The following is a 57,671-nucleotide window of genomic DNA, read 5'->3' as shown; positions in this document are numbered from 1 at the left end:
GATGTGTTGACCTGTTCAATTTCTGCAAAATAAACGCATAAAACAGGCGCATGCAAATATTACCTCATTGTTAATTCGGATGCCTTTGCCAATGATTTTTCAAGTGCGAAGATCTTCAATCAACTCTTTGTCTACTTTTGCACGCGCTAAAAATGAAAGCGGAACGTCTAAGAAATTTAAAACAAGCATGAAGAAGAGAGATTATTACTTTTTGGCCCTTTTGTTTTGCCTGATTGTTTACGCCACACTTTACCGGACGTGGCATAACACAACAGAAAAGATGGACATTGATGCACTTCAAAAACCGCATGCCAACACCGAAATTCAGTCTTTAAAAATCGACTCACTTCAGAAGAACCTGGACCAGGTTTTTAAGGCAGGAGTCTGATTTCGCACAAAGCCTCCATTCGCTTTTTATGTCGAAAACAAGCGTTCGTGGTTTCAAGCCTCGTCTGATTGCTCCTTCAGTTTTTTCTGCTTGTATTCCGTAGCGGTCATCCCGTACATTTGGCGAAAGCACTTTCTGAAATGCGACATATCCTTGAAACCTACGGCATAGGCAATTTCACTCACGGTCATTTTTTCCTGCATAATTAACTGGCTTGCCCGTTTTAACCGGATGCTGCGGATAAACTCTTTGACCGTCATATCTGTCAAGGCATTCAATTTCCGATAAAGCTGCATTCGGCTAACCCCCACCTCCTGCGCAAAGCGCTCAATATCCAAATCAGCATCAGCAATGTTGTTTTCCACAACTTCGACGGCCCTGTGTAAAAACTTCTCCTCGGGCGATGAAATGATAATATTGCGTGGTTGAAGCGTAATTTCTCCGGAATATTTCTGTTTCAACGAATCGCGAATCGACAGCATATTATCGATCTTGGTCTGCAAAATTGATAAATCAAATGGCTTGGTGATGTAGTCGTCTGCTCCGCTCGAAAGGCCTTTTATTTCGTGTTCTTTGGAATGAAGCGCCGTAAGCAGCAGAACAGGGATATGGGAGGTACGTTCGTCCTTTTTCACTTTTTTACAAAACTCATAGCCATCCACATCAGGCATCAACACATCGCTGACAATTACATCGGGCACAGCCTCTAACGCCAGATTCCAGCCCTCGCGCCCATCGCTGGCTTCAAGCACCTGGTATTTCGGTGCAAAATGACTTCGGATTAGGGTTCGCACATCCTGATTATCTTCTACAACAAGCATGATGCGTGAGTTTAAAGAGTCGACAGCTGGCTGATCGGCAACGTCCAAGGCCTCGCTGGGCGTTTCGTGCTCAACACCATTTACCGGCAAGGCGTCGGCGCGCTCTTTCTCGAAAGGAATGCGGACTGTGAACTTACTTCCTTTGCCGGGCTTGCTGACTACAAATATCTCGCCCCGGTGCAGTTTCACCAATTCCTTGACAAAGGAAAGGCCGATGCCGGCACCGGTCTGCACTTCTTTTTCGTTGGCCTGAAAAAAGCGGTTGAAAATTTTTGACGCATTGGTTTGAGAAATACCCTGGCCGGTGTCGCGCACTGTAATTTCTATGTATTCCTGATCCGGATTTTCACTCGACAAATCTTCTTCGGTGGTGTCGAAAACCAAGGAGAGATTCACTGAAATTCGCCCACCTTTGTCCGTGAATTTGAACGCGTTGGTCAGCAAATTGCTCAGAATCTTTTCAATTTTATCGGTATCAAACTTGGTTATCAAATGTTTCTTCAGGCTTTTAAATTTCAGCTGAATCCCTTTTTCTTCGGCATATGGCTGAAAAGACTCAACAATATTGGCGACAAAACCGACCAAATCGCCTTGGCGCAGTTCCAGTTTCAGGTTACCGGATTCGAGTTTTCTGAAATCCAACAGCTGGCTGATCAGCCGATCCAGATGCTTGGTGTTTCGGTACATGATGTCCAAATGGGCACGCACATCTTCCGGCGGCAACTTTTGAGCAATCAGCTTTTCAAGGGGAGCTAGAATTAAGGTGAGCGGTGTGCGAATTTCGTGCGAAATATTTGTAAAAAACTTCAGTTTCAACATATCCAACTCGTGCAGTTTCCGTGCTTTCATCCGCTCCAGGATCAACTCGTTTTTTATTTTCTCGCGATACAGAAAAAACTGAACCAGGTAATAAATCAAAACTCCAATAACCAACAGGATCAAGCTCCTGAACCAAACCGTTTTCCAGAATGGCGGCAAAACGGTAATGAGCAGCTGCAACTCATTTCCGGCAGCCTCGTTCCCTGGCACAAAACGTTTAATTCGCAGCACATAATCATCCGGATTTAGGTTGGTGTAAGTTGCTGTCCGGCTTTTGCTGGGTTCATTCCATTCTTTATCAAAACCTTCGAGGTAATAACTGTACAGATTATTTTCGCTGTTTACAAAATTCAGTGCAGCAAACTCCAGGGTAAACACATTCTGGTCGTAGGGTAAAACCAAGTGGCTGGTTTCTGAAATGCTTTTCCTCAAGATTGGCTTTCTTCCCGACCCAATGTCCACTTTTTTATTGAAGACCCGAAAATCAGTCAGCACAAGCGGAACATCATTGTCCTCGCTTTTCACTTCAGAAGGATTGAAGATGTTAAAGCCGGAAACACCTCCAAACAAGAGGCTTCCATCGTCTTTTTTATAGGCGGCGCCGTACGAAAACTGATTATTCCGCAAACCATCTTTACTGGTGTAATTCTGAAACGTTTCGTGAACCGGATCGAACTTCGACAAGCCATTGGACGTACTGATCCACAACTTCTTGTTGTTGTCTTCGAGCATGCAAAGCGCCTGGTTGTTCGACAAGCCGTCGTCGACATTGTAGTAGCGAATGGCCCCACTAATGCTTGAGTATTGCGCAATTCCCCGATCCAGCGTGGTAATCCAGAAACGGCCACTGGAGTCCTCCAAAAACGACCGGGAATGTTCGGCAAAGCGTGTCACTTGCTTACTTTCGGCGTGGTAAATAATCACCTCATCAGTTGTTCCCAGCCAAATGTTGTTGTACGCATCCTGTTCAATCCAATTCACCTGCTCTTGGCCCGCCAACTGCGGATAATGCACAAATCGCCCTGTTTTCGGGTCAAACCGGTCAACTCCTGCCGATGTTGCCACCCAAATATTGCCGCCGTCATCGAGCAAAAAATCCCAAACCCGATTATCAGCCAAAGTTCCGGCAGTGGAGGGATCGGCCTTAAAATGCTGCATTTGACCGCTTTCCAGATCCAACACATCAATTCCACCCAGGAACGTTCCGATCCACAAATTTCCGTCACGATCATTCTGAAACGCTTTGATGCAGTTTCGGGAAATCGAATTGGGATCGTTGGGATTGGCCATCAGGTAGCTGTAGGATTCGGTTTCCGGATCATAAATATTTACACCGCCATCTTCGGTTCCAATCCAGATTTTGTTCTCATCGTCAATCCAAAAAGCATAAACAATACTGCTATTCAAGTACTTATCACTTCTATCGGAAGGATGGGAACTGAAATTATGAAACGCCTGTTTGCTTTTGGCCAGCAAATTCAACCCACCGCGGGTTCCAATCCAGGTCTCGCCGCGCCTGTCGTGCAAAATATCCAGCACCGAATTATTAATCAACGACGTTTGCTCCCGCCCGTCATGCCTGTAAAAAGCGGTCAGCCCGTCCTTCTTGTGGTAAACATACAAACCACCGCGTGTTCCGATCCAATAATTTCCAAAGGCACCCACCGCAATCGACCGGACGGTTTCTGTCCGCTCATATTCCGGCTCCAGCTTAACGGGCTTTACTTCGTGCGAGCCCGGCTCCACGACAAATGCTCCGTTCGAGTACGTTCCAATCCAAATGGCACCTTCGGGATCCAAAAAAATTTCCCATATCTCGTCCCGTTGTTCTTTCAATGGCAAGGAAAAAGGCTCAACAGAAAGGTCGCGGGGATCGACAATAAAAACTCCGGTATTGGTTCCCGCCCACAGTTTTCCGGTTTGGTCAAACTGAAGTACCCGCACAAACTCAAGCTCCAGACTCAACCCGACATGATTGTCAGTCTGCGAAACGGCGGTCACATGCCCCAGCGTATCCACCAACAAAATACCATGATTTGTCCCCAGCCAAAGGGTTCCGTCCGCATCTTCCTGGATGTCGTTTACTGAAACTTCCCGGTCCTTAAACAGGGGATGATCTTCGTAGGGGTGATAAAACACTTCCAACTCGCGATCAAACACATTCAAGCCACCGTTCTCCATTCCAACCAGCAAATTGCCGCGACGATCCTCACAAATCACCCGCACCAAGGTTCCGCTCAGACTCAGGCTATCATCTTCCGAATGTACAAAATTGACAAACTGATATCCGTCAAAACGACTCAAGCCCTGACTCGTTCCAAACCACATCCATCCTTTCTGATCTTGATAAATGTTCTGGATTTGATTGTTGGGCAGTCCGTCTTCCTGCGAAAAGGAATCGAAGCTCATTTCATTTTGAGCCGCAAACCCAACGAGCCCACACCCTGCCAAAAGAAGCCATAGCACAAGCGTTGCCACGATCAATCCCGTGCTTTGTTCCCTATTTTTTAAAATCGAAGTATTCATTGTTCCCTCCCCATCGCACATGCAATGAGAGCAAAATAATGCTTATTTTAAAACATTTGCAAATAAAAACAGGCCAGGCTGCTCGCCAACAACTATTGCCCATTGCTTTGCAGCCACAATCGCTACAATTTTCTTCTTACTTGGAAGTTAAAAACATAACAACGGCGCTTAACCAGCAGTACCAGCCCAAAACTAACCGTGACCCAAATCACTTAAATATCGAATACATAATAAAAAATAAAGGGTATTTATTCCGATCAGACCAAACAATTAGGAGCCGGAATAGTTATTCATATTAATTCGCTAATTTTAAACTGTTTGAAAAAAGAAACAGCCCATGAAGTATCCAAAAAAAAAACGTGCCGGATTCCATCCCGGTGAAAGCGCTGAAAGAAAGTCATTTCAGGGAAATACTCTTCCGGATGGTTTCGATTTAAATAACAACCCCGAAGCTTTTGTCCGTTTCGACAAAGACCGGCAACACACCTTCTATTCTGAAAATCTACTCCCGCTACTTCAACACGAACCCACCAAGATTATTGGGAAAAAAATTACTGAATCGGGTTATTTAAGGGAGCTTTCGGAAGAAGTTGACCACCTGATTGAACTGGTGATTCAGAGCAAAAAACCGTTCTTCAACGAGTTTTCATTTTTGCACAACAACAGGCCTTTTTGGATCAGCATTGGATTCACTCCGGAGCGAAACCATGAAAATGAAGTGATTGCCGTAAGTGGCGTCATTCGCGATATCAACGAACAAAAAAAGCTTGAAAAAAACTACGCCAATAAAAAACAGCGCTATAAATTAACCGCCGAAGCATCGGAATATGGTGTTTGGGATTGGGTTGTGGCCGATGAAGCCATGCATCTTTCGCGCAAGTGGAAAGCCTTGCTGGGCTATTATCCAGATGAACTTGAAGATAAATTTTCTACCTGGACTGACCTCATCCACCCCGATGACTACAACCGGGTGAAACGAACCTTTGAGAATTTCCTGAAAAGCAGTGCGTTGATTTTCGAGTCGGAATTTCGGTTAAAGCACAAAGACGGGCTTTACCGCTGGTTTAAATCCAGGGTAGCTGCCCTGCGCGATTCCGAAGGAAATGCCGTCCGCGTTCTGGGAACCAACCGCGACATCACCGTTGAGAAGAAACATGAAGGCGACCTGCGCATGTTGCATCAGGCCATCATGCAAAGTCCGGTGCCCATTGTCATTACTGACCTGGAAGGATACATCGAATTTTTCAATCCGGCCTATTGCAAAATAACCGGCTACCGCAAAGAAGAGTTGGTGGGAAAAAAGACCAACATTCAGAAATCGGGTTACCACCCAACCACCTACTACAAGGAACTTTGGGACACCATTACCACAGGCAACGAATGGGTGGGCGAATTTAAAAACCGAAATAAAAATGGTAAGGTTTACTGGGAACTGGCTTCCATTTCGAGTTTGAAAGACGAGCACGGAATCATTACCAATTACCTGAAAATTTCCGAAGAAATTACCTCATTAAAACGTTTGGAAGACGATTTGCGCAAATCGCAAAAACGCACACGAATTGAAAACCAGTCGCGAACCAACTTCATGGCCAACATGAGCCACGAAATCCGAACGCCCATCAACGGCATTATTGGTTTTTCTGAATTGTTGAAAGCAGGTGATTTAACGCAGGATCAGCAATTGCGCTATGCCGATATTATTGAGGAAAGCAGCCGGTATTTGCTGCTGCTGATTGATGACATTATCGACATTTCGAAAATTGAAGCCAATGAGCTCAAGGTCAAAAAAGATGCTTGCTCACTGACAAACACCTTTAATGATCTTTCGGTCCAATTTCAGCAAATGATGGAACGAAAGCAAAAGGAGAAAATTGAGATTCGTTTTCGCAAGCCCAAACTCAAACACCACGATTTTATTTTCACCGACACCAAACGCCTGAAGCAAATTCTGGTCAACCTGTTTGACAATGCCTTGAAATTTACCGAAAGTGGCTATATCGAAATTGGCTACCAGCTACTCAATAAAAATAAATTGCAATTTTATGTTGAAGATACCGGCCAGGGAATTCCAAAAGATCAGGTAAAAACGATTTTTAACCGCACCCTTCAGCATGCACATAGTTTGAAAGATCGTGAGGGCGGTGCCGGACTGGGGTTAGCCATCTCCGATGGGCTGGTTAAATTGTTAGGCGGCTCCATGAACGTTAAATCTGTTGAAAACAAAGGCTCCATCTTCTATTTTACCATTCCGTACGACAAAATTAGCGCGCCGGCCAAAACTCAGCCTAAAAAAACGACAAACGACTACAATTTTGAAAACTGCACCGTACTCATTGCCGAAGATGTTGACTACAACTACGAGTATTTATTTGAAATTTTGAGGGATACGAAAGCGAACGTACTTTGGGCGAAAGATGGCATTGATGCCTTAAATTTATATTCGAAAAACAAAGTCGATCTCATTTTGATGGACATTCAAATGCCTGAAATTGATGGCTATCAGGCTACGCGAACCATTCGGCAAAGCGATTCGGGAATTCCGATTATTGCACAAACAGCTTATGCCATGAGCGATGAGCATCAGAAATGTTTGGATGCCGGCTGCAACGAAGTACTTTGCAAACCCATAAAAATGAAAGAGCTACTGGACACGCTTGCGAACTACCTAAAATAAAGCCTGGCTTTTTGCCAGATTTGATCCGCCTGTTATTAAATTTGAGGCCCATCAAACAAAGAAAACATGATCACGGAAAAATTTCCTTCGCGCTTGTTGGAAAATGCAGTCAACGAATTTGCCAAACTTCCGGGTATTGGGCGAAAAACGGCACTCAGATTAGTCCTTCACTTGCTGAAACAGGAAAAATCGGAAGTTGAGCTGTTTGGGCACAGCTTGATCCAGCTTCGAAACGAAATTAAGCACTGCCAGATTTGCCACAACATTTCAGATGTCGACACCTGCAACATTTGCAGCAATCCAAACCGCCATCCCGAAGAAGTGTGTGTGGTTGAAAACATCAAGGATGTGATGGCCATTGAAAACACCCAGCAGTTTTCGGGCCTTTACCACGTGCTTGGCGGAATCATTTCGCCCATGGACGGCATTGGCCCGTCGGATCTGGAAATCAACTCCCTGATTGAACGCGTGAAAAGCGGAACGGTGAAAGAGGTGGTCCTGGCGCTGAGCACCACCATGGAAGGCGACACAACCAATTTCTTCATTTACAAAAAGTTGAAAGAACTAGATGTCAAAATATCGACCTTAGCCCGTGGAGTTTCCATTGGCGACGAACTGGAATATGCTGATGAAATTACGCTTGGCCGGTCAATTAAAAACCGGCTCGACTTTGAAAGCACCTTGTCGCAATAAGACAAAGCAGACTTAATTTGTTAACCACCTGATCAAAACAAAAACCGGAGAATATCAACAATGACCAACGCCTGACGAACACATGATCAATCACCAATCGCCAATAAAACTCACCGTCATCATTGTCAATTATAATGTCCGGCACTTTCTGGAGCAATGCCTGCATTCGGTTCAGAAGGCTTGCACAACGATTGATGCCGAGGTTTTTGTGGTTGATAACAATTCGGTTGACGGCTCCTGCCTCATGGTTCGTGAAAAATTTCCTGACGTCAGGCTCATTGAAAACCAGGAGAACCTGGGCTTTTCGAAAGCCAACAACCAAGCTATTCGACTAGCCAAAGGCGAATATGTCCTGTTGCTTAATCCGGATACCATTGTTGAAGAAAACAGCTTTGCCAAATGCCTCCAATTTATGGACGAACATCCGGACGCTGGCGGACTGGGCGTAAAAATGATTGACGGCAAGGGCCGATTTTTACCCGAATCGAAACGCGGCTTACCAACGCCCATGGTCGCTTTCTACAAGATCTTTGGCTTGTCGAGGCTGTTTAGCCGCTCCAAACGCCTTGCTCGCTACCACTTGGGGCATCTGGATCATAATCAGACCCACGAAGTAGAGGTGTTGGCCGGTGCGTTCATGATGTTGCGCCGTTCGGTTTTAAATGAAATTGGCTTGCTCGACGAAGCGTTCTTCATGTATGGCGAAGACATTGACCTCTCGTATCGAATTACCCGGGCCGGTTTTAAAAACTATTATTTTGCCGACACCACCATTGTTCACTATAAAGGCGAAAGCACCAAAAAAGGCAGCTTTAACTACGTGAAGATTTTTTATCAGGCGATGATCATTTTTGCACGGAAGCACTTTGCAAAAGGCCGTGCCGACATGTTCGCCATGCTGATTAACCTGGCCATCTATTTTCGGGCTTTCCTGTCGGTTCTTAGCCGAATCGCCAAAGCAGCATTTTTTCCAATCATCGACATCCTGCTTATTTTTCTTGGTTTTTTGTGGCTCCTGCCCTACTGGGAACAGTTGAAATACACACCGGATTACTATCCTTCAAACTTTCTGCAACTGGTTGTGCCGGTTTATATTTTGATTTGGACTTTAGGAATCTGGCTCACCGGAGGATACGACAAACCGATCAAAATGCTACAGGTTTTTAAAGGCCTACTCTGGGGAAGTGTTGGCATTTTGATTTTTCATTCGCTGGCACCCGAAAGCCTCCGTTTCTCGCGGGCACTCATCCTGCTGGGGTCGGGCTGGGCCGTCGTCAGCCTGCTGGCTTATCGCTATTTGCTCAGTCAAAGCAGCTCGCAGCAAGCACGTTTTGACCGAAACCGGGAAAAACGAGTCGTCATGATTGCTCAACTTGACGAAGCCACACGCATCAGCCGTTTAATCAGCCAATCTCATCTCAAAATCAAATTGATTGGAATCGTGCAGCCCAATCATGCACACGCGACTTCCGATTTTCTGGGAAACCTGAGTCAGCTGGAAGAAATTATCCAAATTCACAAGGTTGAGGAACTTATTTTTAGTGCAAGCGACTTGCCTTCTCAGCATATTATCCAGACGATGCTCAATTTAAGCAAATTGAATATCGACTATAAAATTGCTCCACCAGAGAGTTTATCGATTATTGGTAGCAACTCGATTGATACCACAGGCGACCTGTATTTGCTTGAAGTAAACGCCATCACCAAAGAAAACAACCTGCGCCGAAAGCGCCTGTTCGACTTGACTGTAAGCTTGTTGTTTCTGGCGGCTTACCCTCTTATTTGCTGGACAGTCCGGAACAAAGCAGGCTTTTTCACCAATATCATCAAGGTGCTGGTCGCTTCGCAAAGCTGGGTGGGCTTGAGCCGGAACAACACAAAAGCCGTTACACTTCCGCGACTCAAAGCAGGCGTTTTAACCCCCACCGACAAATTTAAGGATGAACTTTCCGAAGCGGAAATCGGTAAGATTAATATGGTCTATGCAAAAAATTACCGTGTCGAACAGGATGCGCGCATTGTTTTGCGAGGCTGGAAAAACTTAGGACGATGACATTAAAAAAGCTGGCACACGGACAAATCAGCTTTCGGCCTTTGGAGCCGGAAGACCTGGAAACAATTTACCGGTGGGAAAACGATCCCGAAATCTGGCAGGTAAGCAACACGCTCACACCTTTTTCACGCTATATTTTAAAACAGTACATCGAAGAATCGCACCGCGACATTTTCGAAACCAAACAACTTCGGATGATGATTGAGGATTCCACGGGCTGTGCGGTTGGCGCAGTCGACCTGTTCGACTTTGATCCGTTTCATCAGCGGGCTGGCATCGGCATTCTCATCTACAATAAAAAAAACCAGGGTAAAGGGCTGGCCACCGACGCCTTGCGCCTGATGGCTTTGTACGCCACGGAAGTATTGGGCCTGCACCAGCTTTATGCCAACATCACGGTCGATAATCAGGCCAGCATTCACCTGTTTAAAAAAGTGGGGTTTGAATGGGTCGGAACAAAAAAAGACTGGATCAGAACATCGGCCGGCTGGCTCGACGAAGAGCTTTACCAGCTTCTGCTAAAATAACTGGTTAAATATTGGGATTTCCTTCAAGAAAACGTAGGATTGTTTTTCCAGGTCAACCAGGCAACAGTAATGGCTCAATCCGTTCGACACGATCAGGTACGGAACCTGAAAAGTCATGTTGTAACGAGTGATCTGGTCAAAAGTTTGTTGGGTAATTTTTACGGATGGCGCCTTAAATTCAACCAAAAATAAAGGTTTTCCCTTCCGGTCGTATATTAGCAAATCGGCCCTGAATTGATTTTGATTGATTTTCAAACCCGTTTCAATCGCCATCAGCGAAGCTGGAAATTGCTTTTCTCCAATTAAATACTGAACAAAATTCTGTCGCACCCACTCTTCGGGAGTAAGCACGACCAACTTCTTTCGTATTTCATCGAATATCAAATTTTTGCCATCCTGCTGATCGATACGAAACGGATATGTTGGTAAATTTAATTGGCTAACCATATTTAGCTGACACAAAGTTGTATTTTTGTAAAACCGCGCTCCGGAACGAAGTTCGCGCAAACTGATTTTCGTTCAAAAGTGCGAAAAAAATTCTTTTACCAATGAAAACGAAAAAAGAAATTGTTGACAATTGGCTCCCCCGCTACACCGGGCGCAAACTGGAAGACTTTGCAGATTACATTCTGCTAACCAACTTTCAGCTGTATGTCGAAATGTTTGCAGAACAATTTAAGGTGCCCATATTGGGGATCAACCAAAATATGCCCAACGCTTCGAATGGCGACATTACCATCATCAATTTTGGCATGGGCAGCCCCAATGCTGCAACAATCATGGACCTGCTTAGCGCTATCAAACCCGAAGGTGTTTTGTTTTTGGGAAAATGCGGAGGCCTGAAACGAAAAAACAAATTGGGCGATTTAATTCTGCCGATTGCTGCCATCCGCAGCGATGGAACTTCAGATGATTATTTGCCCCCCGAAATTCCCGCGCTCCCCGCTTTCAGCTTGCAGCGTGCCGTTTCAACGGCCATTCGCGAAAGCCAGATGGATTACTGGACCGGGGTCGTTTACACCACCAACAAACGTGTGTGGGAGTACGATGCCCGCTTTAAAAAGTATCTGTACAAAACCCGGGCAATGGCCATCGACATGGAGACAGCGACCATTTTCACGGTTGGTTTTGCCAATCAAATACCAACCGGAGCCTTGCTGTTGGTTTCGGATCAACCCATGATTTCGACCGGGATAAAAACGGAAGCCAGCGATAAAAAGGTGACTACAAATTTTGTTGAAAAACACGTAAAAATTGGCATCGAAGCCCTGATGGAAATCAAAAACAACGGACGATCAGTTAAACATTTACGATTTTAAACGCTCAAGCAAACGATGGATTACCAAGATATTTTAGTCAATCTGAAGAAAAAGATCTACCACCCTGTTTATTTTTTAATGGGAGAAGAGAGCTATTTCATCGATCAAATCACAGATTATATTAGTAAAAACGTGTTGACTGATGCCGAAAAAAGCTTCAATCAGCATGTTTTGTATGGAAAAGACACAGACGTCAATACGATTATCACCCACGCCCGGCGGTTTCCCATGATGGCCAATCACCAGGTTGTTGTGGTGAAAGAAGCCCAAAACATCAAAAAAATTGAAGAGCTCGAACCCTACATTAAAGCACCGCTGACTTCGACCATTTTGGTCGTCAATTACAAATACAAAACCATAGACAAACGCAAGAGCTTTGCCAAACAACTGGCTAAAAGTTGTGTGCTTTTTGAGTCGAAGAAGATTTACGAAAACAAGCTTCCGGCCTGGATTAACAGCTACCTTGCGGCCCATAATTACAGCATCGCACCGCAGGCCGCCGCCATGTTGGCCGAATACCTGGGAACCGATCTCGGCAAAGTATCCAACGAGCTCAACAAGCTCATTATTACCTTGCCGGAAGGGACGAAAATCGCTCCCGACCACATTGAGAAGAACATTGGAATCAGCAAAGATTACAACATTTTCGAGCTTCAAAACGCTTTGTCGGAGCGAAACGTATTGAAAAGCAATCAGATCATCAACTATTTTGCGGCCAACCCATCGTCAAACCCAATTACGCGCACCATTGCCAGTTTGTACTACTATTTCATGAAAATCCTGACCTTGCACTTCCTCACGGACAAGTCGCCCAACGCAGTTGCCTCGACTTTGCAGGTCGCTCCGTTTTTTGTGCGCTCGTACATGGATGCGGCTAAAGTTTACAACCCTAAAAAGCTGGTCGCCATTATGGAAATTTTGCGCGAGTACGATATGAAATCAAAAGGTTTTGGCAATGTATCGACCTCAGCGGGCGACCTTCAAAAAGAAATGATTTATAAAATTTTACACTAGAAATTATACGCATGACGATAATTATTATTGCCATTACGGCACTTGTTTCCATCATTGCATTTAACCGACCCGATTTGATGGACAAACTCCAGTTTAACGCCAGCAAAGTGGTTCACAAAAATGAGTATTACCGGCTGTTTTCGCATGGTTTTGTCCATGCCAACTGGGAACACCTGATTGTGAATATGATTGTTCTGTTCTCGTTTGGCCGCGCCATTGAAATGTATTTTGAGTATGGTTTCGGCCGCATGGCCAATGCCTATTTTCTCATTTTGTATTTTGGGGGAATGCTGGTTTCCAACGCTTACGCCTTATACAAGCACCGGAACAACTATTACTACAATGCAGTTGGTGCCTCGGGTGCTGTTTCGGCGGTTTTGTTTGCAGCCATCTTTTTTGAGCCTTGGAATAAGATTTACTTTTTTGGCGTTCTGCCTATTCCGGGAATTGTTTTCGCCGGACTTTACCTGGCCTATTCCTACTATATGGGTCGAAAGCAAAACGACAATGTGGCTCACGATGCCCATTTTTTGGGAGCGGTTTTCGGATTTGTCTTTCCCATACTACTCAACAGCAGTTTGTTTCAACGATTCATGGACAAGCTGTTTATGGTGATTTAGAAAAGATTTGATTGCCTGAATATTCGCCTCGCTAACAGGCTTTTATCGTAAGAAAAGATCGAAATGTCAGACAACTACATTTTAGTTGATGGTCAGTTCTCCCAGACGTCGGAGCAACAATTGGCAGTCAAAATGCTCCAAGATTTGATTTTCGAAGAGCCAATTCGAGCTGTTCGGAACCTGATGCCCTTTTGGGACCAACATGTGGACATGATGGTTTTGAAACTGAAGCTTTTCAATCAGCCAATTCCCCGGTTTCTGGCATCAAGAGGCAAGGAGCTTAAAAGACAAATTGAACGCACCTTGGTCAAAAACAAATTATTCCGAAGTGCCCTGATCCATCTCTATTTTATTGACAATAAGAACGGAATTTCCTACCTCATTAAAACCGACGCGATTGATGCGGTGGAGTACCAGCTTAACCAAACCGGCCTGAAAGTTGGCCTGTTCAATAAAATTCCAAAAGGGATTTCGCCCTTGTCTTCATTGGATTTGGGGTCATCTCCATTGTGGAAAATTGTAAATACAGAATTAAAAACGTCAACATTTGATGACTTGCTAATCATCAATCAAGACGCATCAATCGTGGAAGCGCCTCTAAAAAACATCTATGCCCTGACAGGAAGCACATGGCTCACACCGGCCCCTCAAACGGGTGCATATGTGGATATTAGCCAGCAAAAAGTGCAGCGGATTTGCCAGCAATTGAAGCTTGATTTGCAATTTACCCAAGAGCTGAATGAGGAGGTGCTGCTCGCGGCTGATGAGCTCTTTTTAGTCAATTCGACTGACGGGATTCAATGGATTAATGCATTCAGAAACAAGCGGTATTTCAACAAGGAAATCAGGAAAATTCATCAGGAATGGAACAGTCTGCTCCTAATTTAAGGATGGGTTTTCGGGGAAATTCTCCCAAAGCGTGTATTTGCCCCCAATATCGCGAACGGCTTGCACCCACATGCTTTCGGTTTTACGATCGACCATAACCAAATCTTCGTTAATCTCAGAAACCAACCAGGAATTTTCCTTTATTTCTTCTTCCAACTGGCCATTATCCCAACCAGAATATCCCAGAAAAAAACGAATTTGGTCAGGCAAAATCAATCCTTCACGAATCAGTTTTTTCACTTCGTCAAAGTCGCCTCCCCAATACATATTATCTTTCACATGAATACTTCCCGGAATCAACTGCCCCAATGAATGGATAAAATAAATGGTATCGGTACTCACGGGCCCTCCAACATACACATCAGCCTCAAAATCAGGAAAGTCGCCCAAAATTTCATTGACAGGATAGTCAATCTTTTTGTTCAAAATAAAACCGATGGCGCCTTTGTCGCTATGCGCAACCAAAAACACAATCGACCGGTTAAAATAGCTTCCCGGCAGAAAGGGCTCCGCAATCAGGATGCGTCCTTTTTCGGGGGCCACGTGGTTGGTTTCAATTTTAAACAGATTGGTATCCAAGTTCATAATCGTTGAAATTCTTATCAATTTATAAAAAAACAACCATTAATCAAACACGTTTTTTGTATTCGCGAAAATTAAACCGATTTTCCTTGGGTTTATTTTACCCAAGCACACAAGAAAAAATACACAATAAACTGAAAATGGCTGGAAGCTATTCTTCTTCCACAATCAGGAAAACGTCTTCGTTCTCCTTTTTCATTAAAAACTCTTCGCGGGCAAATTTCTCCAGGTTGGTCAGGTTGGTTTGAAGCTCTTGGATTTTTCGTTTATCTGAAATAATCTTACTTCTCAAATAAGCCTCTTGCTCCGTTAGCTGTGATAGTTTTTGCCTATTCTGAAGATGCTGCAGCAAGCTGTTTTCTTCATCAAAAAATCCGACCCACAAAACGAACAGCGCCAATACAATTCCGTATTTCGTTCGCAGCCGGCTCCAGATGAATGACAAGGTTTCTTTCATGAAGTGATTTATTTCTGCTGGTAAAAATAAGGTATTATCACCCAAAAAAAAAGGAGATGAACAAAATCATCTCCTTAAAAATTAAACCTGTGGTATTTCTTATTCCTGATCCGGAAGAAAGTTTGGATACATGTAATCGTGTGGCGGCACAAAATTTTCTTTGATTGTGCGAATAGATGTCCACCGTAAAAAATTAAAAACCGAACCGGCTTTGTCGTCCGTACCTGAACCTCGGGCTCCGCCAAATGGCTGTTGGCCAACAACGGCGCCTGTTGGCTTATCATTGATATAAAAATTACCGGCGGCATTTTCCAGTCGCTTCGTAATCTTTTCAATGTTGTAGCGGTCTTGCGACATCACAGCTCCGGTCAGGGCGTAAATTGACGTATTATCGAGAATGGTCAATGTTTCGTCCATCTTCTCGTCTTCGTACACATAAACAGTCAGCACCGGACCGAACAATTCTTCGACCATGGTTTCATAGTCGGGTTTTTTGGCCAAAATTACGGTGGGCTCAATAAAATAACCGACCGATTTATCACAGTTTCCGCCAAAAATCACCTCGGCATCGTCATCGGCCTTGGCGCGATCAATGAAACCGGCTAATTTATCAAATGACGACTCATCAATAACGGCATTAATAAAGTTCGTGAAATCTTCGGGAGGACCCATTTTAACGGTAGCCAAGGCTTTTCCAACCCGCTCTTTCACATCGTCCCAAATACTTTCGGGTACATAGCAACGTGAAGCTGCCGAACATTTCTGCCCCTGGTATTCAAAAGCGCCTCGAACCATGGCAATGGCCAGCGCCTGCCGATCAACGGTGTTGTCAGCAAAAATAAAATCTTTACCTCCGGTTTCGCCCACAATGCGCGGGTACGACTTATACTTGTAAATATTTTCGCCGATTGTTTTCCAAATACCCTGAAAGACGCCCGTTGATCCCGTGAAATGAATGCCTGCAAACTCGGGATGTCCAAAAACCACTTTGGCAGCCACTGGTCCCGAAACAAAAACCAGGTTAATCACACCGTCAGGCAGCCCGGCTTCCTGCAGAATTTCCATAATAACCGCGGCCGAGTAAACCGCTGTTTTTGAGGGCTTCCACACCGCCACATTGCCCATCATGGCTGGAGCCACCGGCAAATTACCGGCAATTGACGTAAAATTGAAAGGCGTGAGCGCAAAAACAAAACCTTCGAGCGGACGAAATTCGTTGTAGTTCCAGATTCCAGGAGCCGACTCAGGCTGCATTTTATAAATATCGGTCATACATTTTACCCCAAACCGATAGAAATCGGCCAACTCACAGGCGGCGTCAATCTCGGCCTGAAAAGCATTCTTCGACTGCCCCAGCATGGTAGCTGCATTCAATTTGTCGCGGTAAGGTCCGGCCAGCAAATCGGCGGCCTTCAAAAATATGGAAGCCCGGTGTTGCCAACTCATGGCGGCCCACTTTTCGCGAGCGTCCAATGCCGAATCAATTGCCATTTGCACATGAGACTCATCTCCCTGGTAGTAATATCCCAAGGTATGTTTAATTTCATGCGGCGGAGCAATCCGAATCCGTCGGTCGGTGGTCACTTCCCGACCCCCGATGATCATCGGGATTTCAACTTCCGAGCTGCGAAGTTCTACTATTTTGGCTTTGAGCGACGCTCGCTCGGGCGACCCTGGCGCATAACTTTTTACCGGTTCATTTTTAGCAACCGGGACATTAAAAAAACCTTTTGGCATAACAATTTACTTTTAAATATTTTTGTATTCCCTTTAGAAACAAAACTATAGAATCAGAAACAGCTTTTTACTAATAAATATCAGTTTTAAAAAAAGAGCGAACTATATCTCGGGTCAGCCCTGTTCCCACTTAAAAATTACTATATTTAGTGCGATTTTTAAAGGCACTATTTTTTCATGCTTAAAGCAATTTATCACTTCATTACAAAGCCCTATCTCCTTGAATCAGGTGAAGATAAACGAAAGATAACCGGCCTTCACGTTATTTTAATTCTGGGATTGCTATATGCATTTATTGAGTTAATGCTGTCGTTTTCCGGCTATCGGCTTAACGAATGCATTCCGGGCGATGTAACTCTGATGACGATAAGCCTTATCGGGTTATACTGCCTGAGAAGTGGGCGACCCAACTGCGCTGTCCTCACAATTTTTGTACTTCCTTTAGCCATCTATTTCTTTTTTATTTCAGATCAATATGCCATTCTTCCGGTTACAAACAGCATCCCCTATTCGATGTGGAGTATGGTTCCCGGCTTCTTGTTTCTGCTTCTTTTCAGTAAAAAAAGCGAAAAACACTTACTCATCTATTTAACAATTAGCCTGCTCACGGTAGCATTTCATGTGCAGCAGGCCGGCCGGATGAATGATGCGTTAATGCTTTTCTGGCCAACTCCGGAATTGATTCTGAATCCGTTTGCGACAATCTCGCTGGTTTTTACAGCCACTTTTCTTGTCGCTGTCAATTTTGAATTGAACTTAAAGGAATTGCGAACGCGGGTGCTGGAAACAGATCAGCAAATCAACAAGACCGTCAGATCGTTCCAGCAAGGCGTACTGCTTGTGGAAGTAGAACAAGATGAAATGAATAACCCAACCGGGCTAAAAGTTCTGAAAACCAATCCCGCCTTTCAAAAAATGTTTCGGGTAAACCAGCGCGAAACGCACCAGGCTGATGGCGACGTGATCTTTCCTAAGGTTTTCCGAAACTCATTCGACTGGAATAATTATTATCTGCATTCAAAAAACAGGCAACGCACCGAGGTTTACGTTGAACACCTGGAAAAATGGTTTGAAGTTTTTTCGCTGCAACCGGCTCCAAATCAAATCGCCAGCATTTTTTACGACATCACAAAGCAGCGCCAAATCATTGATTCGCTGCAGGAAAGCCGCAAACGATACAAAGTCTTGCTCGAAGCGATTCCCGACATCTTTTTCATCATCGACAAAGATGGAGTTTATATGGATTTTGTCATTAAGGAGTCGGAACTCATCCAGATTAACGCGGACGATATTGTTGGAAACTCCATTTTTGAAGTGGGCTTTTCTGAAAAAATGTCCCGCAAAATTTTCCAGTGCATTCAGGATGCCATTAACCGCGACACGATTGAAACCATTGAGTATGCGCTGGAAGTGGAGAAAGGCACCGCCATGTTTGAAATGCGAATTGCCCGGCTTGACGATCATTCGGTGATCTCGATTGCCCGTGACATTACCAAGCGAAAAATTGCAGAAATCCGACTGGAAGAAGCCAAACTGAAAGCTGAAGAAGCCGACCAGCTGAAATCAGCTTTCCTGGCCAATATTTCGCATGAGATCCGGACACCGATGAATGCCATTATTGGTTTTTCGAAGATGGTTGGATCGCCCGATTTTGATGTGGAAGAGAAAAATCGTTTCATCGACATTATTATTAGCAATGGCAAGCTGCTGATGGAAATGATCAACGACATGATCAGCTTGTCGAAAATTGAAAGCAACCAGGTGAAGGCAAAAGAGAGCTTCTGTAAGGTGAACGACCTGATGGTTGAGCTCTACCGCCAATACAGTTTCGATTTGACTTCGAAGCCGATACGGCTGAAACTGAACAACCAAAATGCCAATCCGAAGTTTGGCGTCACTACGGACAAATATCTTTTGGAAGAGATTCTGAAAAAACTGCTGGACAATGCTGTTAAATTTACCAACCAGGGAGAAATTGAGTTTGGTTATCGCATGAAAGGGAATGACCGACTGCTGTTCTTTGTTAAGGACACTGGCATCGGAATTGATATCGAGCAAATTAAACGAATCTTCGAGCGCTTCCACCAAATCGATAATAAAACGACGCGCAAGTACGAAGGCACGGGACTGGGACTGGCCATTGCGCAACACTACAGCATGCTGCTGGGTGGTAAAATTGAGGTCAATTCAGCGATCGATCAAGGCTCTGAATTCTATTTCAGCATTCCGTTTAAAAACGGCGATGGCACCCTGCAAGTCGTTCGCTAGAAATCGGCATTCAAGACCTGATAACCAACCAACTGATCGTATCTTCCGGAAACTCCGCGGTAGTACACAAACACCTGGTATTCATTTTCAGTTTCATAATGACTTCCTTCTATCACGGTTTCGTCGGCTTTTTGCGCACCTTCGGGAACATACACATACTGATAGTTGTAGTAGCCCTGCTTCAATAACAAGGTAAGCTCGTAGGTTGCCTGCTCGTAATTCCAAGTCATTTCGTTGCTTTTATTGGCATTCCAGTCGGTTAAAGCACCAAAAACATTGACCGTGCCGCCAATCAATTGGGCTTCAAGCGGCAAGGTAAAATGCACAAAAAAATAGTCACTCTCCGTATCGAAATCCTCTACCCGATCCTGACTTTCAACAACATAATTGCCGTTCATTTCGCGATAACCAAAGTACTTTTTGTTCGACCTCACCTCATCGGGCTGTAACGTAACGTGGTAGTATGGCCGATGAAAGCTGGTTTCCAGCACATTTTCGCCATTGTAGCGGCGGGTACGAATATCAAAGTAACGGTATTCATTTCCGCCCGGAAAAACATTCTCCTTGTCGTAATCATACACCAGCTCGTTTTCGCGAATGAAAAGGGGCTTCAGATTTCGAATAGCCGTGTCCCATCTCCGGTTTTTCATCACCACCACCTTCACTTCGTCAGTCGGATTGACAATGCGCAAGTTGGGATGGGCAATCGTGAAATCAACTTCCTGATTATCGCCTTTGAAAGGATCGAAAGTGGCGCGTTTTACGACACCCGAAACATTCACTTTCTGATCCAGCACATGAAACCTGCGTGTAAGTACCAGGTTTTCCTTATCCCCATCCTCATAAACCACCAACACATAATTGCCCGAATGTGTGATCTGAACTTGCTCGTTCGGTATTCGAACCAGGTAATTGATATATGTCATCGTTGTATTGAACCCGGGCGCATAATCGTCCACCGGATTGTCGTAAAAACCTTCCAAATATTCATTCTGAAGCAGGTAAGATTCGTTCCAGTCGGCATCGCAATGAATGAGTGTGTAATAATAATTTTTAGGTTCGTCCGACAAATCATCAAATTTAAGCAGCAGTGCCCCGGTTGTTCCCAATTCATAAACAGGGTGGCTCAATTCGAAGCCTTCACGGTGGAATTGTACCGTTTTTATTTCCTCTTTGTAAACCGCATTCTGGTAATAATATTCGTTCGCTTCCTGCGCAAGCGGACTTAACGTAAAAATAACACCTCCAATTATGATGATCAGACGAAAAAAAATCTTCATTTGTTTTACCTTTTTTAGGTGCGTTTAAACATTTCAGTCGTCATTAAACTTCCCCCGCGACTCTATTCAAACTTGTTAACGATTAAACGTATATAAATATTTCTATTCGTGTAAGTTTATGAAACAAAGATTGGGAAAAGTTTTTAAAATATGTACTTTTGCCAGCCTAAATAATAACCACAACAAGGGATTACAATGTCAAAGCATTTTAAATTGAAGCGCGGATTTGATATCCGGTTGAAAGGAGCTGCTGAAGCGGTTCTGGAGGATGCTCCCGCACCAAAATCAGTTGCCCTCAAGCCAACTGATTTTTCAGGCTTGACGCCGAAGTTAAGCGTAAAAGCTGAAGCCCAGGTCAAAGCTGGTGATGCCCTCTTCTTCGACAAATACAACCCTGAAATTTTATTTACTTCTCCGGTAAGCGGAACGGTACAAGCCGTGAACCGTGGAGAGCGACGCAAAATTTTAGAGATTGTTGTTGAACCCGACGGAAAAAACGAGCACCGTGAATTTACCAAAGCTGATCCTTCCAAGCTTTCGCGCGAGGAAGTTCGTGATCAACTGCTTAAGAGTGGTTTGTGGCCGTTCCTCAAACAACGTCCGTATGGTATTATAGCGAAACCATCGGTTGTTCCTAACAACATTGTTATTTCAGCCTTCGATTCGGCCCCGCTGGCTGCTGATTTCGACTTTCTTTTTTCGAAAGAAAAGTCAGCCCTTCAATCGGGAATTGACGCGGTAAAGAAGCTCACCGATGGAAAAGTTTACCTGGGACTTTCACCCAAGCAATCCGCCGGGGTTTTTGCTTCGCTTAAAAATGTGGAGACGAACACATTCGAAGGTCCGCACCCAGCCGGAAATGTTGGCATCCAAATCAGCAAAATCTGCCCGATTGGAAAATCAACCACGATTTGGACCCTGAGCCCGCAAGCTTTGGTATTCATTGGTCGTTTATTCGAAACCGGCAAGCTGGATCTCAGCAAAACCATTGCATTAACCGGATCGGAAGTAAAAGCACCTAAATACTACAAAACCATTCACGGTGCGCTGCTGACTGACTTGCTGAAAGGCAAGACCAAAAACGAGGTAAACCAACGGATCATCAGCGGAAACGTGCTGACAGGAACAAAAGTTGATACCGATGGCTACCTGGGATATTTCGACCAGCAAATTACCATCATTCCTGAAGGCGATGAGTACGAATTTATGGGATGGGCCGCACCGGGAATTGACAAATTTTCAGCGAGCAAGGCATTCTTCTCCAAACTACTTCCCAAAAAAGAGTATGTGTTGAACGCCAATCTGCACGGCGGAGAACGAGCTTTTGTTCTATCCGGTCAGTACGAGAAATTCCTTCCCATGGATATTCTTCCCGTTCACCTGCTCAAGTCCATTTTGGTCAACGACATTGACAAAATGGAACAACTGGGCATCTACGAGTTGGTTGAAGAAGATCTGGCGCTTTGCGAATATGCCTGTACTTCGAAAATCAAAGTACAGGAAATTCTGCGCGAAGGCATCAACTCAATGATTAAAGAACTGGGATAACCGATCGAATTGCTTGACACAAAATAGATAATTCAATGAAAGCGTTAAGAAACTTTTTTGAAAAGACGAAGCCACATGTTCAGAAAGGCGCCAAATATCACTGGCTGCACTCTACGCATGATGCGTTCTTTACCTTGGCCTTCGTTCAGAAACATACCTCCAAATCAGGAACTCATGTTCATGATTATATTGATTTGAAACGAACCATGGGAATCGTGGTTCTGGCTCTTGTCCCAGCATTATTGATGGGAATGTACAACATTGGCTACCAGCATTTCGGTGCACTCGGCCAATTGGAAACAGCCGCTTTTTTCGACCTGTTCCTGTTCGGACTGTGGAAAGTGCTGCCGGTCATCATTGTTTCGTACGGTGTTGGTCTGGGTATTGAATTTATTTTCGCCCAGTTCCGTGGCCACGAAGTCAACGAAGGATTCCTGGTCTCGGGGATGTTGATCCCACTGATTATGCCCATTAACACACCACTTTGGATGATTGGCATTGCAACAGCATTTGCTGTCATCTTTGGCAAAGAGGTTTTTGGAGGTACCGGAATGAACATCTGGAACCCGGCGCTGGTTGCACGGGCTTTCGTATTCTTTGCATACCCAGCTCAAATGTCGGGCGACTCGGTTTGGATTTCGGCGAGTGGCGTGGAGAAAATGGCCGACGGGTTTACAGGCGCCACCCCAATGGCTGAAGCCGTTTTAGGAAACACCGACCTCAATGTTTGGAATGCCTTTATCGGTTTGATTCCCGGTTCAATCGGCGAAACATCAACCCTGGCCATCCTGATTGGTGCAGCGATCTTAATCATTACCGGCATCGGAAACTGGAAAATCATGCTGTCTACCGTGCTTGGCGGGCTGTTTATGGGCATCTTGCTAAATATATTCGCAGTCAATGCCTACATGGCCATGCCTTTCTGGGAACACCTGATAATTGGCGGATTTGCTTTTGGAGCCGTTTTCATGGCCACTGATCCGGTCACAGCAGCTCAAACCGACCGTGGAAAATGGATTTATGGATTCCTCATTGGAGTACTGGCCATTCTGATTCGCGTGGTGAACCCAGCCTACCCGGAGGGAATGATGTTGGCCATCCTGCTGATGAATACCTTTGCTCCGCTGATTGACCATTACGTGGTTCAGGGAAATATCAAACGTCGTTTAAAACGAGTTCAACAGAGCGCTTAATCCCTTAAAGAAAAAAGAAATGGATAGGAACAGTAATGTTTACACATTTATATACGCATCGGGAATGGTGATTTTGGTTGCTGCGATTCTTTCACTGGCTGCCATCAATTTAAAACCATTTCAGGATAAAAACATTGAAGTTGAAAAGAAGCAGAACATCCTGGCTTCGGTCAACATTGCCGCTGATGCGACGAATGCAGAAGAAATTTACGCCGAACGAATTGTCAACACCTATGTGGTCAATTCGAAAGGTGAAGAAGTTGAAGGCAACGCATTCACCATCGACCTGAAAAAAGAACGGGCCAAGCCGGTTGAACAACAACTGCTTCCCGTGTTTGAATGCCAGATTGACGGAAGCGTGAAATACATCTTCCCACTTCGGGGAGCAGGACTTTGGGGACCTATTTGGGGCTATGTTTCGTTGGAAGATGACATGTCAACCATATACGGCGCCTCATTCGACCACCAGGGAGAAACCCCGGGGTTGGGTGCTGAAATTTCAACGGAGAATTTTCAAGACCAATTTCAGGGCAAAGAGATTTACGATAACGGCAAATTGGTGTCAATCATTGTGGCCAAGTCAAACGAAACAGCGCCGGCTAAGCACCGCGTTGATGGAATCTCAGGAGGAACAATCACTTCAAAAGGATTGGAAAAAATGCTTTTGGATGACCTGAATGCCTACAATGCTTTTTTGAACCAGAAAAAATAGAAGAAAATGAGTGATAGAGAACCTTTATTTTCAAAGAAGAACCTGAAGCTGCTGAGCGACCCGCTAAACAGCAGTAACCCGATTACGGTTCAGGTACTAGGAATTTGTTCGGCACTGGCTGTCACGGCACAACTGAAACCCTCAGTGGTGATGTCGCTTTCGGTGATGGCCGTACTGGCATTTGCCAACGTGATTATCTCTTTGCTTCGGAATACCATTCCCAACCGGATCCGGATTATCGTTCAGCTTGTCATCATTGCAGCTTTGGTGATCTTGGTTGACCAAGTTCTAAAAGCCTTTGTTTACGACGTAAGCAAGCAATTGTCTGTTTTTGTTGGTTTGATTATTACCAACTGTATCATCATGGGACGTCTGGAAGCTTTTGCCTTGGGCAACAAACCTTGGCCCGCCTTTCTTGACGGACTTGGAAATGCCGCAGGATACGGCTGGATTCTGGTGGTGGTAGGATTTGCCCGCGAACTGTTTGGATCAGGTAGTGTCTGGGGGTACAAAATCATCCCGGCAAGCTGGTACATTGAAAATGGCGGTTTTTACGCCAACAACGGAATGATGATTCTTCCTCCGATGGCGCTGATCACCGTAGGTATTATTATCTGGGTGCAGCGTAGCCGAAACCGTAAACTGATTGAAGAATAATCCGCTTAAAAGAAGAAAATTATGGAAAACCTGATTAATATATTCATTAAATCCATCTTTATTGAGAACATGGTATTTGCCTATTTCCTGGGCATGTGTTCTTATCTGGCGGTATCCAAATCAGTAAAAACGGCTACAGGCCTTGGATTGGCAGTTGTTTTTGTTTTGGGAATAACCGTACCGGTAGACTATTTACTGGAAAACTACGTGTTGAAAGAAGGCGCACTAACTTGGTTAAATCCAACCTTTGCAGCAGTTGACCTGAGCTTCCTGAGTTTCATCATGTTCATCGCCGTGATTGCATCGATGGTGCAACTCGTGGAAATGATTGTTGAAAAATTTGCCCCGGTACTTTACACGCAACTTGGTATCTTTTTACCCTTGATTGCGGTGAACTGTGCCATTCTTGGAGGATCGTTATTCATGCAACAAAAAGCGTTTCTCAATATCGGCGAGGCTTCTGTTTACGGACTGGGATCGGGCGTTGGCTGGTTTCTGGCCATCGTGGGTATTGCCGCCATTCGTGAAAAAATTAAGTATTCGCATGTTCCTGCTCCTCTGAAAGGTCTTGGCATTACATTTATTGTGACCGGATTAATGGGACTGGCTTTCATGGGATTCATGGGTATAAAACTATAATCTGATAAAAAAACTCATAACAATGATATTTTTAGCAACTCAAACGACAGTCGTTATTACCAGTATCGCTGTTTTCCTGTTGATGGTGATTCTCCTGGTGTCGATCTTGCTTTACGCGAAGAAAAAACTGATGCCTTCGGGAATTGTCAAGGTTGACATCAACAAAGGCGACACGGTTATTGAAACCAACCCCGGCGACACCCTCTTGACCACACTTGGGAACAACAAAATTTTCCTTCCTTCGGCTTGTGGTGGTGGTGGTACCTGTGCCATGTGCCGTTGCCAGGTTATCGATGGTGGTGGTTCTATTCTCCCCACTGAAACCGGTTATTTCACCCGAAAAGAACAAAACGACAACTGGCGCCTGGCCTGCCAGGTAAAAGTTAAGGAAGACATGGAGCTGAAGATTCCTCAGGAAATCATGGGAATCAAAAAGTGGGAATGCGAAGTGGTTTCAAATAACAATGTGGCAACCTACATTAAAGAGTTTGTCGTACGCTTGCCCGAAGGCGAAAATCTCGATTTCAAATCGGGTGGATACATCCAAATTGACGTTCCGAAGATTGATGTCGATTTCAAAGACATTGAAGTGGACGACAAATTCCGTCCTGAATGGGAGCAATACAACATGTTCGACCTGAACATGAAAAACCCGGAACCCACATTCCGCGCCTATTCCATGGCGAATCACCCCGCCGAAGGAAACATTGTGATGCTGAACATCCGGATTGCCACGCCACCGTTTGACCGTGTCAATGGTGGGTTCCAAAAAGTGAATCCCGGAATTTGTTCTTCTTACATTTTCTCGCGTAAACCCGGCGACAAAGTAACCATTTCAGGGCCATACGGAGAGTTTTTCCTGAAAGACAACGACAACGAGATGATGTTTATTGGTGGTGGTGCCGGTATGGCTCCCATGCGTTCTCACCTGTTCCACCTGTTCCATACCCTGAAAGAATCGGATAAGAAAATTACCTTCTGGTACGGTGCCCGTTCCTGGAGAGAAGTTTTCTACTACGACCAGTTCAGAGCCATTGAAGAAAAATTCCCGAATTTCTCCTTCCACCTGGCCCTGTCTGATCCACAACCCGAAGACAACTGGGACGGACCAAAAGGATTTATTCACCAGGTCATTCACGACATGTACCTCGGAAAACACGAAGAACCAGAAGAAATTGACTACTACCTGTGCGGCCCGCCCATGATGAACGACGCCGTTCAGAAAATGTTGTACGACTTGGGTGTCCCTGACGAAAACGTCATGTTTGACGACTTTGGGAGTTAACATGCCAAGAGATTACTAAACGAAAAAGAGCTTTCAACCTGGGTTGAAAGCTCTTTTTCGTCTAAATAATTTCTAAAGCTGATTATCTTCTTTCCTGAAAGAAAGCGGTCATCAAATCGGCACAATCATCGGCCATGACGCCCGAAACCACCTCCGTTTTGGGGTGAAGCGATTTTGGAGCAAATTTCGAGAAGCCCCGCTTTTGGTCGCTGGCGCCATACACCAGCTTGCCAAGTTGCGACCACCCCAACGCACCGGCGCACATCACACAAGGCTCCAGCGTGACATAAAGCGTACACTCATTCAGGTATTTGCTTCCCAGCAGATTGGCGGCCGCCGTCACCGCTTGCATTTCGGCATGGGCCGTCACATCGGTCAAGGTTTCGGTTAAGTTATGCGCCCGTGCAATAATCCGGTTTTGGGCTACCACCACCGCCCCCACGGGCACTTCACCCTTTTCATAGGCCTGTTGGGCTTCCTGAAAAGCTTTCTTCATAAAATAGGTATCATCAAAAGGTTCCATCATCCAAATCCGTTCAGAATTAATCACAAACCTACAATTTATATTGCTAAAATCTGCTTATTTTTGCAGTCAAACAAAAACGAACCTTTTATGTACAGAACACATACTTGTGGCGAATTACGCCTGGAACATCAGGGTATTGAAGTAACACTTGCCGGTTGGGTACAACGCAAACGCGAGTTGGGAGGAATGACTTTTGTCGATCTTCGCGACCGCTACGGAATTACACAACTGGTGTTCGACGAAAAAGCTTCAGCCGAATTGAACGACAAACTAAAAAAATTGGGACGGGAATTCGTGATTCAAGCTACAGGACATGTTCGTGAGCGCAGCAGCAAAAACGACCACCTGCCCACAGGCGATATTGAAATGGATGTAGCCGACCTGAAGGTACTGAGTCCGTCGGCCGTCCCGCCTTTCACCATTGAAGATGAAAGCGATGGGGGCGACGACATCCGCATGAAATACCGCTACCTGGACTTGCGTCGAAATCCGGTACGCGAAAACCTGGTTTTACGTTCGAAAATGGCCCACGCCATCCGTTCGTACCTGAATGACCAGGAATTTATCGAAACCGAAACACCGGTGCTCATCAAATCAACGCCCGAAGGTGCCCGCGACTTTGTGGTTCCGTCGCGCATGAACGAAGGCCAGTTCTACGCGCTGCCCCAGTCGCCCCAGGTGTTTAAACAATTGCTGATGGTGGCTGGCTTCGACCGCTACTACCAGATTGTGAAGTGTTTTCGCGACGAAGACCTGCGTGCCGACCGCCAGCCCGAGTTTACCCAAATCGACTGCGAAATGGCTTTCGTGGAGCAGGAAGATGTACTCAATACCTTCGAAGGCTTAACGAAACACCTGTTTAAGGCCATCAAAAACGTGGACGTGGCTGACTTTCCGCGCATGTCGTATGCCGATGCCATGATCAACTATGGATCGGACAAGCCCGATATTCGTTTCGACATGCTAATCAAAGACCTGACCGATGTCGTCAAAGGGCATCAATTCAGTGTTTTTGACGATGCGGAATTCATTGGAGCCATTTGTGCCGAAGGTTGTGCCGATTACACCCGCAAACAATTGGACGCGTTAACCAACTGGGTAAAGCGCCCGCAAATTGGCGCCAAGGGCATGGTCTATCTGAAATGCAATGCCGACGGCACGTTTAAGTCGTCGGTTGATAAATTTTACAGCGAAGATGAACTGCAAAAGTGGGCGTCGGCCTGCGGAGCCAAGGCAGGTGATTTGATCCTGCTGCTTTCGGGCGAAAAAGCGTCTATGCTCGATGCACTGGGTGCCCTTCGGTTGGAAATGGGCAAGCAGCTGGGCCTGATGGATAAAAACACGTTTAAACCCTTGTGGGTGGTTGATTTTCCCTTGTTGGAATGGGACGAAGAAACCCAGCGCCATTACGCCATGCATCACCCGTTTACCGCCCCAAAACCCGAAGATATTGCCTTGCTGGATACCGCACCGGGAAAGGTCCGTGCCAATGCCTACGATTTGGTGATTAACGGCGTGGAAATTGGTGGTGGTTCGGTTCGTATTTACGATTCGGAATTGCAATCGCGCATGTTCGATTTGCTTGGTTTCACAAAAGAAGAAGCCCAGGCTCAGTTTGGATTTTTGATGAGCGCCTTTAAATACGGAGCGCCGCCGCATGCCGGAATTGCCTTTGGCTTCGACCGCCTGGTATCACTTTTTGCAGGTTTAGATAGTATCCGTGATGTGATTGCCTTCCCTAAAAACAACGCGGGCCGCGATGTGATGATCGACTCTCCATCACCCATTGCTCAAAACCAGTTGGATGAACTGAATCTGAAAGTGGTGCTCAAAGAGAAGAAATAGATCGACCTGGAAAAGTTTGATCCACCATCAAATTTAAAGGATACAAAAAAGAGGCTTAACCAGCCTCTTTTTTTATTTCAGAAAGTCATCCCTCAAAGGCGTAAAACTATCTACCAACCTGGCTGTTTTTGACAGCAATTGGATGGTGTGGGGCACATTGGGAGCCACCGCAAACAGGTCGCCTGCCTTAAGCTTTTGTGGCTCTTCGCCATCGCAAAAGAAAATGATTTCACCCTCCGCAATGTACGATGTTTGTTCGTGTGGATGATGGTGTTTGGGTTCGGGTTCATCCCAAGGTCCATTTGTAAAATCAATCAAAACAGTCATCAAATGGTCCGTGTGAATGATCTTTCTTTGTAAGCCCTCTTTTACAACTTCATAAGGAACTTCATCAAATTTTAATGTTGCCATAATCGTGTTGTTTCCTTAAAACTACAAAAAAAGGAGAACCTAAGTCCTCCTTCCTTTTTATATTGATGATCAAAAAACTATAAGTCTTCTCGTTTACGCGAAGAATAGTTAATGTGCAAAGCCGAAGCTTTCCGCAGTTCTTGTTTGATATCAGTTACGATACCCATCTTGGTATATTCATCCACTTTGAGCGACGTAATCATAAACGGTACTTCCGCTTCATCACGGGCTTCGCGCTCACTTGTAATGTAGTCCTGAATATCGCTTACTCTTGCAAATTGATCGTTTAGCTGGATGCGGGGTTCCGAACCAAATACCCGCTGGTACTGGTTGTGGGGAGTTCCTACATAAATGTAGCTTACCAAAGACTTCTTCTCCAATTTCGATAATTCAGTTGCTGCAGGAACGGTTACTTTAACCATCAAGGTAACTTCGCGCATGGTTGTACTCACCATGAAGAAGAAAAGCAACATAAATACGATATCGGGTAACGAAGCAGTAGAAATGGGTGGCATTTCTTTACTGCCGCTTTTTCTAAACTTTGACATACTAATTTCCTCCCACTTTTTTAGGTTCAGCTTCCGAAATCCTGGAGGGATAAATGTCTCTAATAGCCCCCTGTTGATCTCTGTCTAGCTTATCATAGGACTTACCAAACTTCTGTTTCGCAAGCTCTTCTCTCAGATCGTTGATGGCACCAACCAACTCGTTCTGTACAGCGATGTAGGTTCCATATTGCGTACCCACGTCATTTCGCAAAGAGATGACCCCCTTGGTCACTTCAACCTCTCCGAAAAAGTCAACCGTTTTGGGCTCTTTTTCAGGCAGGTTTTCTTCATTGTAAGGGTTTGCCATAAATTCCTTTGCTTTTTCACGAAGGTCTTCAACCCGGCTTATTTCACCTTCAACCAACAACTGGTTATTGGCATTGACCAATACCACAAACACGTTACGCTCTTTGATTGGAGGTGTATCATCATCCTCCTGATCCGGTGGTGGCATGGGAGGAAGACGACGCTCTAATCCACTGTCAACATCCATTGTGGTGGTTACCAGGAAAAAGATAAGCAACATAAATGCAATGTCTGCTAATGATGCTGCTGGTATTTCGGGAATTTTTTTTGCCATAATTTAATTTTTTCCTGTTTTACTTGACCACACTGCTTACTTAAAAACACGAGTTACTGCCGAAGTAGCAATTGCTACAACCGACAGCCCAAGTAAAACATAGGTTGCAATCAAGGTCGTTCCAATCCATTTAGAAACGGTATTTGTTAATGTTCCGTCTTCTACAAACTTATCAACACCATAAAACTGAGGAATGGCATCAGAAGCAAGCGCATAGGAAATAGCCAAAACAGCTCCAGCAAAAACCACGGCCATTAAGCCTTTCTTTGCAGCTTGTTTGTCTGTAAATGTATTAATTAACGCAAAAACAACTGCTACTACTGCTCCAATACCCAACAGGATATATGACCAAGTTAGCGTGGTATTGATCCAGGCACCCATAGTGGGATCAGCTTCGTTCTCACTGATGTTCGTCATCATTGACACAATCAGAACCGCTGAAACTGCTAAAAGTACCCACAATACGATGGATAATACTTTTTCTAGTTTCATAAGCTAAATTATTTTTTAAGATTGTGTTTTACCAAAATGTCAATCAATGAAATAGAAGCATCTTCCATGTTATTGATGATACTGTCAATTTTTGCTACACAATAGTTGTAAAAAATCTGCAAGATAATGGCAACGACAAGACCAGATACGGTTGTAATCAAGGCCACTTTAATACCACCAGCTACCAATGACGGGCTAATGTCTCCGGCAACCTCAATGGCGTCGAATGCTGCAATCATACCAATTACAGTACCCATGAATCCAAGCATCGGAGCCAAGGCAATGAACAAAGAGATCCAGCTTAAGCCTTTTTCAAGTAAGCCAGCTTGAACGCCACCATAAGAAACGACTGTTTTTTCTACCACATCCAGACCTTCTTCTGAGCGGTCAAGACCTTGATAAAAAATACTGGCAACCGGGCCACGTGTATTCCGACAAACTTCTTTTGCAGCTTCAATACCGCCATTGTCAAGTGCCTCTTCAACATTCACCAATAGTTTTTTGGTGTTCGTTGTTGACAAGTTCAGGTAGATCACGCGCTCCAAAGCTAAGGCAAGACCTAAAATCAAGGTAATCAACACAAAAGACATGAAAGTTGGACCACCTTCAATAAATTTTTGCTTTAACTGACTGTGAAGCGATTTGCCTTCTTCGGCTGCTGCTGCAGCTTCTTCTTCCGCGTCAGCGGCTAAATCAACTGCAGGCGCTGCTGCTTCGGTTGCTGCTTGTTCTGCTGTATCGTCCTGAGCAACGGCATTGTTCGACGCTCCAATGTAGAGCATCCCAAAAACTGCTATAAACGCAAATAGTTTTTTCATCATTGGTTTTAATTTTAATTAGTAAATCTTCTGAATTTTAATTTTTATAATACTATTTGTTTTTTATTTAATTGAATAAAAAGAGTTTACGTCTATTTCTTCTGAGTGAAGTAAACGTAATAAGCGAACATCTTCAACAAAGAACTTAAACCTGTCAGCGGAGAGAGAGGGATTCGAACCCTCGGTACCCTTTCGGGGTACACACGCTTTCCAGGCGTGCCAGTTCAGCCACTCCTGCACCTCTCCAATATATTCTGGCACCAGTTTTTTCAGGGCTGCAAAATACAAAAAAATTGTGAAAAAGAAATAAGCTACTCACTTATTTCCCCACTCAAATTTTTACGCAAATGCAGCTTGATATCTTCGTCACTCAACGACTGCCCAAGCAGAAACATGAGCTTCGTCACAGCCGCTTCCGTGGTCATGTCTTTACCACTAACAACTCCAATTTTCTTTAACTCACGACTGGTTTGGTACTGCCCCATCTTCACAGTCCCACCCTGGCATTGGGTGACATTAACACAAATGACACCTCGGTTAATTGCCTTTTTCACCACACGAATCAACCAGCTCAGCGTAGGAACATTTCCCGAACCAAAAGTCTCCAGCACGACTCCCCTTATACTTTCGATATTGATAATTTGTTCAAATATCTCGCGGTTCATTCCAGGAAAAATCTTTAAAATGACCACCCGGTCGTCAAAGTTAGAGCTTACTTTTAATATTCCCTTGTTTTGAGGGTGGTAAATGTTCTCATGAAAAAATTTAATGTCAACTCCCGCTTTGGCCAGAATCGGATAGTTAACAGAATCGAATGCGCTAAAATGGTCGGCATGTCGCTTAACAACCCGATTTCCCCGGTACAGCTTATTGTCAAAGTAAATGGACACTTCGGGCACCACAGCCATGTCATTTTCGTGGGCTGCTGCAATTTCAATTGCGGTAATCAGATTTTCCTTCCCATCAGTCCGCAAAACCCCAATGGGAAGCTGCGAACCTGTCATCACCACCGGCTTATCCAAATTCTCCAACATATAGCTCAATGCCGAAGCGGTATAAGCCATGGTATCCGTCCCGTGCAAAATGACAAAGCCGTCGAACTTTCGATAGTTCTTCTGAATCATCTTGGCCAATCGGCCCCAGGTTTTGGGCGACATGTCCGATGAATCAAGCGGTGGATTAAAAGTGATGGATTCCAAATGACACCCCAGCCTTCTCAGTTCAGGCACTTCGTCAGCAATTTGATCAAATCGGACCGGCGCCAAAGCACCCTTTCCATTCTTTTGAACCATACCAATGGTCCCGCCAGTATAAATTATGAGTATTGATTGACTATTCACCCGTTAACTTTTGCTCCAAAGTTAAACAAACATCTTACTAAATTCCGAATAAATTAACAGCATTTGTTGAAGTAATTTTGGCCACTTCATTTACTGAAAGCTTGTGGATCTCGGCAATTTTCCGGGCGATGTGAATCGCGTACGAACTTTCATTCCTTTTTCCGCGAAATGGGGCCGGAGTCAAATATGGAGCATCGGTTTCCAGAATCAGGTGTTGGGGCTCAATCATTCGCACCACCTCATCCAATCCACTGTTTTTGAAGGTAACAATTCCGCCAATGCCAATCTTAAAGCCCAAATCAATAATTTTCTCCGCCTGCTCAATTGTTCCGGTGAAACTATGAAAAACGCCAGTCAGCTCCGGTGTATTTTCTTCTTTTACCACAGTAAAAACTTCATCGAACGACTCGCGCACGTGAAGCACAACGGGCAATTGGTATTTTTTTGCCAACTGAAGCTGGTGTCTGAATGCAATGATCTGTTGTTCAACAAAGGTCCGTTCCCAATACAAATCAATCCCGATTTCACCAATCCCGTAAAACTTTCGCTTTTTGAGCCAAAATTCCACCAACTCCAGTTCTTCCTGATAATCTTCACCCACAGATGTGGGGTGCAGTCCCATCAAAGGAAAGCATATCTGCGGATACTGGTCAGCCAGATCCAACATCTTTTTAATCGATGAACTGTCAATGTTGGGTAGTATTATTTTTCGGACATCACTGTCATAGGCCCGGGTAATCACCTCATCAATATCGTCGTTAAATTCCTCCGAATAAATATGTGAATGTGTATCAATTAGCATTTCGAAAATTTGCCTCAAAGAAAACCAATTTCGTTTAGCTAACCTTAAACCGAATATTATCTAATTGATAATTCGACCGATGGTTAGCTAAAAACTGGCTTGAAAACACCTGAAAGAATCGGACCAATCCATTATCAAACAACTCCTTGAGCAAGCATCGCGTCAGCTACTTTCACAAAACCACCCACGTTGGCCCCTTTCACGTAATTGATTCGGTCGCCGTTGCGTCCAAACCGCACGCAGGTATCATGAATTTCGCGCATAATCAAGTGCAAGCGTGCGTCCACTTCCTCGCGGGTCCAGTTTAGCCGCTGGCTATTTTGTGTCATCTCCAGGCCCGAAACAGCGACTCCTCCGGCATTTACCGCCTTTCCCGGGGCATAACTAATTTTCTCCATCAAGAATTCGGCTGCTTCGGCAGTACAGCCCATGTTGGAAACTTCGGCCAGTAAAAAACAGCCGTTCAAAACCAACAAGCTCGCATCGCCCACATCCAGCTCATTTTCAGTCGCACAGGGCAGGGCAATATCCACTTTTTGCTCCCAAGGTTTTCTTCCCGGAAAAAACGTCGCATCAAATTCATCGGCATAAGGCTCAACAATATCGTTGTTGCTTGCCCTCAATTCCAGAAGATAATCTACTTTTTCACCACTGATACCTGCCGGATCGTAAATATAACCATCCGGTCCTGAAATGGTAACCACCTTGCCACCCAGTTCATTAATCTTCATAATTGCTCCCCAGGCAACATTGCCAAAACCAGAAACAGCAAAGGTCTGCCCCACTATTTTCTTTCCAAGCAACTCAAGCATGTGCTGCACAAAATATACCGCTCCGTAGCCCGTAGCTTCCGGACGAATAAGACTTCCGCCCCAAGCCAGCCCCTTGCCCGTTAAAACGCCCGTAAATTCATTGCGGATACGTTTATACTGACCAAACAAGTAGCCAATTTCGCGTCCACCTACCCCGATATCACCGGCCGGCACATCGGTATTTGGGCCGATGTGTCGTTGCAATTCGGTCATGAAACTTTGACAAAAACGCATGATCTCATTATCTGATTTTCCTTTTGGACTAAAATCAGATCCTCCTTTTCCACCACCCATGGGCAGGGTTGTCAAACTGTTTTTGAATGTTTGTTCAAACCCTAAAAACTTCAGAATAGAAAGCGTTACGGTTGGGTGAAAACGCAAGCCACCTTTGTATGGCCCAAGCGCCGAATTGAACTCAACCCGGTACCCCCGGTTGATTTGAACCTCACCTTGATCATCAATCCAGGGAACGCGAAACATAATGACGCGTTCTGGTTCCACCATGCGCTCCAGTATCTTCGCTTTTTTATACCTTGGATTCTTAATGTAAACATCCCAGATGGATTCAACCACCTCCTGAACAGCCTGATGAAACTCATTTTCGCCAGGTGTTTTGGCTTGTAAAGCCATCATAAATTCATTGATATCTGATCTCATCTTGTTCTATTTTATTTCAAAATGAATACCCAATTGTTCCATACAAAGGAAAAGATGAAAAGTACCTTAAAAACTGACTTTAATCCATCTATAGGCGACTACAACAATGTTTAAAAACAGCAAAACCCTCGGTTCTCATTCATCGGCTTTGTCAGAAAGTGAAAATAAATGATCCTCGGAGAACCAATCTACACAATCCACAAGATCTTTTCGATTCTATTGTTGAAATTTTGTTGATATCCCAAAAATTAACCCTAACTTGCATGCAATTAATATATTAAAATCATGAATAAAGGAACAGTAAAATTTTTCAATGAATCTAAAGGTTTTGGATTCATCAAAGATGCAAATTCTTCAAAAGAATATTTTGTGCATTCATCTGGTTTAGTTGATAACATTGGTGAAAATGATGAAGTAACATTTGAGTTGCAGGAAGGCAAAAAAGGATTAAATGCGGTAAATGTTAAACTGGCTTAGTTTAAAATAAATTCACCATTTAAAGAGCTTAAATCCCGCCAATGGCGGGATTTTTTTTTGGCTCACTCCTAATGAATCGTAATGTCGTGCGCTTCGCCGGCACCTCTTGGAAAGCGAATGTTCTCCGTTAATTCCTGCACTTCCTCGGGCGCTGGCCTGGTTAAACGCGAAACCGCAATAGAAACCACAAAATTAAACAGCATTCCTAAAGTGCCGATTCCTTCGGGCGAAATACCAAACCAAAATCCTTCGGGGGTTCCCGGCCCGTTCAATTGTGGCGTAAAATAAAAAATGTAGGAAGCCGTAAACACGATGCCCACAATCATCCCGGAAATGGCTCCTTCGCGGTTCATTCGCTTATCAAAGATGCCAAGCACAATGGCTGGGAAGAAAGAAGATGCTGCCAGGCCAAAAGCCAAGGCCACCACCTGCGCAACAAAACCCGGCGGGTGCATCCCCGCAATTCCAGCTGCTACCACCGCAACCGCGATGCTGATTCGCGCAGCCCATAATTCGCCGTGTTCCGAGATGTCTGGCTTCAGATATTTCTTTAACAAATCGTGGGAAATAGAAGTGGAGATCACCAACAAAAGGCCAGCAGCCGTAGAAAGTGCAGCAGCCAGTCCGCCGGCAACAACCAAGGCAATCACCCATGCTGGCAGATTGGCTATCTCAGGATTAGCCAGCACAATAATATCCTGATCTATCGTCAATTCGTTTTGGTTGGCATCAGCCAGGTACTGAATTTTTCCATCAGCATTCTTATCTGTAAACGAAAGCAGCCCGGTATGCTCCCAATTCGAGAACCACTGCGGAACTTCTGCATACGGTTTTTCCGAAACTGTATTGATCAGATTGGTTCGGGCAAAGACTGCTACCGCGGGAGCCGTGGTGTACAGCAAGGCAATAAAAAGCAAAGCCCAGCCAGCCGAAACACGTGCATCTTTTACCCTTGGCACTGTAAAAAAACGAACGATAACATGCGGTAAACCAGCCGTTCCAAACATTAAAGCAGCCGTGATGAAAGCCATATTCAGCAGATTCTCCTGCTTAACAGCTGTATATTCAGCAAAACCCAAATCAACAGAAAGCTGATTTAATTTGTCAAGTAAAAAAGCTCCATCCATCGTTTTACCGCCAAAGCCCAACTGCGGAACCGGGTTTCCGGTCATTTGAAGTGAAATAAAAATAGCAGGCACCGTAAAAGCAAAAATCAACACGCAATATTGTGCCACCTGCGTATAGGTAATCCCTTTCATTCCACCGAGAACCGCGTAAAAAAACACGATACCAATGCCAATCAGAACGCCCGTTTCAAAGGGAATATTCAAAAATCGTGCGAAGGCGACCCCCACTCCTTTCATTTGTCCAACCACATAAGTAAACGAAACAAACAGGGCACAAATAAGGGCTACCAGCCGTGCGTTTCGCGAATAGTAACGTTCGCCAATAAAATCGGGAACCGTATATTTTCCGAACTTCCGCAGGTAAGGTGCCAGCAACAAGGCTAACAAAACATAGCCACCCGTCCAGCCCATTAGATATTGAGCGCCCCCGTAGCCCATAAATGAGATGAGACCAGCCATCGAAAGAAAAGAAGCTGCCGACATCCAATCGGCAGCAGTTGCCATGCCATTCACCACCGGATGAACGCCACCGCCGGCAACATAAAACTCTTGTGTTGAGCCGGCCCGCGACCAGGCTGCAACTCCAATATAAACCAAAAAGGTAAATGCGACCAATACGTAGGTCCAGATTTGAGCATCCATAAATTTCTATTTAGTCAGATTTCATCCACTTCAAATTCTTTGTCCAGCCGGTTCATTAGAAAAACATACACAAAAATCAGGATCACAAAAACGTAGATTGATCCCTGGTGTGCAAACCAAAATCCCAAAGGAAAGCCGGCCAGCCGGAACTGGTTCAACGCATCGGCCCATAAAATTCCGGCGCCAAATGAAACCAAAAGCCAAATAAAAAGAAGGATGGACAGGTAAGTCAGATTTTTCTTCCAATACAATTTCTTGTCTTTATAAATCATGCTATTTAGATTATATCTAAATAGACACAATTAAGACTAAAATATCCGTAATTGCAAATACATTTTTACACGTAACCTATGTTTTTGAAGCATAGCCACAAACACCAAGAGAAAATAAAGCTAACAACACACTCATTATCAATCAGATAAAATCTAAACAGGTTCATCTGCTTGATATTTTTTAAATTACTGGTACGGGTTTTGTCATTTGGCTTAGCAAGAAATCAGTCATTTAATACTTACTGTCATGAAAAAATTAATCATCATATCCATTCTCGCACTGCTGACCGCAGCTACGAGCACCTCCCAGGCAAAAAATTACCCGGATGAATATCTGGGACTCCCGGGAGACAACTTCAACCTCTACGCCACTATGAAACTGTTTCAGGAATCAGAAACGCTCGAAGATTTTGAACGAAGCCTGAATGATGAAAATTCTTACATCAACAACCTCGACCTGAATGGTGACAACTTGGTAGATTATATCATGGTAGTCGACTATGTTGATGGAAATGTACACACCATTGTTTTACGGACGGCACTCAACCAACATGAGACACAAGATATTGCGGTTTTTACTGTTGAGCGCTACAGCAACGGATCGGTACGTGTACAGCTTATTGGTGACGAAATGCTATATGGCAGAAACTACATCGTTGAACCGGTATATGCCGACAGCATGGAAACTCCGAATCCCGCCTACATCGGCAATTCGGGCAACAACGGAAGACCAAGCGTAGTTGCAGTGACAACCTATGAGGTAGCAGCCTGGCCCGTCATCCGGTTTATATACAGACCGGGCTACGTTCGCTGGTATTCGTCCTGGCACTGGGGATATTATCCATCGTACTGGAATCCGTGGCGACCATTGTATTACCACACTTACTATGGATACCATTCTCACTTTCATCACCATTATTACACGCATTACCGTCATTGGAATCATCATCGTTACCATCGATACAACGACCATTATTACTCCAACATCCGAACTTACTCACCGAGGGTGACAACGAGAATAAAAGAAGGAAACTACAAGAAAACCTACTCACGGCCCGACCTGAGAAGAAAAGGGGAAGTGCTTTACACGCGATCAACGCGAAACAATACGAACTCGCGCAGCAGCTATTCCGGAAGAAGAAACGACAGCAGAAATTCGTCGACTGTCAAAAACAGCTCGATCAACAGAAACGATTCCAGCTCTGAAAGACGGTCGGTTTCAAACTCATCGAACCGAACAAGGACAAACCAAGCGGTCGGTCGGTCAACGGAAAACGCACGGAAGTCAACGACCATTCAACCCAAAAGGTCGGTGAGCAGTCCAGCTTCGGTAAAAGGAACAAGCGTAAACCGCAGGACAAACACAACCAATGCTCCCGCACGCGTCAACTCAAATTCTTCAAGCAGAAAAAGCAGTGCGGTGAGTCCAAAGTCGACTACGGTTACCAAAAGCAGAACAATAAAATCGTCAGCTCCGAAGCAGAGCAGTCCGAAGGTTCAAAGGTCATCAACCCGCGCCCCTAAAACCAAATCGGCTACAAGATCGGTGAGTTCAAAAAGTTCGTCCAGATCAACAAGATCGGCAGTAAGCACAGGCAGTTCGAGCAGCCGAAGCTCTGGCGCATCGAGCCGAAGCAGCAGCTCAAGGAGTTCGTCCAACGGAAGCCCCTCGCGCCGCTAATTTGACAAGCACCGCGTAACACGCAAAACCTGGGCAAACAAAAATCAGCAAGCAAAAAATACGGCTTGCTGATTTTGCATGTCGCCCCATCGGGAACAACAGCAGGCAGCTGCTACGAAAAAGCGCTTAAAAGCCAAGGCCGATATGGATCCCTAGCGAAGCATGAGATTCCTCCTTGTCGAAACCAAAGCCAAGCATGGGTCCCAGGTGAAACGATCCGACCGTGAATTCATAGATCATTTCAACATGGCCCGACATCGATGTGTGAGATTCTCCATCTTCATCAGCCAAGGTAATTCCCGGGCCACCAACGATGGACAACCGGGGCAGAATTTCATAATTTAGCAAGGCGGAAACGGTATTGTGCGTGTGCTCATCCAAAATTGATTCGAAACCCAAGCCGATGGAAACCGGGCTGTGTTGGGTCAATCGGTACAAATAATGAAGGTGAACAACCGGCGCATATTCCTTTTCAGCAAACAAACTCCCCGCTCCCAAACCCAGGCCAAGATGATGACGATGAAGATCATGGCTGTGGTCGTGGTCATGATCGTGATCATGATCTTGAGCAAAGGAAAAACTAAACAGCAACAAAAACAGGGCAAGTAATGGAAGTTTCATTTTGGTCTTCAATTATAATACTGGGTTTACAACAAGGCATAGCCAGGAAAGGTTGAAACAAAAAACCCGGATAAATCCGGGCTTTTTCCTTTTATATTGTATTTGGGGTGATTAATCGGGGAAATAACCACGAATAATGCCCCGCTTGGAATCTTTAACAAACATCAAAATCTCGTCGCGCTCCGGCGTTGCCGACATCTCTGCTTCAATAATCTCAACAGCCTGCGAAATATTCAAACCTTTTTGATAGATGTAGCGATAAATTTCCTGCACTTCGCGAATCTTGTCGTTGTTGTAACTACGTCTTCTCAATCCAATTGAGTTGATTCCGACATACGAAAGTGGTTCACGGCCGGCCTTGATGAATGGAGGTACATCTTTTCGAACCAAAGAGCCGCCGGAAATCATAACATGCGAACCGATATGGCAAAACTGATGAATGGCCGACATGCCACCAATAATGGCCCAGTCGTCAACAATGACTTCGCCGGCCAACTGGGTGCTGTTCACCAAAATAACGTTGCTTCCCACAATACAATCGTGGGCAATATGTACATAGGCCATAATCAAGCAGTTGCTTCCAACCACTGTTTTTCCTCTGGCCGCGGTACCACGGTTAATGGTTACGCACTCGCGAATGGTGGTATTATCGCCAATTTCCACGGTGCTATATTCACCTTTAAATTTCAAATCCTGAGGGATTGCACCAATCACTGCTCCTGGAAAAATGCGGCAGTTTTTACCAATCCGGGTTCCGGGCATAATGGTCACGTTTGAACCAATACGGGAACCTTCACCGATGATCACATCCTTATCAATGGTAACAAATGGTTCAATAACCACATTGTCTGCGACCTGTGATTCTGAATGTACGTAAGCTAACGGTTGTTTCATGTTCTAATAATTGTTTTCAATAATTTCTTCAAGCCTTTACAATCTGCGCCATAAAATCTCCTTCGGCGACTACTGTATCTCCAACATAACAAAGTCCTTTCATGTTGGCAATTCCTCGTCTGATTGGTGAAGTGAGTTCGATCCGGAACAACAGGGTGTCACCCGGAATCACTTTTTTGCGAAACTTCACATTATCAATACGAATAAAATAAGTCGAATATTTTTCTGTTTTGTCGTGCAAAACGTATAAGCCGCCGCATTGCGCCATGGCTTCTATTAATAATACGCCCGGCATCACCGGCTCTTCGGGGAAGTGTCCCTGAAAAAAGGGTTCATTGACCGTTACATTTTTAACGCCAACAATATAGTTGTCTCTAATTTCGGTGATTTTATCAACCAGCAGAAATGGAAACCGATGGGGCAAAAAAGTTTTAATTTCATTCACGCACATGAGCGGTTCTTGCATTGGATCGTAGTGCGGAATGGCTTTGCAAACTTCGTGTTTCCGGATTTCCTTTTTCAGCAACTTGGCAAATTCCGTATTGGCTTTGTGCCCTGGTTTTGTTGCAATGATTCGTCCTTTAATCCTTCGGCCTGCCAAACTTAAATCGCCAACCACATCAAGCAATTTATGCCGGGCACATTCATTTTCAAATTGCAGGTCGAGATTATTTAAAATCCCTTGTTCCTTCTTCACCTCAATATGCTCGTGGTTGAACAAATCGGCCAGGCGATTCAGTTCATCCTGGCTGATTTCTTTATCCATAATAACAATGGCATTATCCAAATCGCCTCCTTTAACCAAGTTGTTTTTGAGCAGAAACTCCAACTCGCGAACAAAAACAAACGTCCTGCAAGGAGCCACCTGGCTTTTAAAATCATCCAGATTTTCCAACACGGCAAATTGATTATTCAACACGCTGGAGTTGAATGAAATCATTACGTTGAGGTTATAATCCGTATCGGGCAAAGCGATAATCTCCGAACCTGAATCCGGATCTTTGTAAACAATCTTTTCGGTTATTTCAAGGTATTCTCTTTCGGCATCCTGTTCAACCACGCCGGCTTCTGCTATGGCTTCGACAAAAAGTTTTGCGCTTCCATCAAGAATGGGCACCTCTTCGTTGTCGATCTCGATCAAAACATTGTCCAAATCCATTCCCGTAAGAGCCGCCAAGGCATGTTCAATCGTGCTCAATCGTGCTTCACCTTTTCCAATTACGGTTCCGCGCGAGGTGTCAATCACTAAATTGGCGTCTGCCTCTAAAATGGGTTTGTCGTCCAGATCAACCCGTTGAAAAATAAATCCATGATTTTCGGGAGCTGGTTTAAAGGTCATGTTCACCTGTACTCCCGTATGTAATCCTTTGCCGCTCAATGAAAATTCGCGGGCTAAAGTTTTTTGCTTCACTGTCATCTCCAAGTCGATTTCTAAAACTTATTGTTTATTCAATTTCGATTTTAGTTCTGTAACTTCTTTCTGCAAGTCAATCAACTGGTCCCGCATTTGAGGAAGGCGGCGGTAAACCACAAATGACTTCAATGCCTGGTCGTGATCCATTGCCGGTGCTCCAAGTACCGTTTTCCCGGCTTTTATATTATTGGATACTCCAGCCATCGCCCCAATTTTAACATCATCACCAATCGTTAAATGTCCTGCAACACCGACCTGGCCCCCAAACATACAATTCTTACCAATTTTGGTTGAACCGGCAATTCCTGTCAAAGCAGCCATTACTGTATTCTCGCCAACTTCGCAATTATGGGCTACCTGAATCAGGTTATCCAGTTTTGCTCCTTTCCGAATAATGGTTGATCCCATGGTCGAGCAGTCGATGGTGGTATTGGCGCCAATTTCAACATGATCTTCCAAAATAACATTTCCAACTTGTGGAATTTTTTGATACGATCCGTCTGCTCTGGGTGCAAATCCAAAGCCATCGGACCCAATCACGGCACCGGCATGAATAATGCAGTTACTCCCGATCACAGACCCGTCATAAATTTTTGCTCCGGCGTATATTATGGTATTGTCTCCAATGGTGACATCGGAGCCGATAAATACTTGTGGATAGATCTTCACTTTATTTCCAAGGGTAGAATTTTGTCCGAGGTAAGCAAAGGCACCAAAATAGATGTTCTCACCAACAGTTGCCGAGGGGTCGATAAACGAAGGTTGTTCGATACCGCTTTTTAATTGCTTGGCTTGTTCATAAAGATCCAACAACGAAGCAAATGCCTGGTAGGGATCGTCCACCCGAATTAAGGTTGCTTTTATCGCTCGTTCTGGTGTAAAATCATTCTTAACCAATACAATTGAAGCCTCTGTTTCGTAGATGTAACGTTCGTACTTGGGATTGGACAAAAACGCCAGTGTTCCCGGCTTTCCATCTTCAATTTTCGAAACATTATTTACGCTGATATTCTCATCACCTTCAATCGTACCGTGAAGGAACTCAGCGATGTTAAGTGCTTTAAATTCCATATATTTTTTCTTGGCGCGCTGCAAAAATAGGTTTAAATTACTTAATGTCCAATTCTTTCGGATAACACACAAAATATTTCCTTACGGTTTGCAGCAAGCTGGAAAGGTTAACATCTGAAGCTTCATTGATCTCCTGCACCCTGCCGTCTTTCATTAAAATGTTAATTTTATCGCTTCCCGAAGTGTAGGCGAAATTGCTGATGGAGTCATGAATCAGGAAATAGTCCAGCTCACTGCCGTCAAGCCCCCATCGATCTGTAATCCTGTTTTTTAGCCCGGAAATTTCTTCATCCGAAAATGGTGTATTCTGAATTCTGATTCGAAATAGTTTACGATTAATTACAGCGCCTGCAAGATAAGCCAGGATTTTGTCGTCGTGGTACTGCCATTGCTTCATGGCCGAAATTAAGTCGCTGTCATCAAGTTCAACAAACAAGTCAAGCAAACTCTTCTCATTTGCGAAGGTTTGCTCCTTGAAAGATCCCCATGTTATTTTCTGTCCCATAAAAACTTTCAAGGCCGGAGTCGCACACAAATCATGCCCCTGCATTACCAAAGTCTTGGCCCGTTGCAGCACTTTGACCAACATATTTTCGGCCGACAAAACGGTTTTGTGCAAATAAACCTGCCAATACATCAGGCGGCGCGAAATCAAAAACTTTTCAATGGAATAGATTCCTTTGTGCTCAATCACCAAACCATCGTTGCGCACGTTGAGCATTTTGATAATACGATCGGAGCCAATCATCCCCTCGGTCACCCCGGAAAAAAAACTATCACGACGCAAGTAATCCAACCGGTCAACATCCAGCTGACTGGCCACCAACTGGTGAAGAAACCGTTTGGGGTATTCATTTTTAAAAATCTGGATGGCCATCTCCAAGCGCCCGTTAAACTGTCGGTTCAGTTCTTCCATGAGCAGCAAGGAAATCATTTCGTGCGAAATGCCTTCGACCAGCGAATGCTCCAGTGCATGCGAAAAAGGCCCGTGTCCAATATCATGCAGTAAAATGGCGGCAGTTACAGCCTCTGCTTCATCGTCACTGATCTCGACACCCTTCATGATCAAACCCGAGATGGCCAAACGCATTAAATGTACCGCGCCTATGGCGTGTTCAAACCGGGTGTGGTTCACCCCCGGAAAAACGATACTGGAAAGGCCAAGCTGTTTGATTCGGCGTAAACGCTGAAGGAACGGATGCTCAATCAAGTCGTAGATGAATTCGGACTGAATGGTGATGAAGCCAAAAACCGGATCATTAATAATCTTTTTCTTATTTGTTCTCAAGCTGATCGTTGCTTTTTTACACGTGCTACCGGCAAAAATAAGAATTTTTTCATTCCCCGGAAGCCGGCAAGCCTAAGCCGGTTATTTCCAAACAACTCTTAACGGATGACCAGTTAACTTCCACATTTTGTGATTTGAATTCCTTTTGCTAATTTTGCGCTGACAATTGGAAGAAAGACCGTTTGCAGGGGACCCCAAAGTCCCCTGTTTTATTAGTCGAAATTTATGATTGATAAAAACAAAATCAGGCAACTCATTGAAGATAAACTAAGTGAAGACCAGTTTATCGTGTCTTTTGACATCAATCCGGGCAACCAAATCATGGTCACTCTCGACAGCATGCATGGCATCACAATCGACCACTGTGTGGAGATTAGCCGGACGGTTGAAGGAAGTATTGACCGGGAGGAAGATGATTTTGAATTACAAGTGTCATCGTCAGGGCTCGGACAGCCACTGAAAGTGTACCGCCAGTTTGTGAAAAACATCGGGCAGGAAATGGAAGTGGTGCTGGCAAACGGCGAAAAACTGGAAGGTGTACTGAAAACCGCCGACCAGGAAGGATTTGAATTAGAAACAAGCAAACGCGAAAAGGTTGAAGGACATAAGAAAAAGCAACTTATAACAAGCCTCCACCGTATAGCGTTTGACGAAGCGAAAACAGTTAAAAACATTATTAAATTCTAAAACGAGCGCAAGATGGATACGATTAATCTTATCGATACATTTTCTGAATTTAAAGACCTGAAAAACATTGATCGGGTCACGATGATGAGCGTTCTTGAAGACGTTTTCCGTAATGTGTTGGAAAAAACCTACGGAACAGATGAAAACTTCGACATCATTATTAATATCGACAAGGGTGACTTTGAAATTTGGCGCAACCGCGAAGTGGTAGAAGATGCCGACATTGAGGATCCCAACAGACAAATCACACTGTCGGAAGCCAAGAAAATTGACGACGACTATGAAGTCGGTGAAGAAGTGACCGACGAAGTGAAGTTGAAAGACTTTGGACGTCGCGCAATTCTGAATTTACGTCAAAACCTGGCCAGTCGGATTCTGGAGTTGGAAAAAGACCACATCTTCGGTAAATACAAAAGCAAAATTGGCGACATTGTAACCGGCGAAGTTTACCAGGTTTGGAAAAAAGAAATTCTGGTTTTGGATGATGAAGGCAATGAACTGATTCTTCCAAAAACGGAGCAAATTCCTTCAGACTACTTCCGCAAGGGCGACAGCCTAAGAGCAGTGGTTTACAAAGTAGAACTGCGAAACAATAATCCGCTGATCATTCTTTCACGGACATCACCTGTTTTCCTCGAGCGTTTGTTTGAGCTGGAAGTTCCTGAAATTTTTGATGGACTGATCACCATCAAAAAAATCGTTCGTGTTCCGGGCGAAAGAGCCAAAGTGGCTGTTGAATCATACGACGAACGCATTGACCCTGTGGGCGCTTGTGTTGGAATGAAAGGATCACGTATTCACGGCATTGTTCGTGAACTACGAAACGAAAACATTGATGTGATCAACTATTCAGCCAATGTGCAACTGTTTATTCAGCGGGCGTTGAACCCGGCAAAAATAACTTCGATAAAATTACACGAAGACACCAAGCGGGCGGACGTTTTCCTGAAACCCGACGAAGTTTCGCTGGCCATTGGAAAAGGAGGCCTGAACATTCGTTTGGCAAGCCAGTTAACCGGCTACGAAATTGATGTTTACCGTGATATGGCAACGGATGACGAAGATGTCAACCTCGAAGAATTTGCAGACGAAATTGATGCCTGGATTTTGGATCAATTAAAATCAATTGGCTGCGACACCGCTAAAAACGTATTGGGTTTAAGCCGTGCCGATCTGATTAAACGAACAGATCTGGAAGAAGAAACAATTGATCACATATTGAAAATTTTGCGCGCCGAGTTTGAGTAATCAAAAACAAATAACATTAAACTATTGGCATTTAAATAAATTGGATTTAAAATTGCATAGTTTTTCGCGCAAAACTTAAAAAGATAAAAAAATAGATTGGGTATATGGCAATTGGCAAAAAAAGTACGCGACTTAGTAAGGTAGCACGAGAGTTTAATGTGGGAACCAACACCATTGTTGAGTTTCTGCACAAAAAAGGATTTGATATTGATGCAAATCCAAACTCAAAAATTTCAGAAGACGCATATCACATGCTCGAAAAAGAGTATAAAAGTGATATCACGCTGAAAAAAGAGTCTGAAAAAATCAACCTGATGAGTCACCGTAGTAAGAACGAATCCATTTCGCTTGAAAATGCTAATGCGGACACCGAAGAAGACGTTGATCAGGACGATGAAGAAGAGGAAGTGGAAGAAGTTCGGATTAAGGATATGAATCCTCCAAAAAAGGAAACCCCAAAAGCCAAGCCCGAACCAAAACCTCAACCCGAAGAAGAAAAAGAAAAACTGCCCGAGGTTGACCAGCCAAAAGTCTTAGGCAAAATTGACCTGGATAGTATTCAGCCTAAAAAACGCGAGGGAAAACCTACCGTTATTAAAAAAGGTGACCAAAAGCAGGAAGAACCGAAAGCAGCCAAGCCTAAGGAAGAAGAAAAGCAAATTGAAACGCCTAAGGCAGAGGTGAGCAAACCGGTGGAACCTAAACCAGTACCTGAGGAAGAAAAGCCCGCAGAAGTAGAAAAACAAACGGAACCAATCGAAGAAGTTCAGACCAATATTCCCAAAGTTGATGAAGTGAAGGTCGTTGGCCGAATCGATCTCTCCTCAATCAACCAAAAAACACGTCCGACCAAGAAAACAAAAAAACAAAAAGAGGACGAGCGGAAAGAACGCGACAAACAAAAACGTCAGACAAGCCAAGAGCAGGGAAGAGATCGCGACAAAGACATTAAAACCAATGTCGAAAAGCTATCAGGCCCAAATGTTGTTGGCAAAATTGACATCAAGAAAAAGAAACCAGTGGCTTCATCCACTGACACCAGTGCTCAAAACGCGAAGAAAAAGCGCCGACGCATTCAAAAAGATTCCGACTCGCGCATTAACGTGGTCAAACCCGGACAAGGACAACCTCAAGGGCAAGGACAGCGTGGCCGCATGCAGCAGCAGGGCGGTAAGGGAAAACGCAAAATCATTAAAAAAGAGGTTAGCGAGGAAGATGTACAAAAGCAAATTAAGGACACCTTGGCTCGTCTGACTTCCGGAAAGCAAAAATCAAAAGGATCAAAATATCGCCGCGACAAACGGCAAGCAGCGTCCGACAAGGCATCAGCGGCTCACGAAAGAGAAAGCGCAGAACAATACGTTCTGAAAGTAACGGAATTTGTGTCCGTTTCAGAACTGGCCACCATGATGGATGTGAGCGTCACGGAAGTCATTTCTTCCTGTATGAGCCTCGGGCTGTTCGTGTCCATCAACCAACGTCTGGATGCCGAAACCATGTCGATTGTTGCTGAAGAGTTTGGCTATGAGGTCGAATTCGTGAGCGCCGACATTTTGGATGGTGTTGATGATGATGATGAACCGGAACAAGTTCATCCAAGAGCGCCCATTGTTACGGTAATGGGGCACGTTGACCACGGTAAAACATCACTGCTCGACCACATTCGGAGTGCCAACGTTATCGCCGGCGAGGCCGGTGGTATCACCCAGCACATCGGAGCATACCATGTTAGCCTGGCCGATGGTCGAATGATCACCTTCCTCGACACGCCGGGTCACGAAGCATTTACGGCCATGCGTGCCCGTGGTGCGCAGGTTACCGACATCGCCATTATTATTGTAGCTGCCGACGACGACATTATGCCGCAAACCAAAGAGGCCATTAACCACGCGCAAGCTGCTGGTGTGCCGATTGTGTTTGCCATTAACAAAATTGACAAGCCCAACGCTAATCCTGATAAAATAAAAGAAGGCCTGGCCAACCTCAACTTCCTGGTGGAAGAATGGGGCGGTAAATACCAGAGCCAGGATATCTCGGCCAAAAATGGTGTGAATATCGACGAACTGCTCGAAAAAGTATTGCTCGAAGCAGAGATGCTTGAGCTGAAAGGAAATAAAGACCGCCGGGCAACCGGAACAATCGTTGAATCGTCGCTTGACCGCGGACGGGGTTATGTGGCCACCGTACTGGTTCAAAACGGAACCCTGCACCAGGGCGACATCATGTTGGCCGGAAAATACTACGGCCATATCAAAGCCATGTTTAACGAGCGGAACCAGCGCATCGAATCCGCCGGACCTTCCGAGCCGGTCATCATTCTTGGATTGGATGGCGCGCCTCAGGCCGGTGACAAATTTAACGTATTTGAGAACGAACGCGAAGCCCGTCAAATTGCCAACAAACGTGAGCAGCTGGCACGCGAGCAAGGTCTACGGACACAGAAACACATTACGCTGGATGAAATTGGACGCCGGATTGCCATTGGAAACTTCCAGGAATTAAACCTGATTGTGAAAGGTGACGTGGACGGTTCAATCGAAGCATTGTCCGACGCATTGATCAAATTGTCGACCGATGAAATTCAGGTAAATGTGATTCACAAAGCAGTTGGTGCCATTTCCGAATCCGACGTGATGCTGGCAACAGCTTCCGACGCGATTGTGGTTGGATTCCAGGTTCGTCCGAGCATGCAGGCCCGCAAGCTCGCTGAAAAAGAGGAAGTGGATATTCGCCTGTACTCCATCATTTACGATGCGATTAACGAAATCAAGTCGGCCATGGAAGGAATGCTTTCTCCGGAAATCAAGGAAGAAATTCTTGGAACAGCCGAAGTGATGGAAGCATTCAAAATCACCAAGGTCGGAACCATCGCCGGTTGTATTGTGCGTGACGGAAAAATTCACCGGAACAATAAAGTACGGCTCATCCGCGACGGCATTGTGATCTACACCGGAACACTGGGGTCATTGAAACGCTTCAAGGACGATGTGAAAGAAGTACAAAAAGGCTACGAGTGTGGATTGAATATTGACGGATATAATGACGTGAAAGAAGGCGATATGATCGAAGCCTTCCACGAAATTGAAGTCGCCAAGTCACTCTAACGACGCAAAACAAAAATCATCTGATAACGAAAAATCCGGCTCACGAGCCGGATTTTTTCATTTACGGAATTTCCAATTTTTCAACACCCCAGGATATTCAAAGAAGAACGATCAAACGATTACAAAACAATGAGCAATAAAAAAGCAGAAACCCATTTCGGATCTCTGCTCCCTCTTCTTTCCCCTTTTTGCTGCTTCCCTCAAATGAGGCTTCGCAGTATCTTCGACGTTTAATTGTTGATATTTTTCCCCTTTCAATAAAAAAAGGACAGGCAAATTGATTCTTCCGAATACGTCTTAAACAAGCTTCGTCGTTTGCTGAATCACCGACGCCAGCTGATCGGCCTGCATAACCCCGCTGCCGGTCCATTTTCGTTCGCCATGTTGAAAAAGCATCAAGGTTGGAACGCTCCGGATTTGATATTGATTCGCAAGCTCCTGGTTCCGGTCAACATCAATTTTCAAAATTCGTATTCCATCCCCCATCTGTTCTTTCAGCTGCTTGAGAATGGGGGCCATCATTTTACACGGGCCGCACCACTCCGCCGAGAAATCGACCAACACGGGTGTTGCTCCTTGCACAATCTGCTTAAACTTTTCCATCTTCCTCAGGCTTTTCCTTTGTCTTTTTCAAATCGCTGACCAGGAACCCCATCAGTCCGCCATACAGCGAACTGGTATGCCAATTGGATTGAATCGGGCAGGTTCCGGAGTTGCAGCCAATGTAGTGCCAATATAAAAATCCGGCAAACGCTCCAAGTACAGTTCCAACAAGTCGCCATTTATGTTTCAGAAAAAATTCTTTCATAATTCAAGATTTCCAGCAAAGAAAAGGGAAAGTCAGGAGTTATCAAGTGACTTGGGTCACACAAGCCTGGTGTTGATTGATGCTGAAAAATCAGGCTTTGGCATTGATCAAAGCCGAAAAGTCAACTTCGTTCCGACTGAGTTTGACCATGCCCCTTTGCTCCATCTTTTTCAGCAGGCGCGACACGACTTCGCGCGAAGTGTTCAGCTGATACGCAATATCCTGATGTTTGCCGTGAAACAGTTTTTCTCCGGTAGCTTCAAAACGTGACCGGAAAAACCGTTCAAGCCTTTCATCCAGATTCAGAAAAGCAATGGCATCGATGGTTTCCAGCAACTCGTCAAAACGTTTGCGGTATGCGTACATCATAAACGATTTCCACTCCGGGAAACGCATCATCCAGTCATCCAGCAAATCGACCGGAATGCGGACAATCAGGCTGTCTTTCTCGGCAATCGCGTTCACATTGCTTTGCTGCTGCCCCATACAGCAGGTCAGCGCCATGCTGCACACATCGCCGGGATTCAGGAGATACAGCAACAGTTCGCGCCCATCCTTCTCGGTTCGGACAACCCGAAGGCTTCCTTCCAAAATCAGCGGAAACGACTTAATAGTCTGGCCTTCCCGCAGGATTTCATCACCCACCCGAACTTCCTGAATCAAGCCGTGTTGCTCAATTTCGTCGAGTAAATTTTTTCCAAGAAAAGGAAAACGCCGGTTCAATATCAAACGAACTCGTTGCATATCCAAGCAAAAGTAGCAAGGAAAAAGTAAAAAACAGCTTCAAGAATCCAAAACCCGGATTGAATAGCTCACCTGAATCCCCATCAAATCTTGGCGCTTAACGGAATCCGGCGCTTTTAATTCTTAAAGCTGTTTCGCTCCCCTTAGTAATTGGTTGCTTCAATTTCGAAATATTCCTGCTCGTGCTCGCACGACGGACATTTTTTGGGCGGGCGCTTCGACTCGTGCAATAATCCACAAACGCGGCACTTCCACACCACTTTGTCTTCGCGCTCAAACACTTTACCTTCTTCCAGGTTTTGGCACAGCTTGCGGTAGCGTTCTTCGTGGTGTTTTTCAATTTTGGCGATGGCTTTAAAAACTACCGCAATCTGCTTGAAACCCTCTTCTTCGGCTACGCGTGCAAATTCAGGATACAGTTCTGTCCACTCTTCGTTTTCGCCATCGGCCGATGCTTTCAGGTTTTCCATGGTCGTTCCAATCACTCCGGCTGGGTAGCTGGCCGTAATTTCAACCATGCCGCCTTCCAAAAAACGGAAAAAACGTTTGGCATGTGCTTCCTCATTTTCAGCTGTCTCTTCAAAAATAGCGGCAATCTGATGCAATCCTTCCTTTTTGGCTTGCTTGGCAAAAAACTGATAGCGGTTTTTGGCTTGTGATTCGCCAGCAAAAGCTTTCAATAGATTTTTCTCTGTTTGTGTTCCAACAATTGAATTCATTCTGGTCTATTTTAAAAATTAGGAGTTTTGATTTTTTTGAATGCGGAAGATAATTATTTGTTAGTGATTAGCGGAATGCAGAACCATATTTAGAATGATTCAAAAAAAGGATACCGGGCTTTTCTTTTCCTTAAGTCTTTCATTCGATCCACCCCAGGATTGTATGATTAGTAAAAAATGACGACATTTGCATCCTTATTTAGGATATGATGACGATAGAAAACATACAGCAGGAAATAGTTGCTGAGTTCTCCATTTACGAAGACTGGATGGACAAATACAGCTACCTGATAGAATTGGGAAATGATTTGAAGGATTTGGATCCAAAACAGAAAAACGATCAGCATCTGATTAAAGGCTGCCAGTCGCGGGTGTGGCTGGTTCCGGAATTTAAAGATGGGAAAATTTATTTTGAAGGGGAAAGCGACGCAGTGATTGTCAAGGGACTCGTTGCACTGCTGCTGCGGGTTGTTTCGGGCCGCACACCCGAGGAAATTATGGAAAGCGACTTACACTTTGTAGATGATATTGGTTTAAAACAACACCTGTCGCCAACCCGATCCAATGGATTGGTTGCCATGATCAAACAAATCAAATTATATGCTGTTGCTTATAACAGAATTTCAAGTTAAGGAGGACAAGCCATGGACGCAAGAATTGATTTAATAATAGAGAACTTAAAAGAAGTGTACGACCCGGAAATCCCGGTAAACATATACGATTTGGGCCTGATTTATAACATCGATGTGGATGAAAACAACAAAGCGCATGTAATAATGACCCTGACTGCTCCCGGATGCCCGGTGGCCGACATGTTGGTGGAAGACACCAAACAGGCCGCTTTAACAGCCGAAGGCGTGGAAGATGCCCATGTAGAATTGACTTTTGAACCGCCCTGGGACAAGTCGATGATGAGCGAAGAAGCCCGGCTGGAACTGGGATTCTTTTAAAAGTTACAACGAGATAAATTGAATACCCGGCAAAAACCGGGTATTTTTATATTCGGAAAAATTGGGCAGAACATGGAACAGCAAGAACAGGCGGCAAAAATTAAGGAAAAGGCTTTCGAGTTGGGTTTTCTGGATTGTGGAATTTCCAAAGCCGATTTTCTATCCGAGGAAAAATCCCGCCTCGAGCGCTGGCTCAATCAAGAACTGCATGGCGAAATGGCTTATATGGCTCGAAATGTGGAAATGCGGCTCGATCCGCGCTTGATTTTTGAAGGAGCCAAATCGGTCATTTCGGTGCTGCTCAATTACTATCCCACAGAAAAACAACTGGCTGATGACGCACCGGTTCTGTCGAAATATGCCTATGGAAAGGACTATCATTTTGTATTGAAAGACAAGTTGAATGAACTCCTAAAATTCATTCAGAATGAAATTGAACCATGCAACGGGCGTCCGTTTGTCGATTCCGCACCGGTGCTCGACAAAGCTTGGGCAGCGAAAGCCGGACTAGGCTGGGTGGGCAAACACACCAACCTGATTTCGGTGGAGCATGGCAGCTTCTTTTTTATTGGTGAGTTGATTGTTGACTTGGAGCTGCCCGCCGACAACAAAACGGTGCGCGACCATTGCGGAACCTGCACCCGCTGCATTGACGCCTGCCCCACCCAAGCCATTGTTGCACCCCAGGTGGTGGATGCCCAACGCTGCATTTCGTATCAAACCATTGAACTTAAAGGTGAGCTGGACCAGAGCCTGCAAGGTAAATTTGAGGACCGGGTGTTTGGCTGCGACATTTGCCAGGATGTGTGCCCCTGGAACCTGAAATCGGAACCACACCGGGAACCCGACTTTGAGCCGCACCCTAAATTGATGGCACTCACCCGAAACGAATGGATGGAAATGGACAAACCCCTGTTTAATGAATTGTTTCGCAAGTCCGCCGTCAAGCGAACCAAGTTTGAAGGCTTGAAACGCAACCTGGAGTTTATTGATAGTGCATCCAATTCAGATTAAATATGTCCCGCTTGAAAATAAAAACCATTGGCTTGAAAAAAAGTCTGCTCCTTGATTATTCAATATGAAAATAAACTACATTTGGGGCATCAAAAGATAAATAGGCGGGAGTAGCTCAGTGGTAGAGCATCAGCTTCCCAAGCTGAGGGTCGTGGGTTCGATCCCCATTTCCCGCTCTGATAAACAGTCAGTTGCATTGTAATACATCATTGATTGATTTTCTTTTTTCACCCTAATTATACGAAGATTTACTACGCAATGTAAACCGGAATGTAAACCAGTTTACACTCATGAATGCTTCTATTTCAGTAGTTTGCTACAAATCGAAAACACTTGCTAACGGTGAAAACCCGTTAATGGTTCAAATCTCTAAGAACGGAAAGCGCAAATATCAAAGTTTGGGCGTTTCTGTCAATGCAAAACATTGGGACTTCTCCAAAAACAAACCTAAACCGAATTGTCCTAACGGAGGCTACATTCAAAAGATCATGCTTGACAAAATTACAGAGCTTCAAACGCATATCTTAGAATTAAATGCCTCGCAGAAAGATTTTACACTTACAAACCTTTTGAATGTCAACAAATCAGAAGTAAAAGAAAAAACAGTTGGTGAGTTTTACAGGGAATTGATTCTTCACTACAAACAAACCAACAAAGCAGGCAATAGATTGATTTATAAAGGGTCACATAATTCAATTAAGGAATTTTCAAAAGGTCGGTTGAATATCCTTTTTGCTGACATTGACATTCAATGGTTGCAGCGTTACGAGAAATGGCTTCGATCTAAAGGAAATAAAGAGACAACCATGAGCCTTTTATTCCGAACACTAAGAAGCGCCTATAATAAAGCCATTGAATCAAAGGCTGCAAATAAAACCAACTATCCTTTTAATGAATTCAAAATCAGTAAATTTGATATCAAAACAAAGAAACGGTCTATCACAAAAGATGACATTCTTAAATTAATGAATTTAGATTTATCGGCTGAAACTGAATCCGTCCGATTTTCGAGAGATGTTTTTATTTTTAGCTATCTATCGGGAGGAATTAATTTCACCGACATAGCCAATTTAAGGTTTGAAAATATAGTGGATAGGAGATTGAAATATATAAGGCAAAAAACGGGAAAGAAAATTGGCCTTATAATTTCACAGACTGCAATTGACTTACTAAAACCTTACCAGCGCTGTGAAAATATTGAGAATTATTTATTCCCAATTCTGGATACTAAAAGGCATAAAACGGCAATTCAAAAACAAAATCGGATTCATAAAATTCTGGTGAGGGTAAATAAAGATTTGAAACGGGTAGCAGAGTTAGCAAAGATTGATTTCAATTTGTCAACGTACGTAGCTCGTCACTCATTTGCCACAGTTTTAAAAAACTCAGGCGTTGATATCGCTTTAATCAGTGAAACATTAGGGCATTCCGATTTAAGTACAACACAGATTTATTTAGATAGCTTCGAGAATGAACAGATAAAAGGGGCAATGGATCATCTGCTTTAAATTTTGGATCATTTTACTAAATCCTATCTCGAAAAATCAGTTGAGATAGGATTTAATTTTTACTTTTGAAAGTGCCATAACGCAAATTAGCTTTCTTAAAGTAAAGGTGCGTTTTAATTGGAAACATTGGCAACGGATTATTTTTGAATCAAAGGCTAATATTGACAAAAAACAAGCTGAAAAAAATCCGTTTCCTTTAAAATGCAGATAGAAAAGTGAATACATTAGAAACAAAGTTTTTGGAGCTTTACGAAGGTGAAAGATTGGTTCATGCTCTTAAACGTGCAGGTTATGAAAATATTCCGTCAAACATTGTGCTTGACAAAACACTCCCTGGAGTGGGCGCAACTCATGCAGAGATTCATGCAAAAAGGCATTCAATAATAATCGAGCCGAATGTTCCAGTGATTAAGGGGAAGGTGAATAAACACAAGGATTTAAACTTATTCGGGGTATTTGATGGAGTTACAGTTGCTAAGGTAAAAAGATACTTAAAGAATAGCTCAGCCCAGTACAAAAAAATACTTACAACTCCCGAAGGTTTTTCAAAAATAAAAGAAGGAGCTAAGCAGCTGAAAATAAATATATTTTTAGACTTTTTCTGTTTGTTTGATGAATGTGAGCGCTTAAATCAGGATGTAGAGTACCGGAAAAATATAACGAATCCTGTGACAGATTTTTTTGATTTTGAAAGCAAAGCCTTTGTTTCTGCCACTCCATTAGCAATTCACCACCCTAAAGTTTACAAACAGAACTTTTATCGACTCAAGATTCGTCCAAAATTTGAATATAAAAAAGATATTACCTTAGTTACTACAAATGATTTTGTTAATGTGCTTTTAGAAAAGTTGGAGTCATTAAAACATAGTCGATGTATCTGCATATTTTATAATTCAACTGCTGGGATTAGTGGGATTATCAACTCATTGAAGATGCAATATAATTTCAAAACCTTCTGTTCTCCCAAAAGTAAAATAAAGCTCGAAAAACTTGGTTATAAAAACATTGAATCGGATTTTGCGGAACCGTTAGAAACTTATAATTTTTTCACTTCCAGATATTTCTCAGCTGTTGACATTGAAATAAAAGTCAAGCCTGACATTATTATACTAACTGATTTAAATCAAGCGGAACATACAATAATTGATCCATATACAGAAGCAATACAAATACAAGGGCGATTCAGAAAGGTTTTTGATGATGGAAGAAACTATAACACGCTAACTCACATCACCAATTTCAAAGGCGACTTAAACGTAAAATCAGACGAAGAACTTGATAAACAAATTGCTCAGTACCGACGGAACCATGAGTTTTTAATGACAGAATTGAAACAAGCTAAAAGCATCCATGCTGAAAAGGCTGTTATGACAGACTTAAAAAAGTTGACTTTTTCCGAATTTTTGAACAAAGATGGTAGTATTAATGAGTTTGCAGTGCATAACATGTACAATGAAGAAAGGGTTCGGAGTTACTACAAAGCCATTGAGTCACTAAAAATAGCTTATGAGGAAACGAACTTTTTTAATGTAAAATTTAATCCACCAGATTTGCGATTTTTCTTGGAGGCTGATAGAATGAAAATCAGAAAATCTGAGGGTGCAAAGAAACGGAGGACTCGAATCTTATCCCTTTTAAAAGACGGAAGTAATATAGCCGAATATCGGAAAATGATTGCTCAAAGTTTCGAGGACGATTTATTTATTGTTGATGCATTTGACACATTTGGTGCCGAATATATTGAAAAGCTTGATTACAGTAAAGCAAAAATTGAAAAAGCTTTACAAAAGTCAGAAAGTGAGAAAAAGAGATTTTGCGCACCCATCTTATTAGAAATATCGGAAACGTTTACGCTCGGGATAAAACAAGAC

General features: G+C 44.1%; 53 protein-coding genes and 2 tRNA genes. 28 read left to right on the top strand and 27 right to left on the bottom strand.

Translation table 11 applies throughout. The features are described 5' to 3' along the window. Nucleotides 1–187: 187 nt before the first annotated feature. Complete coding sequence (locus NC99_RS11260) at nucleotides 188–388, top strand: hypothetical protein (protein WP_157624793.1); 201 nt, start codon at nucleotides 188–190, stop codon at nucleotides 386–388. A 53-nt stretch (nucleotides 389–441) separates the two neighbouring features. Here NC99_RS11260 and NC99_RS11255 read toward each other — a convergent pair whose 3' ends face one another. Continuing rightward, a complete protein-coding gene (locus NC99_RS11255; protein WP_162231203.1) occupies nucleotides 442–4,437 on the bottom strand; it encodes a hybrid sensor histidine kinase/response regulator transcription factor in 3,996 nt (1,331 codons plus the stop codon). Nucleotides 4,438–4,891: 454 nt separating this feature from the next. On the opposite strand from NC99_RS11255, the gene NC99_RS11245 reads away from it, so the two are divergent. The 4 genes from NC99_RS11245 (at nucleotide 4,892) to NC99_RS11230 (ending at nucleotide 10,501) form a co-directional block, all read left to right on the top strand. Then, the gene (locus NC99_RS11245; protein WP_053183685.1) at nucleotides 4,892–7,228 is read left to right on the top strand and encodes a PAS domain-containing hybrid sensor histidine kinase/response regulator; all 2,337 of its coding nucleotides are present in this window, start codon (nucleotides 4,892–4,894) and stop codon (nucleotides 7,226–7,228) included. Between the two features lie 66 nt (nucleotides 7,229–7,294). Then, nucleotides 7,295–7,921 (top strand): recombination mediator RecR, encoded by a 627-nt coding sequence (gene recR / locus NC99_RS11240; RefSeq protein WP_053183683.1) that lies wholly within the window; start codon nucleotides 7,295–7,297, stop codon nucleotides 7,919–7,921. 82 nt (nucleotides 7,922–8,003) lie between these two features. After that, nucleotides 8,004–9,974, top strand: a complete 1,971-nt coding sequence (locus NC99_RS11235) for a glycosyltransferase (protein ID WP_082326438.1) — start codon at nucleotides 8,004–8,006, stop codon at nucleotides 9,972–9,974. Then, nucleotides 9,971–10,501, top strand: coding sequence for a GNAT family N-acetyltransferase (locus NC99_RS11230; RefSeq protein WP_053183681.1), 531 nt, complete (start codon nucleotides 9,971–9,973; stop codon nucleotides 10,499–10,501). Before NC99_RS11235 ends, NC99_RS11230 begins: the two co-directional genes overlap by 4 nt. Here NC99_RS11230 and NC99_RS11225 read toward each other — a convergent pair. Then, complete coding sequence (locus NC99_RS11225) at nucleotides 10,493–10,948, bottom strand: type I restriction enzyme HsdR N-terminal domain-containing protein (protein WP_053183707.1); 456 nt, start codon at nucleotides 10,946–10,948, stop codon at nucleotides 10,493–10,495. The genes NC99_RS11230 and NC99_RS11225 overlap by 9 nt on opposite strands. Before the next feature lie 101 nt (nucleotides 10,949–11,049). Here NC99_RS11225 and NC99_RS11220 point away from each other — a divergent pair, with 101 nt between their 5' ends. From NC99_RS11220 to NC99_RS11205, 4 genes are all read left to right on the top strand, one after another. Beyond that, complete coding sequence (locus NC99_RS11220) at nucleotides 11,050–11,820, top strand: AMP nucleosidase (protein ID WP_053183679.1); 771 nt, start codon at nucleotides 11,050–11,052, stop codon at nucleotides 11,818–11,820. A gap of 15 nt (nucleotides 11,821–11,835) precedes the next feature. Then, the gene (holA, locus tag NC99_RS11215) at nucleotides 11,836–12,834 is read left to right on the top strand and encodes a DNA polymerase III subunit delta (protein ID WP_053183677.1); all 999 of its coding nucleotides are present in this window, start codon (nucleotides 11,836–11,838) and stop codon (nucleotides 12,832–12,834) included. Nucleotides 12,835–12,845: 11 nt separating this feature from the next. Next, nucleotides 12,846–13,454: a rhomboid family intramembrane serine protease gene (locus tag NC99_RS11210; RefSeq protein WP_053183675.1), complete on the top strand. Its 609-nt coding sequence runs from the start codon at nucleotides 12,846–12,848 to the stop codon at nucleotides 13,452–13,454. Nucleotides 13,455–13,517: 63 nt separating this feature from the next. Further along, nucleotides 13,518–14,342, top strand: coding sequence for an aminotransferase class IV (locus NC99_RS11205; protein WP_053183673.1), 825 nt, complete (start codon nucleotides 13,518–13,520; stop codon nucleotides 14,340–14,342). Here the strand turns inward: NC99_RS11205 and NC99_RS11200 are convergent. From NC99_RS11200 to pruA, 3 genes are all read right to left on the bottom strand, one after another. Further along, complete coding sequence (locus NC99_RS11200) at nucleotides 14,334–14,927, bottom strand: YqgE/AlgH family protein (RefSeq protein WP_053183671.1); 594 nt, start codon at nucleotides 14,925–14,927, stop codon at nucleotides 14,334–14,336. The genes NC99_RS11205 and NC99_RS11200 overlap by 9 nt on opposite strands. A gap of 148 nt (nucleotides 14,928–15,075) precedes the next feature. Next, the gene (locus tag NC99_RS11195; RefSeq protein WP_053183669.1) at nucleotides 15,076–15,381 is read right to left on the bottom strand and encodes an FtsB family cell division protein; all 306 of its coding nucleotides are present in this window, start codon (nucleotides 15,379–15,381) and stop codon (nucleotides 15,076–15,078) included. A gap of 99 nt (nucleotides 15,382–15,480) precedes the next feature. Beyond that, entirely contained in the window at nucleotides 15,481–17,118 is a 1,638-nt protein-coding gene (gene pruA, locus NC99_RS11190) for an L-glutamate gamma-semialdehyde dehydrogenase (RefSeq protein ID WP_053183667.1), read from the bottom strand. A 177-nt stretch (nucleotides 17,119–17,295) separates the two neighbouring features. Between pruA and NC99_RS11185 the strand changes: the two genes are divergently transcribed. Beyond that, nucleotides 17,296–19,386: a sensor histidine kinase gene (locus tag NC99_RS11185; protein WP_053183665.1), complete on the top strand. Its 2,091-nt coding sequence runs from the start codon at nucleotides 17,296–17,298 to the stop codon at nucleotides 19,384–19,386. On the opposite strand, the gene NC99_RS11180 is transcribed toward NC99_RS11185, so the two are convergent. Beyond that, on the bottom strand, nucleotides 19,383–20,666 hold the full coding sequence (locus NC99_RS11180) for a type IX secretion system plug protein (protein ID WP_053183663.1): 1,284 nt from the start codon (nucleotides 20,664–20,666) through the stop codon (nucleotides 19,383–19,385). The two genes, NC99_RS11185 and NC99_RS11180, sit on opposite strands and share 4 nt — an antisense overlap. 195 nt (nucleotides 20,667–20,861) lie before the next feature. Between NC99_RS11180 and NC99_RS11175 the strand changes: the two genes are divergently transcribed. The 6 genes from NC99_RS11175 to nqrF are packed head-to-tail and all read left to right on the top strand — an operon-like array spanning nucleotide 20,862 to nucleotide 26,700. Further along, on the top strand, nucleotides 20,862–22,214 hold the full coding sequence (locus NC99_RS11175) for a Na(+)-translocating NADH-quinone reductase subunit A (RefSeq protein WP_053183661.1): 1,353 nt from the start codon (nucleotides 20,862–20,864) through the stop codon (nucleotides 22,212–22,214). A gap of 35 nt (nucleotides 22,215–22,249) precedes the next feature. Continuing rightward, a complete protein-coding gene (locus NC99_RS11170; protein WP_053183659.1) occupies nucleotides 22,250–23,407 on the top strand; it encodes an NADH:ubiquinone reductase (Na(+)-transporting) subunit B in 1,158 nt (385 codons plus the stop codon). A gap of 19 nt (nucleotides 23,408–23,426) precedes the next feature. Next, complete coding sequence (nqrC, locus tag NC99_RS11165; protein WP_053183657.1) at nucleotides 23,427–24,119, top strand: NADH:ubiquinone reductase (Na(+)-transporting) subunit C; 693 nt, start codon at nucleotides 23,427–23,429, stop codon at nucleotides 24,117–24,119. Between the two features lie 6 nt (nucleotides 24,120–24,125). After that, the gene (locus NC99_RS11160) at nucleotides 24,126–24,776 is read left to right on the top strand and encodes an NADH:ubiquinone reductase (Na(+)-transporting) subunit D (protein ID WP_053183656.1); all 651 of its coding nucleotides are present in this window, start codon (nucleotides 24,126–24,128) and stop codon (nucleotides 24,774–24,776) included. Nucleotides 24,777–24,797: 21 nt separating this feature from the next. Then, nucleotides 24,798–25,415 (top strand): NADH:ubiquinone reductase (Na(+)-transporting) subunit E, encoded by a 618-nt coding sequence (gene nqrE / locus NC99_RS11155; RefSeq protein ID WP_053183654.1) that lies wholly within the window; start codon nucleotides 24,798–24,800, stop codon nucleotides 25,413–25,415. Nucleotides 25,416–25,437: 22 nt separating this feature from the next. Further along, complete coding sequence (gene nqrF / locus NC99_RS11150) at nucleotides 25,438–26,700, top strand: NADH:ubiquinone reductase (Na(+)-transporting) subunit F (RefSeq protein ID WP_053183652.1); 1,263 nt, start codon at nucleotides 25,438–25,440, stop codon at nucleotides 26,698–26,700. A gap of 82 nt (nucleotides 26,701–26,782) precedes the next feature. Here nqrF and NC99_RS11145 read toward each other — a convergent pair whose 3' ends face one another. Then, entirely contained in the window at nucleotides 26,783–27,250 is a 468-nt protein-coding gene (locus NC99_RS11145; protein WP_262509309.1) for a nucleoside deaminase, read from the bottom strand. A 63-nt stretch (nucleotides 27,251–27,313) separates the two neighbouring features. Between NC99_RS11145 and aspS the strand changes: the two genes are divergently transcribed. Further along, nucleotides 27,314–29,071 carry an aspartate--tRNA ligase gene (gene aspS / locus NC99_RS11140; protein ID WP_053183650.1) on the top strand — a complete coding sequence of 586 codons (1,758 nt, stop codon included), beginning with the start codon at nucleotides 27,314–27,316 and terminating at the stop codon, nucleotides 29,069–29,071. 72 nt (nucleotides 29,072–29,143) lie between these two features. Here the strand turns inward: aspS and NC99_RS11135 are convergent, their stop codons facing one another. The 9 genes from NC99_RS11135 to gdhA all read right to left on the bottom strand — a co-directional run bounded on the left by NC99_RS11135 (nucleotide 29,144) and on the right by gdhA (nucleotide 35,531). After that, a complete protein-coding gene (locus NC99_RS11135) occupies nucleotides 29,144–29,482 on the bottom strand; it encodes a cupin domain-containing protein (RefSeq protein ID WP_053183648.1) in 339 nt (112 codons plus the stop codon). 77 nt (nucleotides 29,483–29,559) lie between these two features. Beyond that, nucleotides 29,560–30,030, bottom strand: a complete 471-nt coding sequence (locus NC99_RS11130) for an ExbD/TolR family protein (RefSeq protein ID WP_053183646.1) — start codon at nucleotides 30,028–30,030, stop codon at nucleotides 29,560–29,562. 1 nt (nucleotide 30,031) lies between these two features. Continuing rightward, complete coding sequence (locus NC99_RS11125) at nucleotides 30,032–30,610, bottom strand: ExbD/TolR family protein (RefSeq protein WP_053183644.1); 579 nt, start codon at nucleotides 30,608–30,610, stop codon at nucleotides 30,032–30,034. A 36-nt stretch (nucleotides 30,611–30,646) separates the two neighbouring features. Then, on the bottom strand, nucleotides 30,647–31,102 hold the full coding sequence (locus NC99_RS11120) for a hypothetical protein (RefSeq protein WP_053183642.1): 456 nt from the start codon (nucleotides 31,100–31,102) through the stop codon (nucleotides 30,647–30,649). A gap of 8 nt (nucleotides 31,103–31,110) precedes the next feature. Further along, nucleotides 31,111–31,923: a MotA/TolQ/ExbB proton channel family protein gene (locus NC99_RS11115; RefSeq protein WP_239684442.1), complete on the bottom strand. Its 813-nt coding sequence runs from the start codon at nucleotides 31,921–31,923 to the stop codon at nucleotides 31,111–31,113. 155 nt (nucleotides 31,924–32,078) lie between these two features. After that, nucleotides 32,079–32,166: transfer RNA gene (locus NC99_RS11110), tRNA-Ser, on the bottom strand. 65 nt (nucleotides 32,167–32,231) lie between these two features. Beyond that, nucleotides 32,232–33,260 carry an asparaginase gene (locus NC99_RS11105; protein ID WP_053183637.1) on the bottom strand — a complete coding sequence of 343 codons (1,029 nt, stop codon included), beginning with the start codon at nucleotides 33,258–33,260 and terminating at the stop codon, nucleotides 32,232–32,234. A 37-nt stretch (nucleotides 33,261–33,297) separates the two neighbouring features. Beyond that, a complete protein-coding gene (locus NC99_RS11100) occupies nucleotides 33,298–34,062 on the bottom strand; it encodes a TatD family hydrolase (protein ID WP_053183635.1) in 765 nt (254 codons plus the stop codon). Between the two features lie 134 nt (nucleotides 34,063–34,196). After that, nucleotides 34,197–35,531, bottom strand: coding sequence for an NADP-specific glutamate dehydrogenase (gene gdhA, locus NC99_RS11095; RefSeq protein ID WP_053183633.1), 1,335 nt, complete (start codon nucleotides 35,529–35,531; stop codon nucleotides 34,197–34,199). A gap of 285 nt (nucleotides 35,532–35,816) precedes the next feature. On the opposite strand from gdhA, the gene NC99_RS11090 reads away from it, so the two are divergent. Beyond that, nucleotides 35,817–36,008: a cold-shock protein gene (locus NC99_RS11090; RefSeq protein ID WP_053183631.1), complete on the top strand. Its 192-nt coding sequence runs from the start codon at nucleotides 35,817–35,819 to the stop codon at nucleotides 36,006–36,008. Nucleotides 36,009–36,076: 68 nt separating this feature from the next. On the opposite strand, the gene NC99_RS11085 is transcribed toward NC99_RS11090, so the two are convergent. Further along, entirely contained in the window at nucleotides 36,077–37,777 is a 1,701-nt protein-coding gene (locus NC99_RS11085) for a sodium:solute symporter family protein (RefSeq protein ID WP_053183629.1), read from the bottom strand. 14 nt (nucleotides 37,778–37,791) lie between these two features. Continuing rightward, nucleotides 37,792–38,049, bottom strand: coding sequence for a DUF4212 domain-containing protein (locus tag NC99_RS11080; protein WP_053183627.1), 258 nt, complete (start codon nucleotides 38,047–38,049; stop codon nucleotides 37,792–37,794). Between the two features lie 247 nt (nucleotides 38,050–38,296). On the opposite strand from NC99_RS11080, the gene NC99_RS21900 reads away from it, so the two are divergent. Further along, entirely contained in the window at nucleotides 38,297–39,730 is a 1,434-nt protein-coding gene (locus NC99_RS21900) for a hypothetical protein (RefSeq protein ID WP_157624791.1), read from the top strand. Nucleotides 39,731–39,856: 126 nt separating this feature from the next. Here NC99_RS21900 and NC99_RS11075 read toward each other — a convergent pair whose 3' ends face one another. The 5 genes from NC99_RS11075 to NC99_RS11055 form a co-directional block, all read right to left on the bottom strand. Then, nucleotides 39,857–40,351: a hypothetical protein gene (locus NC99_RS11075; RefSeq protein ID WP_053183625.1), complete on the bottom strand. Its 495-nt coding sequence runs from the start codon at nucleotides 40,349–40,351 to the stop codon at nucleotides 39,857–39,859. 111 nt (nucleotides 40,352–40,462) lie between these two features. Then, the gene (gene lpxA / locus NC99_RS11070) at nucleotides 40,463–41,245 is read right to left on the bottom strand and encodes an acyl-ACP--UDP-N-acetylglucosamine O-acyltransferase (RefSeq protein ID WP_053183623.1); all 783 of its coding nucleotides are present in this window, start codon (nucleotides 41,243–41,245) and stop codon (nucleotides 40,463–40,465) included. A 28-nt stretch (nucleotides 41,246–41,273) separates the two neighbouring features. Then, nucleotides 41,274–42,662, bottom strand: a complete 1,389-nt coding sequence (locus NC99_RS11065) for a bifunctional UDP-3-O-[3-hydroxymyristoyl] N-acetylglucosamine deacetylase/3-hydroxyacyl-ACP dehydratase (RefSeq protein ID WP_053183621.1) — start codon at nucleotides 42,660–42,662, stop codon at nucleotides 41,274–41,276. Nucleotides 42,663–42,683: 21 nt separating this feature from the next. Beyond that, on the bottom strand, nucleotides 42,684–43,730 hold the full coding sequence (gene lpxD, locus NC99_RS11060; RefSeq protein ID WP_053183619.1) for a UDP-3-O-(3-hydroxymyristoyl)glucosamine N-acyltransferase: 1,047 nt from the start codon (nucleotides 43,728–43,730) through the stop codon (nucleotides 42,684–42,686). 37 nt (nucleotides 43,731–43,767) lie between these two features. Further along, nucleotides 43,768–45,018 (bottom strand): HD domain-containing protein, encoded by a 1,251-nt coding sequence (locus NC99_RS11055; RefSeq protein WP_053183617.1) that lies wholly within the window; start codon nucleotides 45,016–45,018, stop codon nucleotides 43,768–43,770. A gap of 225 nt (nucleotides 45,019–45,243) precedes the next feature. On the opposite strand from NC99_RS11055, the gene rimP reads away from it, so the two are divergent. The 3 genes from rimP to infB all read left to right on the top strand — a co-directional run bounded on the left by rimP (nucleotide 45,244) and on the right by infB (nucleotide 50,057). Next, complete coding sequence (gene rimP, locus NC99_RS11050) at nucleotides 45,244–45,705, top strand: ribosome assembly cofactor RimP (RefSeq protein WP_053183615.1); 462 nt, start codon at nucleotides 45,244–45,246, stop codon at nucleotides 45,703–45,705. A 12-nt stretch (nucleotides 45,706–45,717) separates the two neighbouring features. Beyond that, nucleotides 45,718–46,953: a transcription termination factor NusA gene (nusA, locus tag NC99_RS11045; RefSeq protein WP_053183612.1), complete on the top strand. Its 1,236-nt coding sequence runs from the start codon at nucleotides 45,718–45,720 to the stop codon at nucleotides 46,951–46,953. Nucleotides 46,954–47,057: 104 nt separating this feature from the next. Further along, nucleotides 47,058–50,057 carry a translation initiation factor IF-2 gene (gene infB / locus NC99_RS11040; RefSeq protein WP_053183610.1) on the top strand — a complete coding sequence of 1,000 codons (3,000 nt, stop codon included), beginning with the start codon at nucleotides 47,058–47,060 and terminating at the stop codon, nucleotides 50,055–50,057. 297 nt (nucleotides 50,058–50,354) lie between these two features. On the opposite strand, the gene trxA is transcribed toward infB, so the two are convergent. The 4 genes from trxA to rbr form a co-directional block, all read right to left on the bottom strand. After that, nucleotides 50,355–50,660: a thioredoxin gene (gene trxA / locus NC99_RS11035; RefSeq protein WP_053183608.1), complete on the bottom strand. Its 306-nt coding sequence runs from the start codon at nucleotides 50,658–50,660 to the stop codon at nucleotides 50,355–50,357. Continuing rightward, entirely contained in the window at nucleotides 50,647–50,865 is a 219-nt protein-coding gene (locus NC99_RS11030) for a DUF6132 family protein (protein WP_053183607.1), read from the bottom strand. The genes trxA and NC99_RS11030 overlap by 14 nt, the downstream gene beginning before the upstream one ends. 90 nt (nucleotides 50,866–50,955) lie before the next feature. Beyond that, on the bottom strand, nucleotides 50,956–51,609 hold the full coding sequence (locus tag NC99_RS11025; RefSeq protein WP_053183605.1) for a Crp/Fnr family transcriptional regulator: 654 nt from the start codon (nucleotides 51,607–51,609) through the stop codon (nucleotides 50,956–50,958). A 143-nt stretch (nucleotides 51,610–51,752) separates the two neighbouring features. Further along, nucleotides 51,753–52,328 carry a rubrerythrin gene (rbr, locus tag NC99_RS11020; protein WP_053183603.1) on the bottom strand — a complete coding sequence of 192 codons (576 nt, stop codon included), beginning with the start codon at nucleotides 52,326–52,328 and terminating at the stop codon, nucleotides 51,753–51,755. Nucleotides 52,329–52,534: 206 nt separating this feature from the next. On the opposite strand from rbr, the gene NC99_RS11015 reads away from it, so the two are divergent. From NC99_RS11015 to NC99_RS10990, 6 genes are all read left to right on the top strand, one after another. Continuing rightward, a complete protein-coding gene (locus NC99_RS11015; protein ID WP_239684441.1) occupies nucleotides 52,535–52,960 on the top strand; it encodes a SufE family protein in 426 nt (141 codons plus the stop codon). Between the two features lie 12 nt (nucleotides 52,961–52,972). Beyond that, complete coding sequence (locus NC99_RS11010; protein WP_053183601.1) at nucleotides 52,973–53,278, top strand: iron-sulfur cluster assembly protein; 306 nt, start codon at nucleotides 52,973–52,975, stop codon at nucleotides 53,276–53,278. A 72-nt stretch (nucleotides 53,279–53,350) separates the two neighbouring features. Then, entirely contained in the window at nucleotides 53,351–54,292 is a 942-nt protein-coding gene (gene queG, locus NC99_RS11005; RefSeq protein WP_053183702.1) for a tRNA epoxyqueuosine(34) reductase QueG, read from the top strand. A 104-nt stretch (nucleotides 54,293–54,396) separates the two neighbouring features. Continuing rightward, nucleotides 54,397–54,468, top strand: a tRNA-Gly gene (locus NC99_RS11000). 114 nt (nucleotides 54,469–54,582) lie between these two features. Next, complete coding sequence (locus NC99_RS10995) at nucleotides 54,583–55,800, top strand: site-specific integrase (RefSeq protein ID WP_053183599.1); 1,218 nt, start codon at nucleotides 54,583–54,585, stop codon at nucleotides 55,798–55,800. 215 nt (nucleotides 55,801–56,015) lie between these two features. Continuing rightward, nucleotides 56,016–57,671: hypothetical protein (locus NC99_RS10990; RefSeq protein ID WP_053183597.1), on the top strand; the 1,656-nt coding region annotated here is incomplete at its 3' end.

The sequence above is a fragment of the Sunxiuqinia dokdonensis genome, from assembly GCF_001270965.1.
GTDB lineage: Bacteria > Bacteroidota > Bacteroidia > Bacteroidales > Prolixibacteraceae > Sunxiuqinia > Sunxiuqinia dokdonensis.
Note: the sequence above shows the minus strand (reverse complement) of the source record. Positions and strands in the feature narration are given on the sequence as shown.

Bases quoted from the DNA above. Each gene is read 5' to 3' on its own strand.
- NC99_RS11260 (WP_157624793.1), top strand. From the start codon at position 188: ATGAAGAAGAGAGATTATTACTTTTTGGCCCTTTTGTTTTGCCTGATT.
- NC99_RS11255 (WP_162231203.1), bottom strand. From the start codon at position 4,437: ATGAGCTTCGATTCCTTTTCGCAGGAAGACGGACTGCCCAACAATCAA.
- NC99_RS11245 (WP_053183685.1), top strand. From the start codon at position 4,892: ATGAAGTATCCAAAAAAAAAACGTGCCGGATTCCATCCCGGTGAAAGC.
- recR (WP_053183683.1), top strand. From the start codon at position 7,295: ATGATCACGGAAAAATTTCCTTCGCGCTTGTTGGAAAATGCAGTCAAC.
- NC99_RS11235 (WP_082326438.1), top strand. From the start codon at position 8,004: ATGATCAATCACCAATCGCCAATAAAACTCACCGTCATCATTGTCAAT.
- NC99_RS11230 (WP_053183681.1), top strand. From the start codon at position 9,971: ATGACATTAAAAAAGCTGGCACACGGACAAATCAGCTTTCGGCCTTTG.
- NC99_RS11225 (WP_053183707.1), bottom strand. From the start codon at position 10,948: ATGGTTAGCCAATTAAATTTACCAACATATCCGTTTCGTATCGATCAG.
- NC99_RS11220 (WP_053183679.1), top strand. From the start codon at position 11,050: ATGAAAACGAAAAAAGAAATTGTTGACAATTGGCTCCCCCGCTACACC.
- holA (WP_053183677.1), top strand. From the start codon at position 11,836: ATGGATTACCAAGATATTTTAGTCAATCTGAAGAAAAAGATCTACCAC.
- NC99_RS11210 (WP_053183675.1), top strand. From the start codon at position 12,846: ATGACGATAATTATTATTGCCATTACGGCACTTGTTTCCATCATTGCA.
- NC99_RS11205 (WP_053183673.1), top strand. From the start codon at position 13,518: ATGTCAGACAACTACATTTTAGTTGATGGTCAGTTCTCCCAGACGTCG.
- NC99_RS11200 (WP_053183671.1), bottom strand. From the start codon at position 14,927: ATGAACTTGGATACCAATCTGTTTAAAATTGAAACCAACCACGTGGCC.
- NC99_RS11195 (WP_053183669.1), bottom strand. From the start codon at position 15,381: ATGAAAGAAACCTTGTCATTCATCTGGAGCCGGCTGCGAACGAAATAC.
- pruA (WP_053183667.1), bottom strand. From the start codon at position 17,118: ATGCCAAAAGGTTTTTTTAATGTCCCGGTTGCTAAAAATGAACCGGTA.
- NC99_RS11185 (WP_053183665.1), top strand. From the start codon at position 17,296: ATGCTTAAAGCAATTTATCACTTCATTACAAAGCCCTATCTCCTTGAA.
- NC99_RS11180 (WP_053183663.1), bottom strand. From the start codon at position 20,666: ATGAAGATTTTTTTTCGTCTGATCATCATAATTGGAGGTGTTATTTTT.
- NC99_RS11175 (WP_053183661.1), top strand. From the start codon at position 20,862: ATGTCAAAGCATTTTAAATTGAAGCGCGGATTTGATATCCGGTTGAAA.
- NC99_RS11170 (WP_053183659.1), top strand. From the start codon at position 22,250: ATGAAAGCGTTAAGAAACTTTTTTGAAAAGACGAAGCCACATGTTCAG.
- nqrC (WP_053183657.1), top strand. From the start codon at position 23,427: ATGGATAGGAACAGTAATGTTTACACATTTATATACGCATCGGGAATG.
- NC99_RS11160 (WP_053183656.1), top strand. From the start codon at position 24,126: ATGAGTGATAGAGAACCTTTATTTTCAAAGAAGAACCTGAAGCTGCTG.
- nqrE (WP_053183654.1), top strand. From the start codon at position 24,798: ATGGAAAACCTGATTAATATATTCATTAAATCCATCTTTATTGAGAAC.
- nqrF (WP_053183652.1), top strand. From the start codon at position 25,438: ATGATATTTTTAGCAACTCAAACGACAGTCGTTATTACCAGTATCGCT.
- aspS (WP_053183650.1), top strand. From the start codon at position 27,314: ATGTACAGAACACATACTTGTGGCGAATTACGCCTGGAACATCAGGGT.
- NC99_RS11135 (WP_053183648.1), bottom strand. From the start codon at position 29,482: ATGGCAACATTAAAATTTGATGAAGTTCCTTATGAAGTTGTAAAAGAG.
- NC99_RS11130 (WP_053183646.1), bottom strand. From the start codon at position 30,030: ATGTCAAAGTTTAGAAAAAGCGGCAGTAAAGAAATGCCACCCATTTCT.
- NC99_RS11125 (WP_053183644.1), bottom strand. From the start codon at position 30,610: ATGGCAAAAAAAATTCCCGAAATACCAGCAGCATCATTAGCAGACATT.
- NC99_RS11120 (WP_053183642.1), bottom strand. From the start codon at position 31,102: ATGAAACTAGAAAAAGTATTATCCATCGTATTGTGGGTACTTTTAGCA.
- NC99_RS11115 (WP_239684442.1), bottom strand. From the start codon at position 31,923: ATGATGAAAAAACTATTTGCGTTTATAGCAGTTTTTGGGATGCTCTAC.
- NC99_RS11100 (WP_053183635.1), bottom strand. From the start codon at position 34,062: ATGCTAATTGATACACATTCACATATTTATTCGGAGGAATTTAACGAC.
- gdhA (WP_053183633.1), bottom strand. From the start codon at position 35,531: ATGAGATCAGATATCAATGAATTTATGATGGCTTTACAAGCCAAAACA.
- NC99_RS11090 (WP_053183631.1), top strand. From the start codon at position 35,817: ATGAATAAAGGAACAGTAAAATTTTTCAATGAATCTAAAGGTTTTGGA.
- NC99_RS11085 (WP_053183629.1), bottom strand. From the start codon at position 37,777: ATGGATGCTCAAATCTGGACCTACGTATTGGTCGCATTTACCTTTTTG.
- NC99_RS11080 (WP_053183627.1), bottom strand. From the start codon at position 38,049: ATGATTTATAAAGACAAGAAATTGTATTGGAAGAAAAATCTGACTTAC.
- NC99_RS21900 (WP_157624791.1), top strand. From the start codon at position 38,297: ATGAAAAAATTAATCATCATATCCATTCTCGCACTGCTGACCGCAGCT.
- NC99_RS11075 (WP_053183625.1), bottom strand. From the start codon at position 40,351: ATGAAACTTCCATTACTTGCCCTGTTTTTGTTGCTGTTTAGTTTTTCC.
- lpxA (WP_053183623.1), bottom strand. From the start codon at position 41,245: ATGAAACAACCGTTAGCTTACGTACATTCAGAATCACAGGTCGCAGAC.
- NC99_RS11065 (WP_053183621.1), bottom strand. From the start codon at position 42,662: ATGACAGTGAAGCAAAAAACTTTAGCCCGCGAATTTTCATTGAGCGGC.
- lpxD (WP_053183619.1), bottom strand. From the start codon at position 43,730: ATGGAATTTAAAGCACTTAACATCGCTGAGTTCCTTCACGGTACGATT.
- rimP (WP_053183615.1), top strand. From the start codon at position 45,244: ATGATTGATAAAAACAAAATCAGGCAACTCATTGAAGATAAACTAAGT.
- nusA (WP_053183612.1), top strand. From the start codon at position 45,718: ATGGATACGATTAATCTTATCGATACATTTTCTGAATTTAAAGACCTG.
- infB (WP_053183610.1), top strand. From the start codon at position 47,058: ATGGCAATTGGCAAAAAAAGTACGCGACTTAGTAAGGTAGCACGAGAG.
- trxA (WP_053183608.1), bottom strand. From the start codon at position 50,660: ATGGAAAAGTTTAAGCAGATTGTGCAAGGAGCAACACCCGTGTTGGTC.
- NC99_RS11030 (WP_053183607.1), bottom strand. From the start codon at position 50,865: ATGAAAGAATTTTTTCTGAAACATAAATGGCGACTTGTTGGAACTGTA.
- NC99_RS11025 (WP_053183605.1), bottom strand. From the start codon at position 51,609: ATGCAACGAGTTCGTTTGATATTGAACCGGCGTTTTCCTTTTCTTGGA.
- rbr (WP_053183603.1), bottom strand. From the start codon at position 52,328: ATGAATTCAATTGTTGGAACACAAACAGAGAAAAATCTATTGAAAGCT.
- NC99_RS11015 (WP_239684441.1), top strand. From the start codon at position 52,535: ATGATGACGATAGAAAACATACAGCAGGAAATAGTTGCTGAGTTCTCC.
- NC99_RS11010 (WP_053183601.1), top strand. From the start codon at position 52,973: ATGGACGCAAGAATTGATTTAATAATAGAGAACTTAAAAGAAGTGTAC.
- queG (WP_053183702.1), top strand. From the start codon at position 53,351: ATGGAACAGCAAGAACAGGCGGCAAAAATTAAGGAAAAGGCTTTCGAG.
- NC99_RS10995 (WP_053183599.1), top strand. From the start codon at position 54,583: ATGAATGCTTCTATTTCAGTAGTTTGCTACAAATCGAAAACACTTGCT.